Here is a 57,671-nt window from a genome sequence, read left to right on the forward strand (position 1 = left end):
CCCTTTTCAATAACCGCCTCAATAATTTGCCGCTGTCTTTCCTGGCGGCCGAAATCGCCCCTTGGATCATCATATCGCATTCTTGAATACGCAAGAGCTTTTTTGCCATCCAAGTGAATGGTTCCTTTTTCAAAATGGTAGCCCTCGTAAGTGAAATCTAAATCATTTTCAACCGTCACACCGCCGACTGCATCGACAATATCGCGAAAGCTTTCCATATTCACTTTGACAAAATAATCAACCGGCACATCTAAGAAATTTTCAACCGTTTTAATAGCCATTTCTGTTCCGCCGAAAGCGTAGGCGTGGTTAATTTTGTCTTGAATGCCTTTTCCGACAATTTCTGTTCTTGTATCGCGGGGAATGCTGACCATTTCCATTGACTGTTCTTTTGGATTGACTGTCATCAAAATGAGCGAATCAGACCGTCCTCGGTCTCCTTTTCTTTCATCAACACCCATCAGCAATATGGAAATAGGATCGCGATTTTTAAAGTTGACTTGCTGATCGCGTTTGTCTGATTTATCCCGCCCGATGTTTTCTTGAATGTTGGCAATGGTCGATTGTGCTTTGTTCCAAATGTAAAAGGCATAGGATCCCGTGGCAATAATGAAAACTCCAATGACTGATAACAAAATCCAGAGCCATTTCTTTCTCTTTTTTCTCTGTCTATCTGATCTCATAATTCCATCCCTCATTACTAAATTTATCTAATCTGATTATAAGTTTCCAATTCTATTAAGACAATATATTTGTGAGGAAAATATTTTCGTATACACTTGTCAGCACCGCTTGAAAAAATGAATTGACAGCATGGAACGGCAGGGCATTTTCCGCTATAATAAAGTGAGAAATTTGTCGTTTGGAGGATTATCTGTGAAAAAAAGGATTATTGTTAGTAATGTTGTCGTTTTATGTATAGCGTCAATTATTGTCGGCCATTTTTATTGGAAACAGAAAATTTCAAAACCGACAGCTGCTTCTGTGGAATCATCTGCAGAAAATATAAAGGAAGACAATAGTAAACAAAATGATACACGAGAGGACTACGCCAAAAATTTACCGGAGGATGTTCAGAAAAAAATCAAAACAGCATTAAAAGAAAAGAAACAATTGAACTTTGTAATTTGGGGATCTGAATCCGTTCCTTCCGATCAAAATGGGTGGCCGGAAAAACTGAAAAAGGAGCTTCTTTCTGCATATGGAGATGAGCTCTTTAACATCACGATTGTTTCCGATGCCGAGGAGACAACGCATAGTGTATTGAATAAAAAATTATATAAAAAAATTGCAGACAAAAAGCCTGACATCCTCCTTTTCGAGCCGTTTATTTTGAATGATAACGGCGTTGTCGGCATTGACAATACTCTAAGCAACATTACGGACATCTTGCGGAAAATTCAAGAAGCAAATCCTGACGTATCGATTATGCTGCAGCCTGCACACCCGCTCTTTGGTGCAAAATTTTATCCTAAGGAAGTAGATGCGCTCAAACAATATGCCGAAGAAAACCATTTTACATATTTAAACCATTGGGAAAATTGGCCGGATAAGGAAGACGAGCAATTGAAGCAATACGTTACAGAAGACCGATCCAAACCGAGCGAAAAAGGAAATCAGGTATGGGGAGAGTATTTAATTAAATATTTTGTCGCAAAGGACGGACAATGATCGTCCATTCTCCTTTGCCCATGTGGAAAATTTGCTGTTTGCCGTCAAAACACGCGGAAAAACGAAAATTTTCTGGGAAATAATTATTGGGTGTTTATTTTATTATATTGATATTATTAAAAATTAAGTCGAAATTTTAATCTTGAAAATTTGAACACACTGCTAAAATAAGAAGTAGTAGGATGCATAAAATTTACATTGGTGTCTAAAAATTTCTTGTTTAAATAGATAAATTATATAAAATAAAATGAGTAGTGTGAGCAATGTAAGGGTCTGAAAATATTTAAATTTTATAAATAGGTCTCTAGATTTTTTGTTCTGCAAGAAAAAGAATATAACTTTTTAAAAATATTTGTTTTTATTTTGAGCTATCTTAAATTTATTATAATTACAAGAGAATTTGTTAATAATGTTTTTTATAGATGTATGTAAAATTTTTGATTAAGAATACTTTTGTGTTTTAGGGAGGAATAGTGTTGGATAAAATACGTGATAAAATATACGACGCTTACCATAATGAATTAGGAGCTTCATTTGGTGAAAAGGTTAGGGAAAGAATTCATTGGATAGTTAAAAATGTTAAAGGGCAAGAAATTTTGGATGTAGGATGTTCACAAGGGATTACATCCATTCTGCTTGGTAGAGAAGGTAAAAATGTATTAGGAATTGATTATTCTAGTTCTGCCATTCAGGATGCTTTGAAAAATCTAGAGAAGGAAGAAGAAGAAACAAAAAAACATGTGAAATTTGAACATTGTAATTTTTTTTTAAAAGAATTTGAAAAGAAATTTGATGTTATTATTTTAGGAGAAGTGCTGGAACATATATCCGATATAAACACTTTTTTTGAAAAAACGACAAATCTCATTAAAGATGAAGGTTTAATTATTGTGACAACTCCTTTTGGTATTAACGATTACATCGATCATAAAAGAACATTTTATTTTAAAGATTTTTTGGAATTACAAATCAATTCATTTGGAATTGAGAATATTACCTTATTCGGAAAATGGATTGGAGTTATATATAGAAAAAATAAAGAAGCATTAAAAATTGACCTGAAAGTTCTTGAGAAACTTGAAGCTGGATTTTTTGATGTTGAAAGAACGTTAAATAACGAAGTAGCTGAATTAAGAAGAAAGGTAAGTAAACTAACAGAGCAGCTTGAAAACGTTAAGAAACAAAAAGAACCAGCCTCAAATGATTATAAAAATAAATATATTGAGGAAAAGAAAGAAAAAATTAAAATTCAAGAAGAACTTTACAATGCATATAGTAAACAAGAAGAATTAATAAATAATTATAAAAAATTAATGGATGAAAAAGATAAAATCCAAAAATTATATGATAACTTAAGAAATTCAAAGTTAGGCAAATTTCAAATTAAATACTGGAATATGAGGAATAAAAAAAGGAGAATTTGACATGGATCTCACAGATTTATTGCGACAAATTCGAACCAAAAAGGGTGTTTTGTTAAATAATATAAAAGATGAAATACAATATTTAGAAAAAAATTTCGGTGTAGTCGTAAATTTAAATATTTCTCCAAATGTAGATAATATTAATAGCACTAACAAAAATGAATATATTGAGTTGCGTGATAAATTTGCAGATATAAATTTTGTAAATGAAGTTAAAAATCAAAAAAGTTTAATTCCTGCCTCAAATGGAAGTTCTTTTTTTGAAAAATTTAACGTTAATATTGGGATCATTGCTGATGAATTTCTATTTAATTCTTTTAAGGATATTGCAAATTTTTATTATGTTCATAGAGAAAAATATCATGAATTAGAAGGTAAACTTGATATACTGCTTATAGCTACTGCATGGAAGGGATTGGAAAATGATTGGAAAGGGTTGGGAAATCCTAAGATATCAAAAGTTAGAAAAGATATTTTTCAAGTAATAGATTTTTTTAAAAAACAAGGCGTAAAAATAGTGTTTTATTCAAAAGAAGATCCGACAAATTACGAGTATTTTGTTGATATTGCTCAAAAATGCGATTATATCTTTACAACTGCTGCAGAAAAAGTTGACGATTATAAGAGGGATTGTAAAAATAATAATGTTTTTGTCCTGGAGTTTGGAGTCAATCCGGTATATAATAATCCGATCGGTATTACATCTGTAAAAAAATATGATGGAGCGCTTTTTGCTGGATCATGGTATAACAAGTACCCTCATAGGCAGCATGATACAACGACTATATTTGATGGAGTTATAGAGGCTGGTCATCATTTGAAAATTATTGATAGAAATTACTGGTTAAATTTGGAGCAGTATTTTTTCCCAGTAAAATACTTGAAATATATATCGCCAAGTATGGAACATGAAGACCTTCAAAGTCTACTTAAAATGTATATTTGGGCAATTAACTTAAATACTGTAAAATATAGCGAGTCCATGTTTGCAAATAGAGTTTTTGAAATGCAAGCAATGGGGAATTTAATTCTTTCCAATTATAGTTTAGGGATGAATTTTTTGTTTCCTAATATATTTATCGTTCATGATAAAGAAGAAGTTAAGTTTATTATGAATAGCTTAACAGATATTGAACTATATATGCTGCAAATGGATGGTGTAAGAAAAGTTTTAAGAGAGCACACAACTTTCCATCGCATAAGTTATTTGTTGCAAAAAATAGGTTTTCAGCAATTTGAAATTCCAAAAAGAACTGTTGCTGTAGTTGCAAATGAAAAAAATAAACATATTTTAGATTCATTTGAAAGGCAGACGTACCCATATAAAAAATTAGTAACTATTGATGAGTTAACTGAGGATAACAATTTTGATTATATTACTTTCTTTAATGAGAAATATTTTTATGGAGAATATTATTTGGAAGATTTGGTGAATGGGTTTAAATATACAAACTCTTCATATATAACAAAAGATAGTTATTATAAAGATGGAAATAAAGTAAGCGGGGTAGAAAATAACTATATAAATATAATTAGGGATAAATATCGTACTGTATTTGATGTTAAAAAATTTAATGTTAATGATTTGTTATCACTTGAAGGCGAATTGGAATGCGAAAATGGTTATAGTATTGATAGCCTGGAAATATCCGAAAATGATCAATTTAGAATTAATATTGAGAAACAAGATTATAAGTTCTCAGTAATTATTCCGGTTTATAATAATGGAGAACATTTATACGGAAAGTGCTTTATGAGCTTGAGAAGGTCTTCGATGTTCAAAAATATGGAAATCATAATTGTAGATGATGGTTCGACAGATGATCGGACTATAAAAATAGTTCAAAGACTAGAACGTTTATATGATAATGTAAATGTATATAGATTCAATGACGGTGGAAGCGGAAGTGCTTCTAGACCAAGAAATAAAGGGATTGAACTAGCCACAACGAATTATATAACTTTTCTAGATCCTGATAATGAAGCAGTTAATGATGGCTATTATGAGTTATATAAAATTTTAAGCAAAAATGATTACGATTTAGTTGTTGGTGATATTAAAAAATTAGATACTAAAACAAGTAATTTTGATTATTATAAATCTGTTGTAAAATTATGCAACGGTAAAACTGAATTTGAAATTAAAGATTCAAAAGAATTTTTAAAACAAACTTTTTTTAAAGCCCAAAGTATTCAGGCATTGATGGTTAAAAAAGACCTTCTTATAAAAAATAATTTGAAAATGATACCCGGTGCTATTGGAGAAGATACATTATTTTATTTTCAATTAATTACTAATGCGAAAAAATTTAAAGTTATTGATAAAATTATTCATATATACTATGCAGGAGTAAAAGGCTCTACAGTTAATAGCATAAATCTTAATTTCTTTAAAAAATACCAATCTCTTGAGAAAGAAAAATATAATTATTTAAAAGTTGAAGGATTAATAGAAGACTATATTAATGTTCGATTTAACTATTATTTTAAAAATTGGTATTTGGAAAAGTTGAAAAAAATTAATCCAGAAGAAAGAGATGAAGCAATTAAAATTTTAAGAAATATTTTGAACATATATTTACAGGATATCGATATTAAAAAAATTGATCCTGAAATATTGAATACGTTAAAAGTTGGTAAAAAAAGAATATTTGCTCTGTAACAGTCAGCAAAATTGCACGCTATCTCTCGATACAAATTGGGAGAAGCGTGCAAAAAATAATTATAAGAGGTATAAAGACCAAAGGAGCAGTTAAATTATTTTTTTTAACCATTTTGAAAAAATGGTAGTGGAATTATTCGTTTTGATTTGTTTCTCTATAATAAAATCAAGTTTTTCAATAAAGGTTTTATAATAACTTTCCTCATAATGAAAAGGTGATAAGCCCCATTGATGTTTTTCATCTGATGCAAAACCGTTTAATTCAATTACGTTGATGTTTGGCAAGTTTTCCTCAATAAAATCATAGTACATTTTAAGAATTTCGTTGTTTTCATTGATAGGATAATTTTCAAAATAACGTAATTCCCTATTTTTATCATAATATTTTTCTTGCCAAAAAGCTTTGTGAAGTATGACAGATTCCGGTTTGAATGTTGATTTGATATTTTTTATAAACTTAAGAGCACTTTGTTTCCACAACTGTAATTTTTCTTCCTTACTTATCCGTTTTGCATGCAAATTCAAATTCGATTTTTTATACTCGTTAGACTCTGTAAAATATGAGTCTCCCATTCTCAAAATATTGTATCTTTCATCAATAAAATCAATAATTAGAAAATCAGATTTAATTTGTTTTATATATTGTTGAAAATTTTTTGTCAGATCAAAATAAACCATTCTTTGTTGAAATTTCGAAGGCAACTCAATTTTTTCGATTTCTATATTAATTGGTTTAGAGTAAATACTGACTAAAGATGTCCGTGCATAATAGCGGCCGATCTCATATTTTTCAGAAAAATTAAGTGCATCTCTAGTAACACAGCTGCCCAAAATATCTATTTTTACTGTCATAATTAATCACCTTCCTCATTTATAATTATGAATTAATTATATATATTTTAAAATCTATTGAATTTAAAAATCTCTCTTTTTTTTAGGAAATTTTTTAACCAGTCAATAATAAATATAAGGTATTTTCTATTTTCTAAAATTATAAATAATTAGTAGTTTTATACAATTTTATATGTTATTTTATATTTGTAATTATTTGCCCTTTCAAAATTACATTCTGCTATACATATTTGTTACTTGTTCACGTAGACTGGTCATATAAATTTGCTAAACAAACGAGAGGAGAACAAAAGTTGCGAGGTTTTAACGTTCGTCGAAAGATACATTTTTTATTAATTTTTTCATTAGTCATTTCTATTATTTTTCCTAATGGTTCCATTTCTATAAAAGCACACAGTACCTCCGAACAATATTTTGAGGTTATTGAAGAAAATGTTCCGGTTTATAAAAATAATACAGGAGAATTAATAAAAATCGGGGAATTAAAAAAGGGCCAAATTTTTCCTTTTGTCAATGGTAATGAGGATTGGTATCAAATACAGTTTAGCGATTATTATGCGTATGTAGAGAAAATTAATACAAAGCCAACAAACGGATTCAAAATAAAAAATAAAAATGAATCATTTGAAAACAGCAATCAAAGTGTTAAAACCTTAAAAGAAGCTGTTGTTTATGATAATACTTCCGGTGAGCTTGTCCCATTTGCCCTAATTGAAAAAGAAGTAAATTATAAAATTGTTTCGGAATATGGAAATTGGTGGAGAATAATTTTTGGTGATCGGATTGGATATGTAAAAAAGTCAGAAGCCCAATTGAATGATGGAATTGTTGAAAATCAACAAGAAATTGAAGATCAATTAGATGTCAACGATAGCTCAGAAGTTTTACCATCAAGCGAAGAAGACCAACCACAAATAGAAGAGGACAAAGAAAAGAAAGAATCTAATCAAGGAAGTGTGGAAGAGAAAAACAGTCAGACGAAAAATGGAGATTCTCAACCAACAGATGAAGAAAAGAAAAAAATTAGTGATTATAATAAATCTGAGTTAACGGAAAGACAACTTAAAACGGATGAAAGAAATGAAAAAGAAAAAACCAAAACACAATATCAGTTTAGCCATAATGATAAGTATTTTGAGGTGTTGGAAAACGATCTTTCGGTATATGACAATCGAACTGGAAAATTAGTAAAGGTTGGAGAATTAAAAAAAGGTCAAGTATATCCAAGAGTAAGCGACTATGGGGACTGGCATCGGATTCAATTCAGTAATCACTATGGGTATGTGCGAAAGTCTTCAACAAAACCGATAAGAGGATCGTTAATCAAAAATGAAAACAAAGGCTACAAGAACAGTAGTCAAAGTGTAAAGACTTTAAAAAAAGTGATAGTATATGAAAATAATTCAGGAAAGCTAGTTCCATTTGGAACAATTGAAAAAGGGAAAGACTATAGGATAGTCTCCGATTATGGGAATTGGTGGAGAATTATATTTAGTGATCGAATCGGGTATATTAAGAAATCAGAGGTTCAAATACATTTTGGCCAACATTATAAATATTTCCAAACAACACAGGATAATATACCTGTATATGATAACCGTACAGGAAAACTTGTCAAAATTGGAGAATTAAAAAAAGGTCAAGTATATCCAAGAGTAAGCGACTATGGGGACTGGCATCGGATTCAATTCAGTAATCACTATGGGTATGTGCGAAAGTCTTCAACAAAACCGGCAAGTGGATCATTGATCAAAAATGAAAACAAAGGCTATAAAAACAGCAGTCAAAGTGTGAAAGCTTTAAAAAATGTGATTGTTTATGATAATTCGTCAAGGAAACTAGTTCCATTTGGAACAATTGAAAAAGGGAAAGACTATAGGATAGTCTCCGATTATGGGAATTGGTGGAAGATTATTTACAGCGATCGCATCGGATATATCAAAAAATTGGATGTTCAACCGACGTTTAGTCAATATGATAAATACTTTAAAGTGATGGAAGATAATCTCCCTGTCTATGACAATCGATCTGGGAAAATGATAAAAATTGGAGAATTGAAAAAGGGTCAAGTGTACCCAAGAGTAAGTGATTATGGAAATTGGCATAGAATTCAATTTAGTGATCATTATGGATATGTGAAAAAGTCATCGACACAACCTGCAGATGGTTCTATCATAAAAAATAAGAATGTTTCGTTTAAAAATAATGGAAGAAGAATAACACCAATTCGTAAGACAGTGGTATATGATAATAGCTATGGGAAATTGGTACCGTTTGGAGTAATTGAAAAGGGAAAAGTGTATAAAGTAACCTCTGATTATGGGAATTGGTGGCAGATTGTTTACAGTGATCGTGTCGGATATGTTAAAAAAAGTGAAGCAATTGCAGAATTCTATAAATTTGATAAGTATTTTGAAGTAATAGAGAATAATGTACCAATTTATGATAATCGTATGGGTAAATTAATAAAGGTTGGAGAATTGGAAAAAGGTCAAATTTATCCTCGTGTAAGCGATTATGGGGATTGGCACAAAATCCAATTTAACGATTATTACGGTTATGTTCGAAAAAGCTCTACAAATTATCCAACAAAAAAAGTAGTATTGCCGAGTGAAAATAGAAAATATAAAAATTTAAATAGTAGGTTTATTACAACTAAAAAAATAAATGTCTATGATAATACTTCGGGGAAACTGGTGAAGTTTGGAGAGATTGAAGAGGCAGTTAGTTATTCAATAGCATTTAATTATGGTAATTGGTGGGGCATTATTTATTCAGGAAGAATTGGATACGTAAGTAAAAAAGAGGTGTCATCTAAAAAGGTATTTACAGTTGCTGAACTAAATAATTTCTATATAAGTAGATGTATTAATTTAAAAGACTGTAATAATAAAGCCAATGATAACATTACCCAATTTTATATACTGCCTTCTACTAATTATTTAGAATCTGCTAATAATATGTTGCAAAATAGATACCAAATTTCTAATTATGGTGTCTTTTATTTCCCTAATGGTATTAAATGGGATAAAGCTTTAGTAAGCGAAAATGGAAGATCGTATTTAAGAGCTTTAAATGGACACTTTTTTCTATCTGATTTAATTAAGAGTTATGAAGCAACAAGAAAAAAGGTGTATTTGGAAAAAGGGTTTAAAGTAATAAAGGACTGGATTAACAACAACCCGTATCCAAATAAAACTAATACAATGGCTTGGCATGATGAAACAACAGCTAGAAGACTTGTTCAATGGATTCATTTTTACCATCATGCTAAAACAGTTTTGCCAAAAAAAGATTTAGAGATTTTATTAAAAAATATTATTTTCCATGCTGATTTATTGTCTCAGGATTTTTTTTACTCACATAATACGAATCACGGTATGTTTCAAGATGAAGCACTGCTAGCTTTTAGCGAATATTTTAAAGAATATCAAGATGCTTTATATTATCAGCTTCTGGCACAAAAAAGATTAAAAAATTATTTTGATTATATTATTTCTGCTGAAGGTGTACATTTAGAGCATTCCCCGATATATCATCAAATTATTGCTCAGTCAGTATTAAATTATTATAAATATTTCAATAATGTTGGAAATACTACTATATCAAATTACTTATTAAATAAATTTAATAGTATGTTTAATTTTTCTACTTTTATAATAAAGCCTGATGGGTTTTTCCCTGCAATAGGAGATACACAGTATAATTTGAAGCCTGATACAAATATATGGAAATCAAATGAGTGGTACCAATTCGCTGCTTCTGCAGGAAAAAAAGGAAAACCTCACCCAAAAACAGACATGGTATTTAAAAAATCAGGATATGCAATCTTCAGAGATTCTTGGAATAAAGGTACTGATTCGACATATGTTCTTTTTACTGCTGCTTATCATACTGGATATCATAAACATTCAGATGATTTAAATATGTGGATTTATTCTAAAGGAACGGACATAATTGTTGAAGCAGGTCCAAATGGATATGACTATCACAACGCTTTTACAGAATACGGATATTCATCTTTTGCTCATAACACATTAATTGTAAATGATAAAGGTCTTCCGAGACATGATTCTCAGTATAAAAAAGTTTATATTGAAAGTTATCAACTTGATAAAAATAAAGCTAAGGTCAGAGGAGTTAATGAAAGATACAAAAATGTAAAACATATTCGTGATATTCAGTATGATAAATTGAACCAAATGATTGAAGTAAATGATACGATTCAATCAAGTGTCAGAAATAATTACAAATTACTTTGGCATATGGCAGAAGGCATTGAAGTTGAACTGGAAAAAATACACAATAATGCTTATAAGGTTTATCTTTTTAAAAATGAAAATAAAATAGCGACTATTGAGGTCACTAGTGAATCAAAAATTGAATTAAATATAGTGAAAGGACAGAAAAATCCGCAATATCTAGGTTGGAAACTATTAATAAACGGAAATAATATACCAATTAATACCCTAGTCATTTCTACAAATGACGATACTACCAAAATAAATACAAAATTCATATTACATTGATCTATAGTTGACAAAAGTTATGGGGCAGTCTGATAAGTCGTTTTTTCGGCTTATTGACTGCCCCCTTTAATGTTTTAGAAACGTTGATATATCGGTATTTATGATTTTTTGTTTTCAATGGGGATTTGACTTTCTGGACAATCCCTTTTTGTTAAAGCATTAATCAAAGTCTATAGTAATTTTTTACTAATTTATATAGAATATTGTCGAAAAACCTTATTTTAACCAATGCATCTTTGATATAATGTATGCTGTGTAATTTTAATAATAAGGGAGTGATGCATTCTAAAAAATATTGATATTTTTTGGAAAAAAAGTATAAAATTGTTTAATTTAGTAGAGATATTTTTTGCTAAAAGGTGCCACTAGGTTAACCAATAATTAGGAGTGAGAAATTTAATGCAGAGATTGATTTTTAGACGTAGCTTTTCAGTTTTTACCGTTCTAGTACTATTGATCTCACTCTTTTTGCCTGCAGGGGCAATAGCGGAGAGTAATGAAATCCAAACGAATGAAGCTGAAGCATCTTATTTGCGAGTAGTTGAACAAACCGATGTTTACGGGATGAAGGAAAATATTGTCGGGAAATTGTTAGAAGGCACTGTTTTGCAAGTCGAAAAAGTGGAGAACGATCGCGTTTATTTTCAATGGAATAACGACTTGGCCTATGTAAATTTACAGGATGTTGAGATTTTAACAGAAGTAGACAATGTTTCTTGGGTTGATCTGCAAGACTTTAAAATTTTAAATGTAATAGAGTTTCCAAAAGAAATAGAAGTGCTGGATGGACAAGAAAACAGTCCGATTGCAATGATCGCTGCAGGCGAGGCATATTCCATCATAGAAGAAGATGAACAAAACTACTATATCATTATTGGTCATCGTCAAGGAGCAGTAGCAAAAGATCAACTATCCGAAACAGTGGAACAACCTCAGTCTACAGAACAAACGAATGATCCAGAAAAGGGAACAAATCAAGAAGCAGTTGAAGATGAAATAAATGAGGAATCTACACCACAGGAACAAAGCAATGAGAATCAAGAATTAACCAGCGATCAAACGAAAGAAGCGAATCCTGATCTCAAACAGGAAAATGAAGAAACAACAAAAGGTCAAGCACGTCTTTTCACTATTCAAAATCAAGCCGATTCTAAAACGTTAGATGTTGTCCAACAATCAGTCAAGTTCGAAAAAAATGACAAATATTTTGAAGTTCTAGAAGACAATTTACCTGTTTATGACAACCGTACCGGTAAACTTGTGAAAATTGGAGAACTCAAAAAAGGCCAAGTATATCCAAGAGTAAGCGATTATGGGAACTGGCATCGGATTCAGTTTAGTGATTACTATGGTTACGTAAAAAAATCCGCGACAAAGCCCGCAAATGGTACTTCCATCAAAAATGAAAATAAAAGCTATAAAAATAGCAGTAAAAGTTTTAATGCGATAGAAAATGTGACGGTCTATGACAATACGTCAGGAAAGCTTGTTCCGTTTGGAACGATTGAAAAAGGAAAAGGGTATAAAATTGCATCTGATTATGGAAACTGGTGGAGGATTATATTCAGTGACCGTGTTGGCTACGTGCGAAAATCTGAAGTCCAACTTTTGTTTAGTCAGCAAGATAAATATTTTGAAGTTCTAGAAGACAATTTACCTGTTTATGACAACCGTACCGGTAAGCTTGTGAAAATTGGGGAACTCAAAAAAGGCCAAGTATATCCAAGAGTAAGCGATTATGGGAACTGGCATCGGATTCAGTTTAGTGATTACTATGGTTACGTAAAAAAATCCGCGACAAAGCCCGCAAATGGTACTTCCATCAAAAATGAAAATAAAAGCTATAAAAACAGCAGTAAAAGTTTTAATGCGATAGAAAATGTGACGGTCTATGACAATACGTCAGGAAAGCTTGTTCCGTTTGGAACGATTGAAAAAGGAAAAGGGTATAAAATTGCATCTGATTATGGAAACTGGTGGAGGATTATATTCAGTGACCGTGTTGGCTACGTGCGAAAATCTGAAGTCCAACTTTTGTTTAGTCAGCAAGATAAATATTTTGAAGTTCTAGAGGACAATCTACCAGTTTATGACAACCGTACAGGTAAGCTTGTGAAAATTGGGGAACTCAAAAAAGGACAAGTGTACCCAAGAGTAAGCGACTATGGGAACTGGCATAGAATTCAATTCAGCGACTATTACGGATATGTGAGAAAGGATTCGACACGGCCAGCCAATGGTTCATTAATTAAAAATAAGAATTCTTCTTATAAAAGTAATGGCAGAAAAATAACACCAATTCAAAAGATAACTGTTTATGATAACTCTTCTGGAAAGCTTGTTCCATTTGGTGTAATTGAAAAAGGTAAAGAATACAAAATAGCTTCAGATTATGGAAATTGGTGGCTGATTGTATACAGTGATCGTATAGGGTATGTGAAAAAATCAGAAGCTATAGCAGAATTTTACAAAAATGATCGATATTTTGAAGTTATTAAAGACAATGTACCAGTTTATGATAACCGTACCGGAAAACTAGTAAAAGTCGGAGAATTAAAGAAAGGCCAGATCTATCCAAGAGTGAGCGACTATGGGAACTGGCACAGAATCCAATTCAGTGATTATTACGGTTATGTGCAAAAAAGCTCGACCAATTATCCAACCCAAAAAGTCGTACTGCCAAGTGAAAATACACAATATACACATTCGAAAAGCGGTTTTACAGCAACGAAAACAATTACCGTTTATGACAATAAACAAATTCAGGGGAAATTAGTACCTTTTGGTGAAATTACTGAAGGCGCTCATTATCAAATTGCTTTTGATTACGGTAATTGGTGGGGCATTATATATGCTGGCCGAGTAGGATATGTAAAAAAAGATGATACAAATGTGAAATATACATCCTATTCTAGAAGTTTTACTGAAGTTCTACAGAAACAAATGGCTGCATCGCCTCAAATAGCATCAACGGAAATTAATGGATATGTTTTAAGTACTGCTTTTAAATCAATTCAAAATGGGTATGGTATTGTTTCAGGAAACAATTGGAATATAAGAAGTGGTCCTGGAACAAAATTCACTCAATTAAACGCAGCAACTTCTAACGGCTATTTAATTAATAATGAAAAAGTCAAAATTTTAAGCAGTGAAATAGTGTACAACTCTACTACTAAAAAGATGGAAACATGGTATGAAATAGATTATCGCAACACATGGAGATTAAATAGTAATGGGGAATATGTCGCACATAAACGTAGTCCAGTAACTTATTGGGTTATGGCACCGCCTAAACAAGTTGAATATTATCTAAATCCAAATAACTTCAAAAATCATGCTGTACAGAAGTTTCAATTTTTAGATTTATCATCACCAACGAACATTTCCGTTACAGAATTAAATAAGGTTTTAGTAGGAGAAGGGATTTTAGAAGGTAAGGGAAAATATTTCAAAGATGCAGCAAATAAATATTCTATCAATGAAATCTATTTAATCGCTCATGCGATATTAGAAACAGGTCACGGTCGTTCAGAATTGGCTAATGGAATATATGTTGATAAAGTAGATGGAAAATCTGTACCTGGGAAAACTGTTTATAACATGTATGGTATTGGAGCCTATGATGGTTGTGCAAAAACATGCGGTGCAGAAAGGGCGTATAAAGAGGGCTGGTTTACTCCTGAAGCTGCTATAGTTGGAGGAGCAAGATTTATTGGGCAAGGCTATATCCATAATGGTCAAAATACTTTATATAAAATGAGATGGAATCCAGCTAACCCTGGTACTCACCAATATGCAACTGATGTCCGTTGGGCATACAATCAAGTATATGATATATATAATTTATATCAAAAAATGGATCACTATACCTTTATTTTAGATATTCCACAATACAAGTAGATCAAAAAGCATTTGCGAAATCCGCAAATGCTTTTTGATTTATTTGAAAAACTAGGTCTAAATCTGGCTGGAAACAGAAATAAATTTAAGTATAATATCTTTTATGACCTTTGTTATAAAATTGTTATGGAAAAGCAATGTAAGATGTTGAAAAATATGATAAAATAATGTTTGTTTTTTGGATTACATGTGTAGAATACTCTAGAAATAGGAGATATTTGCATGACAGTATTTGCGAAGTTCATTCGTTCTATTAAAGAACATAAAGATTTGATTCGTTATTTGACTTTTTTTGATTTAAAATCGAACGTTGCAAGAACCTATATGGGATTTTTGTGGTGGATTATCGATCCAATTCTTTATATGATGATTTATTATTTGCTTGTTGTCGTTATTTTAGGGCGGGGAGGCCCGCATTATCTAGTGATTTTATTTACCGGATTAATTCCGCTTAAATTCACAACCGCCTGCTTAGTTGATTCCACTTCATCTATTGTCGGGAAAGCTAGCATTATCAAGCAAATATATGTGCCGAAAATTGTTTTTATTCTAGTTCGCCTATGTGTAAATAGTATAAAATTTTTGTTAAGCAGTATTGTGTTAATGTTGTTTTTGGTAGTTTACGGCATTGATTTTGAATGGACGTATCTTTTATATCCTTTAATCGCCGTTATTCATGCGATCGTTTTATTGCCTTTAATGATTCTTTTCGCCCATGTAGGAGTTTATTTGCGGGATATCAAAAATTTAATGCAATATATTGCAAGGGTACTTCTTTATGTTTCGCCTGTATTATTTACAATTTCGGATGTTCCTAAACGACTGGCTGGTCTTTTTTATTTAAATCCATTTACAACCGTGATTGAATCTTACCGGAATATTTTGCTATACCATTCGCAGCCATTATGGCTTTTATTAGGAGGCTTAATCGTAATAAGCTTCATTTTGTTATATTTTGCACTAAAGATTTTATTTAAATATGAAAATGAGTATGCAAAGGTGATTTGATTTGAGTACATCGATTATTGAATTAAAAAATTTATGGGTTTCCTACCCGTTAGGAAAAAAAAGCAGAATTTCCGACTTGTTTAAAAAACGAAAAGAAAAAAAGGAATTTTGGGCTTTAAAAAACTTAAATTTTGATGTGAAAAAAGGAGAGGTATTAGGGGTTATCGGACGAAATGGGTCAGGGAAAAGCACTCTTCTAAAAATTTTGAGCGGCCTCATTCTCCCTGATAAAGGCGAGTATATTGTTCGTGGAAAACGTCCTGTTTTATTGTCGCTCGGAGCAGGATTTGACGGTGAATTATCAGGTATCGAAAATATTTATTTAAACAGTCTCCTTCTTGGTCATAAAAAAGAAGAAGTAGATGCCAAGCTAAATGATATTATTGAGTTCTCGGAACTAGGTGATTTTGTATACGAGCCTGTCAGAACATATTCGTCGGGTATGCGGTCAAGGCTGGCATTCTCCATTGCGATCTCGCTGGACCCGGATATTTTATTAATTGACGAAGTTCTCGGTGTCGGCGACCAAGCATTTAGAGAAAAAAGTGAAAAAGCCATCCTTGAAAAAATTAAACAAGACAAAACAGTGATTATTGTTACCCACTCGGCCAGTTTGGTCAACAAAATTTGCGACAGAGTTGTCTGGATTCACCTAGGGGAACAAAAAGCCGTCGGATTAACTGCTGAAGTTGTTCCAAAATACAATGCTTTTATGAATGGAAGAGCGAAAAAATGAAGCGGATTGTGATGCTTCTTTACAAAGATATCCATTTTGATGCGAGAGTTCAACGGGAAGCCATCGGTTTGGCAGAACAAGGTGAAGAAGTTTTCATTCTTTGTTTGAAAGAATTTAACACAGAGCCCCCGTTTCTTCATAAAAACATTAAAATTGAGAGAATGAGCATATTTTCCAAAAAGTATAAACAGCAATTGCTCAATGAACCGAAAGAAAACAAAAAATTAAGTGTTAAACAGAAGGCGTTAAGCCGCATCATTCGGAGTCCGGTCATTAAATTGATAAAAGATTTATATTCTTATCATGAATTTTACCTAAAATGCAGAAGCTGGTTGAAAGAACAGCAGCAACAATGGGATGTTATGCATTGCCATGACTTGAATACATTAAAAACTGGAATAAAACTGGCAAAAGAATTTCAAGCGCACGTTGTCTATGATTCTCATGAACTGTTTAATGAAATGTCAGGCAGGAACAAGCTTGACCGTTGGTACGGTTATCGGCTTGAAAGAAAATTGCTGCGGGATGTAGATCAATTAATTGTTGTTAATCCGTATGTTGCCGAAGAATTTAAGAAACAATACGGTCAATTGCCGGAAGTAACGGTTATTCAAAACGTACCGATTTATAAGGAAGAAGATACGTGCGCTATAGAAGATGACTATTTTCGAAAAAAATACCGATTAAAAGAAAATGATTTCCTGCTAATTTTTCAAGGCGGCATTGATCCTCACAGAGGATTGGAAGAGATTTTAAAGGCAATGGAGCTGCTGCCTGAGCATTTTAAATTAGTGCTTGTTGGAAATGGCCGGATCAAGAGTGATCTAGAAAAGGCTGTTTTGGAAAACGGTTTGGCAAACAGGGTGTTTTTTCATGAACAAGTACCTGCTAGCGATATTTTATGTTATACAAAACAGGCTGATGCAGGGCTTGTTATGTATAAAAACATAAGCCGAAACAATTATTTTTCTACACCTAACAAAATATTTGAATACTTGTTAGCCGGCATTCCTGCTATAGCTTCCGATCATCCTGGAAAAAGCTATATAGTCAAAAATGAACAAACAGGCATTTGTACGGAAGAAACTCCTGAACAAATTGCTAAAGCCGTGTTACAAATTTATGAAAACTACGATTTCTATAAAAACAACTGTTTACAAAAACGAGAAAAGTATTCATGGCAAAAGGAAAAAATGAAACTTGTCGAAATGTATCGAAGACTTTGAAAAATAGCTGTGCGGTTTTATTTTTGGTATAATATAATGGTGTTTATTAGTGCAAAAGGAGTGTACATTTCATGAGATTGTGTGTAATGGGTCTAGGTTATATCGGTCTGCCAACTGCAGTAATGTTTGCAAAACATGGTGTGCAGGTGCACGGCGTTGATGTGAATGAAAAAGTTGTTAATATGTTGAATAATAAAGAACTTCATATTGAAGAACCCGGATTGCCTGAAATGCTTGCTGAAGTTATTGATGCTGGACAATTTACAGTCAGCACGAAACCGGAAAAAGCTGACGCATTCATAATCGCAGTTCCTACGCCGGTTAATCCGGACGGTTCTGCTAATGTTGATTATGTCCGCAGTGCAACCGAGATGATTCTTCCGTATATTGAAAAAGGGAATCTTGTCATTCTTGAATCTACTGTACCGCCAAAAACAGTTGAAAACGTAATGATTCCAATTTTAGAAAAATCAGGATTGGTTATTGGAGAAGAATTATATATTTCACATTCACCTGAAAGAGTTCTTCCAGGCAAATTGTTTGAAGAGCTTGTATCAAATGATCGCATTGTCGGCGGTATTAATGAAAAATCAAGTGAATTGACTGTACAGCTTTATAAACGCTTTGTCAAAGGAACAATTCATAAGACAGATGCTACTACTGCGGAAATGGTTAAATTAATGGAAAATACTTATCGCGATATAAACATTGCCTTTGCTAATGAACTTGCTAGAATTGCTGAAAAATTGAATTTTGATGTATGGGAAGCAATTGAGCTTGCAAACTATCATCCGCGCGTAAATATTCATAAACCAGGACCTGGTGTTGGCGGACATTGTATTGCAGTTGATCCGTATTTCATTATTGAAAAAGCACCTGAGCAGTCTAAGCTTATTACACTGGCACGCAGCATTAATTCCAATACACCAAAAACTGTCGTGAAAACCATTCAAAATATTGTAAAGGAAATCGAAGAGCCGAAGATTGCTGTATTAGGGTTGGCATTTAAAGGCAATATTGATGATATGCGGGAAAGTCCTTCTTTAGAGATTATTGAGGAACTGAAAAAAGCAGGATTCAAGCTCAGCATTCATGATCCGCACGTGAAAGCAGATGTAGAAGGAAAAGTGGATACGGTCGAGGAAGCGGCAAAAGATGCTGATTTATTGGTAATTTTAACAGATCATTCTGCTTATAAAGATTTGGACTTTGCGGCAATCAAGAAAGTGATGAAATCTCCGATTGTTTATGACACACGGAACCTGCTTGATCAAGAAAAAGTAGAACAAGCTGGGCTTCACTATTTAAAAATTGGTTCAAAACTTTAATGTATGAAGAGGCTGGCTCATGTCAGGGAGTTCAATCTTCCTGAAAAAATGTCTTTGAGCAGCCTCTTCTTCTATATGCTGGAGGTTATGAAACCAATGAAACAAGGGATCTTAAAAATGGGCGTTTTCTTTTCTTTATTTATAAAATCTCAGCCAGTGCAAAATCGCCTTTTCCGCCTGTATTTAGAAAAAGGGGACTCTCTGCAAACGGCAATTGATTTTATTCCACTGGCAAAAAAATTTAATAAACAACTTATATACATGAACATGATTCAGCGGACAAACCAATTGATAGATACAGAAAAACGCTATATAAAAGCTCTTATTTGGGAATCTCTTTCCCTTTTTTCAAAAGCTTTAAAAGAAATTTTCCAGCTTTCAGATCAAAGCGAAGAAATAGTGAAATTAAAAGGGAAATTGCTTTATTTGGAAAGAAGGACTAAACCATTTCTGCTGCTTTTGGAAAATACAGAACACCGCCATTTTTTTCCGATTGAGATGCAATTATCGTTTATAAAATACGCATACAGCAAGGAAAAAATTGAAATAGCCAAACAGCTATGTGAACTGTTTTTACAATGGGGTCAGAATAAAAATGTAGAGGAAGTTTATCAGCACATAGTTGAAATTTATGATATAAGAAAGAAATGGGAAGACGAATTCCAACGTGTCTCCTATGATATTCATACGGCCATTCAAACCATTGAAAACCTTCCCGAATTAGAACAAACACAGGCAGTCATCGCATTGCTTCAACAAAAAGACGGAGACGAGTATGAAACTTTATTGCGATGGTTATGGGAAAAAGGGGTATCGATCCCTTATTCAGAAGAAATTTTACTGCCTCTAAAAGAAGCGATAAAAGCGAAGGATCAAAAAAAGTACCAAACAGTTTTTCATCAGTGCATGACAGCATACAACAGAGGTGAACGCTCCAAACTGTTAAGAAATATGCTCATCGAAAGTTTGCAAAATGCTGTCCTTTCAGAACAAGAGCTTTATTCTTTAAGAAATGCGGTGGAATCAAAATATATCCATTTATTGAGCAGGGAGCTGTTAAACGCATTAAAAGAAAACAATCAGCTTATTTCTTTATATGAACAAATGATGACCGATTCTGTTACACTTGATGATTTTTCTGTTTTCATGAATTGGTGCAGGACTATAGATCACGATTTATCGATTAAAATGTTAAAAACTTTCGTCCGCAAGCTGTTTTATTCAAACAGAAAATTGCCAATTGCAAAAGAGCATTTAGAAACAATGAATCATTTTATTGCAGGCGATTTCGAATTTGAATGTGTGAAAAAAAGGTGGCTTCTTGAACATCGCCAACAAGAAGAACTGCTTAAAGAAATCGACGGCTATAGCAGCCATCATAAAACGAAGATGCTTTTTTATTTGGCGAAATATGCTTATGAACATGAGTATTATGCTGAAGCATCGCTTCTTCTAAATAAAGCGTATCAATTGCGGCCGAGAAGTCTGTTTGTATTAAGAACATTGATTGGGGTTCATCATCGATTGGGAAACATTTCTGAGCGTGTGAAATATTTTGAAGAGCTTCCTTATTTCATTCGACGAATACTCAAGAACGATTATGAGATCGCAAAAGATGAAAAAGAACGGATGAAGGAAAAGTGGACGTGGAAAAAAGATTTGCCGCAGATCGAATTAGGCGACAAAATTGTCCACGTGTTAAATAAATCTATGCCTGAGGTTAATGGATATACCATTCGAAGCAGAGAAATTGTCGTTCATCAAAAGAAGCTTGGGCTCAAACCGGTCGTCGTGACAAAACTCGGCTGGCCCCTAAATCGGAAGAAAACGAAAATAGAGAATATTGATGGAATTGAACATTATCGGCTGTACACGCAGCAAGATATTCGTTTAAACGTTGTTCCGCTGACAATGTATTTCGAACATTATGCTGAGCAGTTTGCAAATTTATTGATGGAAATAAAACCGAGAATTGTACATGCAGCGTCAAATTTTCAAAATGCTTTGCCGGCTATTCAAGCAGCTAAAAAGCTCGGCATTCCTACTGTTTATGAAGTAAGGGGCTTTTGGCACGATACGACAGCGAGCAAAGTAAAAGGATTTGAACATTCCGAACGTTACCGGATGCATGAAGAATATGAAATCTATTGCTGCCAATTAGCAGATAAAGTTGTAACAATAAGTGAAAGCTTAGCTCAACAATTGATCTCTTTAGGAGTTGAGAAAAATAAAATTTTCATCGTTCCAAATGGTGTTGACGCAGATGTTTTTACTCCTAAAGAACGAGATGAGGAGCTCATGAACTTGTATGATTTGCATGGAAAAATTGTTTACGGGTTCATCGGCTCTGTGACAAAATACGAAGGACTGGACTTTGCTTTAAAAGCTCTTAAACGATTGAAACAGGATGGTGAAGATTTTCATTTCCTTTTAGTAGGTGATGGACCTGCTGTCGCTGAATTGAAAGAACTTGCTCAACAACTCGATATAGCCGAACACGTTACGTTTGTAGGTAGAGTCCCGCACGATGAAGTAAAAAAATATTATTCTGTTATTGATGTGTTTCCGTTTCCGCGTATTAATGCGAAAGTATGCCGGCTTGTTACTCCTTTAAAACCTTACGAAGTAATGGCGATGGGGAAACTTGTGCTTGTCAGCGACATTCCAGCTTTGAAGGAAATGGTGATTGAAGGAGAAACTGGATTAGTCTTTGAAGCGGAGAATGTTGAATCATTATACGAATGTATGAAAAAAGCTCAGGCAGATCTGCACATTGGCATAAAAAGCAGAAAATGGGTAGAACGGGAGCGCCATTGGAAAGAGTTGAGCAAGCAGTATGTAAACATATATAGTTGAATGAATTGCCCAATTGTTTTGGGCATTATTTTTTTGAGTGATAAAAAATTTTTTATTTATACCGATACAACATAATGATATGATCTTTTAAGTGGTAGAATTTTTTATTCAGGAGGAGATGTTGTGACAAAAAGGTATTTTTCTATATTTTTAGCCTTTATCATGATATTTTCTTTATTTTTTCAGCCAGTTTTAAACGATGTTTATGCTAATAAAACTGATGCTGTTTCTCTCGTTTCGTTAAAAAAAGATTTTGTGATCACAGACGATACAAATCAAATTTTAGGCACTATTTCCAAAGATGCTGAAATTTTTGTGAAAAAAACTGAAAACGGAAATTATGTATTTGATTGGCTCGGAAAAGAAATGGAACTGCCGCAAGATCAATTTGAACTGAGTGAAAGCCAATTAAATTACTATAATGTGAATGGCGAAAATAGCAGTATAGTAGATTTTAAAAGTTTTAAAGAACGTGTGAAAGTTTCTGATCCAACATCGAACAAAACAATTGCATACATAGAACCTAATCAGAACATTCCATTCATAGAAGAGAATGAAAACAAGTTAAAAATAATTATTGGCAATCGTGAAGGAATTATAACTCTTAAAAAGACTGACCAAGCAACAGATGCTAATACTGAATTGCCAGTACAAGAAAAGGATGTAAACAATAAGGAAAGTGTTCCAGATTCTAATGATGTAAACACTGAAAATGATTTTAAAAACAGCGAGGAAATAAATAAGCAAACAGAAGGAACAAACAATCGTGAGAATCAACAAACATCTTTAACCCAAAACATAAAAGAAAAACAGCTTAATAATGAAATATTAAGTTTCACAAAAAATATTAAATATTTTAAAGCTCTTGAAGACTTGGCTGTTTTTGTCAAACGAAACGGAAAATTAGTCAAAGTCGGGACGCTGGAAAAAGGGCAAACGTATCCAAGAATAAGGGACTATGGCAATTGGCATGAAATCCGCTTTGGAAAATATAAAGGATATGTTCACAAAAATGGAACGGCGGCAGTTCTTTCCCCATCTATAAAAAATATTAATAAAAGCTATAAAATCAGCTCTTATTTGCTGAAAATCACCCAAAATGCCCAGGTCTATGACAATAGTTCTGGGAAACTAGTAAAGTTTGGAGAGATATATAAAGGAAATGAATATCCGGTTATAGGCGATTACGGAAAATGGTGGAGAATAGATTATTTAGGAAGAATCGGATACATTCAAAAAAGCCAGGGAGAACTGCTATTCACTGCAAATATAAAATACTTCCAAGTAATCCAAGATCAAACACCTGTATATATTAAAGGAAAAGACAAATTGGTCAAAGTCGGAATGCTGGAAAAAGGGCAAACGTATCCAAGAATAAGGGACTATGGCAATTGGCATGAAATCCGCTTTGGAAAATATAAAGGATATGTTCACAAAAATGGAACGGCGGCAGTTCTTTCCCCGTCTATAAAAAATATTAATAAAAGCTATAAAATCAGCTCTTATTTGCTGAAGATCACCAAAAACGCCCAGGTTTATGACAATAGTTCTGGGAAACTAGTAAAGTTTGGGGAGATATATAAAGGAAATGAATATCCGGTTGTGGCTGATTATGGAAAATGGTGGAGAATAGACTATTTAGGAAGAATCGGATACATTCAAAAAAGCCAAGGAGAGCTGCTATTCACTGCCAATACAAAATACTTCCAAGTAACCCGAGATAATACACCAATTTATATTAAAGGAAAAGACAAATTGGTCAAAGTCGGAATGCTGGAAAAAGGGCAAACGTATCCGAGGATAAGGGACTACGGTAATTGGCATGAGATTCAATTTGGCTCAAAAAAAGGATACATTCATAAACTTTCAACTGTTCCGGCAATAAAATTTGGCCAAAAGAAAGTGGGACAATCGAAAACAAATATAGGCACCTTTGTTGCATTAAAAAATGCCGTCATTTATGACAATTCAGGAAAAAAGCTTGTACCGTTTGCGACCATCTCAAAAAATATTGAATACCCAATAGAAGCACCTTATGGCAACTGGGTAAAAATCCATATTGCTAATCGGGTTGGCTACGTCCATAAGAGTGATGTAAAAGTTTCGTTAAAAAAACAGGCGAAACCTGGGAATCTTGTAAACCCCAATCAAGTTTACACATATGAAGAGATGGTCCGGGATATTAGCGAATTAGAGAAAGCTTATCCTAATCTCATTAGTAAGAGAATTATCGGTCAATCGGTTGATGGACGAAACATATATGCAGTGAAGCTTGGAAAAGGCAAAACGGAAATTATGATAAACGGTTCCCATCATGCGCGAGAATATATCACGACAAACTTGCTGATGGAAATGATCGATGTATATGCTTACGCATATTCAAAAAATTTACGTGTTGACGGCTATCCTGTAAGAAGCATTTTAAATAATGCCTCCATTTGGTTTGTACCGATGGTGAATCCGGATGGGGTGACATTAGTACAAAAAGGGCACAGAAGCGCTAAAAATCCTGCCTATGTATTAAAACTAAACGGCGGCAGCACGAATTTTGCAGCATGGAAAGCAAACATTCGGGGAGTGGATTTAAACCGGCAATACCCAGCAGATTGGTATAGAATTGCTGGGAATACAGGAAGACCATCCCCTCAAAATTACAAAGGGCCTAGACCATTAAATGAACCGGAAGCAAAGGCAATGGTTAACTTTACGCTAAGCAGAAATTTTAAAACGGCGGTTTCTTATCATTCTTCTGGCGAGATAATATATTGGCACTTTAATACACCAAAACAGCATGAAGTAAGAGATAGAAAAATAGCGAGTATGATAGCATCAAAAACAGGTTATCGTCTCGTTCCGCCGAGGAATAATCCTAGCGGGGGAGGTTTTACGGACTGGTTTATATCAACACAGAAAAAACCGGCCTTTACTCCTGAGGTCGCGCCATATGTTGGCAATCGTCCTGTTCCGATATCTTACTTCCCATCCATTTGGAAGAAAAATCAGTCCATTGGCATTATGCTAGCTGACGAAGCATATAAAAATAGAAATACTCGATAACAAACAATGAGGGTGTCCTAAAAGTAATTAGGGACATCCTTTTTTAAAAAACACTTCAAGGTTTTCCACTTCTTAGATATAGTTATATTGAAAAAAACGCAAAAAATTGAGATTGACGGTGTATTTTTTAGCTGGTTCGAAGACAATCGCAAAATTAAACAATCTTTTCAAATATCCTAGATATTTGGGTCTTAAAAGGATCAATGTGAAAATGGTTCAAAAAGGGATGGAAAAAGCCGATGGATATTCAGCACAAAAACAGAAGCAGCAGTAAAAGCATTCTAGAAAAACATATATTTATAAAGGATGGAGTTATCGAGCCGCAAACTGAATACGTCTGTTTTAAAAATAATAAAATTTGTCGTCGACCTCCAATCGTGCAAAAATCCCAGGGGATCGACGACTCTTTTAAATCTCCATTGAGCCCGCGCAAATCAAAGGATTGATAAATTTTTACTCATTGGCTAAAATGAAATTAACCAATCAACCATTTAAATCGGAATGCTGACCTAACAACATTTTTTGGGGTTTTTATCTTAACTATGAGGAATTGAAACACTCAATGGCAAACTTTTCGTTTGCAATATGGGCGTTTTTATCTTAACTATGAGGAATTGAAACTGGGAATGAATCGTCCAACGTACAAAAGAGTACGTGGTTTTTATCTTAACTATGAGGAATTGAAACCAGTCTTTCTACTTTGCAAAGCAAACTCAATCAAACGTTTTTATCTTAACTATGAGGAATTGAAACCTTTTTCCGCTACTAAAAGGTCAATCTCTCGTAAATTCAGGTTTTTATCTTAACTATGAGGAATTGAAACTTCGGACTTGCCAGAAATTGTACGCTCTCGGCAACAACTGTTTTTATCTTAACTATGAAAAAATATTAGGCAAAAAACTTATTAAGATTAGTAGCACAGACCACGGTCAAGGTATGTGCTACAATTTTTTTATAGCAGAAGGAGAAGGGCAGAATAGATCGTGACAGGGTCCAAGTATCATTAGTTCGTAATGCGGTTGCATTAAGGACAATCGGTCGTTCCGAAGAACTTTTGCGGGAACTCACCAAGGTACACATCGAGTTTAGAATTGCGGAATTGGTTCACAACATAGTGAAGTAACAGTCATCCGCCAAGCTGCTTTAAACAAAAATCGAAAGTATACAAAACAAGTGGAGAAAAGCAGCAAGTTTTCTCCATTTGTTTCATTTTAGAACTTATTGGACAGTTTCTAGCAATTTGGTGAAAAATATGAAATTCGTTTGTACAATGATTGTGGTTATGATAATTTAGTAATTGGTGCATATTAACGAAAAAGGAGACGTCAGAATGGATCGAAAGATTAGGGTAATGACCATATTTGGTACAAGACCTGAGGCGATTAAAATGGCTCCGTTAGTGTTGGAGCTAAAAAAATATTCGGACGAAATAGAATCGATTGTGACGGTAACAGCTCAGCATCGGCAAATGCTGGACCAAGTTCTTGAACTGTTTGAAATTAAGCCTGATCATGACCTCAATATTATGAAGGATCGACAAACATTGACAGGCGTTACGGTGAGAGCACTTGAGGGACTTGATCAAATTATGAAAGATGTCAAGCCTGATATTGTGTTGGTACATGGAGATACGACAACAACATTTGTTGCCAGTCTTGCGGCTTTTTATAATCAAATTGCTGTCGGACATGTAGAGGCTGGGCTGAGAACATGGAATAAATATTCTCCATTCCCAGAGGAAATAAACCGACAAATAACAGGTATCATTGCGGATTTGCATTTTGCGCCGACGACAAAGTCAAAACAAAACCTTCTTCAAGAAAATAAAAACGAAGATTCCATTTTTGTTACTGGAAATACAGCGATCGATGCTTTAAAAACAACTATTAAAGATTCTTATCAAAACGATATTCTCGATAAAATCGGTTCGGATCGGATGATTTTGTTAACTGCCCACCGGAGGGAAAATCTGGGTGAACCAATGCGCAACATGTTTAGAGCTATTAAAAGAATTGTTCAAGAGCATAATGACGTACAAGTTGTGTATCCGGTTCATTTAAATCCTGCTGTTCGTGAGGTAGCGAATGAAATTTTAGGAGACGACGATCGGATTCATCTTATTGAACCGCTTGATGTATTTGATTTCCATAATTTCGCTGCCCGTTCGCACATTATTTTAACCGATTCCGGCGGAGTACAAGAAGAGGCGCCTTCATTAGGGAAACCTGTTCTTGTGTTAAGGGATACGACAGAAAGACCTGAAGGTATTGAAGCGGGTACATTGAAATTAGCAGGAACGGACGAAGAGGCCATCTACAAAATGGCCAAAGAGCTGCTTACAAATAAAGAGGAGTATGAACGTATGGCGAAAGCGTCGAACCCATATGGGGATGGAAATGCTTCTAGGCGCATAGTAGAGGCCATTTTATATCATTTTGGCAAAAGAGAAGAAAGACCACAATCTTTCCAACCATATTAAGAAAGAGGGAATTTTAAGCATTCCCTCTTTCTTTCTTTTTATGAAGTAATTCAATATGATCTGATAGTTTTTTTGCGAACATTTCTCGATTGTAGTGTGCTAGCAGCCGTTCCTTCAAATTTTTCCGCATTCGTTTTAATTCCGCCTCATTTTCAAAGGCGTTGAATAGAGCGCGGATAAAGTCGTCTGCATTTTCAGGTTCAAAGAAGAAACCGCCATTTAATTTTTCAATAATTTGTCTCGCCTCTCCATCAACACCGATTAAAACAGGAATGGACATGGAAAGGTAATCGAACATTTTCGATGGGATCGTAATAGAGAAAAGAGGATGCTTTTTTAAACTAACAATACCGATATCTGCTGCTTTGTAATAGGAAATAAGCTCATCTTTCGGAATTTGATCGATAAATCGAACGTTTGATAACTGATTTTGTTCAGCTAACTCTTTTAACCGTTTTTTTTCGACCCCTTCACCGATGAATAAAAATATATAATCAGAATTGTCTTTAAGCTTGATTGCCGCCTGAATAACGGTTTCCAGTCCTTGGGCTGAGCCGATATTCCCTGAATATAATATCACTCGTTTGTTTTGAAGATTGTACTCTGTTTTTATATCTTTATAATTAGCATAAGTGTCATTAAGCAAAGCAGGATTGACGCCGTTAGGAATGACAATAATTTTTTCTTCCGGAATTCCTTCGGATACTAATCTGTCTTTATATCCATTGGTCACAACGACAATGAGATCAGCCTTTTTATATAAAAATTTTTCCAACTTCCGTGCAAGGTTTAAAAGTTTTTTATTTTTGAATTGGCCAAGAATCTCAGCAAAATCCACCCATAAATCGCGGACCTCCAAAACAAATTTGGCTCTGTGCCATTTGCTTAAAAGCCATCCGGAAAAAGTTTGAAAAAGCTGCGGCGTAGTAGCGTAAACGATGTCAGGCTTTTGAACAAAAATCCCTCCAATAAAGCTTGAAAAAGTAAAAGAAAAATAATTCATTAAACGCCGCAATGCGCTTTGTTTCGTATCTTTCATCCGAAACATACGGTAAACATTTACATGATCCATTGTTTCTTTTTTAAAAATGCCAAAATTCGTTTCATGATTAGGGAAGGCTGTTATAATAGTAACGTTATGTCCTAAATTTCCTAAATAATAACTTAAATCGTATGCCCTAGCAGGCGCAGCGCCTATTTCAGGCGGAAAATGCTGTGTAATGTAAATGATTTTCATGTTAATTCCCTCTATATGAAAATAGAATTCGCTAATCTAATAGTGTAAAGTAAAATTATGAAAATGACAATGCATAAAGAGGTTGGAGAATATGACAAAAGTGTGCGTGTTAACAACAGTCCATCATGCTTATGATGGAAGAATTTATCATAAACAGTGCAAAACGCTGCAAACAGCCGGCTACGAGGTTACGCTGATTGCTCCAAAACCGGAAAAAATAATTGAACATGATAATATACAACTGATTCCGATTGATAAACCGAAGAAAGAATGGAAACGTTTTTTACATACATTTTCTATTATAAAAAAAGCAATAAAAACGAACGCAGATGTTTATCATTTTCATGATCCGGAATTGCTCCCTGTAGGGGTTTTGTTAAGGCTTATAACACGTAAAATTGTAATTTTTGATGTTCATGAGCATTATCCGAATGCGATTATGAGCAAAAAATATTTAAAAAAATGGGTCAAAATTCCTGTTCGAATCGCATATGAGATTATTGAGAAAATTTCTTTGCAGTTTATTTCCGGGGTTATCTATACAACAGATGAAGTAGGGGAAAGATATAAAAAATATAAAAGCTGCAAAATTGAAAACTACCCTTTGCTTGAAATGTTTGAACAACTCAGCATCAATCAAAAGGATCCAAAACTTATTTTATATTTAGGCGGGATTACACCTATAAGAGGCATTCGGGAATTAATTGAGGCATTCAAGATCGTTTCTGAAAAAATGGATGCAAAGCTGCTGTTTGTCGGCGGGTTTGAAGCAGAATCTTTTGAGAAAGAAATAAAAGATAAAATCCGTCAATATGGACTTGAGAGCCAAATTCAATTTGCTGGGAAAGTTTCATATGAGGAAATCCAAACATATTTAGAAAAGGCATCGATAGGGATTATTCCTTATTTGCCTGTTCCGAATCATCTTGTTTGTTTGCCTAATAAAATTTTTGAATATTTAGCAGGCGGTGTTATTCCGATTGCATCAAATTTTCCGCATTATGATCGGGTGCTGAAAAAAGCAGGAAGCGGCAGAGCGGTCGACCCTGAAAATCCGAAAGAGATAGCGGATGCCATTCTGTTCTTTTTGCAATGCGGTCAGGATCAGTTAAATCAAATGAGGGAAAGAGGGAGAAACGAATTTTTAAAAAGCTTTAATTGGAAAAGTGAAGGGAATAAACTGCTTGATTTTTACCAATCGTTTCAAAAATAAATGAGTCATAAAATAGTTATAAAAATTTAAAAATAATATTGTTGAAAGTTTCGCCATTTCTGCTATGATGAAAGAAGTGAATACTTCTTGCGATGAGTGGGGGATTATATGAATTATTCCCAATATATAATAGCCTTTATTTTAACATTCGTTATGGCGGCATTGCTTACACCTTTTGTAAAAAAATTGGCTTTAAAAATAAATGCAGTGGATTATCCAGAAGGAAGAAAAGTTCACACAAAAGTTATGCCCCGTTTAGGCGGGCTCGCCATTTTTTTTGCAGTGGTGATCGGTTTTCTGTACTTGCAGCCGGATGATCCTCACATGTTAAAAATTATTTTAGGGGCTACTATAGTTTTAATTACTGGCATTTTAGACGATATTTTTACTTTGACACCGAAACAGAAATTATGCGGGCAATTGTTGGCTGCATTCGTTGTCGTGACATCAGGGCTTTTGATTGATAAAGTAACATTGCCGTTTGTTGGAACGGTTTACATAGAAGAATATCTTAGCTATCCTTTGACAATTTTGTGGATTGTCGGCGTTACGAATGCCATTAACTTGATAGATGGATTAGATGGTCTTGCGGCAGGAGTCACAGCGATTGCCTTGACAAGCATTATGATTATGGGATTTATGGATGGCCGTTTAGTTGTTGTTGCTCTGTCTGTCATTCTCATCGGCAGCACGTTAGGATTTCTTGTCCATAATTTTTATCCTGCCAAAATATTTATGGGCGATACGGGCGCAATGTTTTTAGGCTATTCGGTCGCGATCATTTCGATGTTAGGATTGTTTAAAAATGTTGCGCTGTTCAGTTTTGTCATTCCGATTATTGTGCTGGCCATCCCATTATTTGATACTATTTTTGCGATCATTAGAAGAATTTTGAACAAGCAAAGCATTACAATGGCTGATAAACATCATCTGCATTATTGCTTAGTTGATTTAGGATTTAGTCATCGGACATCGGTGCTAATCATTTATTTAATAAGCGCATGCTTCGGCGTTTCAGCGATTCTCTTTACTCATGCGACATTATGGGCATCGTTGATCATTATGATTGTGCTGATTATTATAATTCAAATCGGTGCTGAGATAGTTGGGTTAATCGGAGAAAATCAAAAACCTTTTCTTAATATGCTGAAAAAAATATTTTCTTTAAATAAACCGCAAAAAGATAATTCATAACCTTTGCCAAATATAAAAAGCTGTCAAAAGATTGACAGCTTTTTCCTTTGGGGGAATCTGTCTTATACGCTTGCACGGCTCGGCAATATCTATGTCGAGTTTGGGATTTATGGCAGTTATCCGACATCTTAAAATAGTCGGCGACTGTTTTCAGCAAAAAATCGAAAAAATTACAAAAGCCGGTGGAAAAAACAGCTCATTTTTTCCACTGGCTTTATTTAAGACTTCTCGGACGTCCCTTTTTTCATTTATTCGAGGGAAGCCCTATTATTCAATTGAAAATTTAGGTGATCTTGCAGATCATGTTGTACCTCCGCAAGGGATTCATCGTCTACGATATAATAGGAAACGCCATTTATATATTCTGGTGTGCCTTCTAGTTTTACTTGCTCGATTTTGGAAGAATTAAAATCTGAATATTTTTTGTAAAAAGCTAGCAACTCGGTTACTTTCATATTTGTTTCTACGTTATCGCCGATTTCATCTGTTAATTTATCAATTTTCGTAATAGTTCCGATAGAGGAAAGTTTATCAATTACTGCCATTACGACCTGCTGCTGTCTTTCATTTCTTCCGAGGTCTCCGCGCGGATCTTCAAGCCGCATTCTTGCGTAGGCAAGAGCATGACGACCGTCCAAAGTCATCGGTCCTTCTTTAAATTCAAGCTTCTCTGCGACTCTGTCGTCACTGTTTTGTTTAAAGTCAAATGGGACATCGACTTCAATTCCGCCGAGAATATCTATAATATTTTTAAATCCTTCAAAATTGACTGTCACATAATAGTCAATAGGAATGTTTAAAAAGTCTTCGACTGTTTCGATTGTCAACTCTTTTCCACCGTAGGAATATGCATGGTTAATTTTTGTTTTCTTATCCTTTTCTTTTATATAAACTCTTGTATCCCTTGGAATACTTAACAGTTTCATCGTTTCATCTTTTGGATTAAACGTGGCAACCATTAAAGTGTCCGACCGCCCGCCTTTGCCGCCGCTGGAGTAGTCTTCAACACCCATAATCAAAATGGAAACAGGGTCATTCGATATCGTAACCGCCTCATCGCGCAGTTTTGATTTCACCCGATCCAAATCGTCATAAGCGGAATTATAAACTTTCCAAAACGTATATCCTGTGTAGCCAGCAAAAACTAACAAAATTAAAATAAAAAGCTGCACAATTCGTTTAAATAATTTTCTCTTTTTTCTCTTTCGTGTTTTTTTCAATTGTTGACGTTTCATATAATTTCCTCCATAAAAAAATTAGATTTTCTCCTCCAAATAAACGAAATCCCCCTCCTGGATCACACATTTCCCATTGGTGAGATCGGTCATCCAGTCTTTGAAGCTTTGAACCTGGCCTTCCTCTACATATGTTTCAACTTCCACATGATCGGTATAATAGATGTCTTTCAGCTTATAGACAGACGAGCGCAATTCGTTTTCGATTTTGCCGAGAAAGCTGTAATCGAACGTAGTGCGAATAATTTTCATTAGCTTGCGTTCGATGATGCCAACGTGGTCAATGGCTTCTGAAACAGCTTTTCCGTATGCACGGATCAGCCCGCCGGCGCCGAGTTTAATCCCGCCGAAGTAACGGGTGACAACAACGACAGTGTCTTTTAGTTGTTTCTTTTTCAACACTTCAAGCATCGGCACTCCTGCTGTTCCGCTTGGCTCTCCGTCGTCGTTCGCTTTTTGAATTTGGTCATGCTCTCCAATTAAATATGCGGAGCAGTTATGTGTGGCATCCCAATGTTTTTTTTTGATTGTATCAATAAACTCTTGAGCTTCTTTCTCAGTTTTGGCACGATTAATATAGCAGATAAATCGTGATTTTTGAATCACGATTTCATGCTCTCCAAAGCCAGCTACGGTATAATAGGAGGAAAGCATTGTGTATCACCTCCGCAGAAGAAACAAAACGGCATAACTTTTTTTGACAAAAATCGACTTTTTTTATAAAAAAACACTCACATTAGAATATTATAAAACGACAAAATTTTTACTTCAATTATGAACTGATAAAGTTTTTGTAACAACTTTTTTAAAATGGAGGAAAAGGCTGTGAACTCCAAAAAAATAGATTCTGCTGTAATAGACGATATTTTAAATAAAATGATCGAAACCGTCCAATCAAGCAAAGATCAAATTTTTGAAATCGGTGAAAAATCCCGCACAGAGTATGAGAAAATAGTAGAAGAATTGGAAGAAGTGAAAGAGCAAGTAAGTGAGGTGATAGAGCAAACCGATAAGCTGACGATTCAATCGAAAATCGCACGGCAGCGCCTCGTGGAAGTCAGCCGCAACTTCAACAAGTTTTCAGAACAAGATATTTTGAATGCCTATGAAAAAGCGCAAAATATTCAAATTGAACTGGCCATGCTCCAAGAAAAAGAAAAACAATTAAGAAAACGGCGGGATGAATTGGACCGCCGGCTTTTATCATTAAAAGAAATGATTGAACGAGCAGAGGTCATAGTAGGTCAAATTACTGTTGTGCTGCAATATTTAAACCAAGATTTGCGGCAGGTTGGCGATTTGCTGGAAGATGCAAAGAAAAAACAAGCCTTTGGCTTAAGAATTATAGAAGCGCAGGAAGAAGAACGGAAACGGGTGTCACGTGAAATACATGACGGACCAGCTCAAATGCTTGCAAATGTTTTGATGCGCTCTGATCTGATTGAACGAGTTTTTCGGGAAAAAGGGACTGCAGAAGGGTTTCAGGAAGTTCAAAATTTGAAAATAATGGTGAGAAATGCGTTATCTGAGGTTCGGCGCATTATATACGACTTAAGACCTATGGCTTTGGATGATTTAGGTCTCATTCCAACACTTAGAAAGTACCTTTCTACTATTCAAGAATATGAAAAAGACATAAAAATCAATTTTCAAAACATCAGTGATGTGGAAGAAAAACGGCTTCCGGCGAAATTTGAAGTGGCCTTGTTCCGGTTAGTTCAAGAATCTGTAACGAACGCTTTGAAGCATGCGGAAGCAAAGCAAATTGACGTTAAATTTGAAGTCCGTCCAAACCAAGTAAATGTTGCAATAAAAGACGACGGCAAAGGCTTTGATGTAAAGAAAGTGTTTAAAGAAAAAAAGGAGTCATTCGGTTTAATGGGAATGAAAGAACGAGTGGAGCTGTTGAATGGGAAAATGGCAGTCCATTCTGCACCCGGAAAAGGAACGTTCATTATTATTCAATTGCCTACTAATCTATGAAATAGAGAAATGGTCTGATTGACTTCATGCATACATCACTGAAAAAATAATAATGGGGAGGATTGTAAATGAATAATCAAGTTAAAATTGTCATAATAGATGACCATGCGCTGTTTCGGGAAGGTATAAAACGTATTCTTGATTTTGAGCCTAATTTTGAAGTGGTTGCGGAAGCTTATGACGGCAGTGAAGCTTTAACAGTTGTTGAAAGCTATATGCCGGATGTTGTCATTATGGATATTAATATGCCTGGTGTAAATGGCGTTGAAGCTACTAAGCAGCTGGTTAATTCATATCCGGATACGAAGGTTATTATATTATCGATCCACGATGATGAAAATTATGTGATACATGCTTTGAAGACCGGAGCGAGAGGATATTTATTGAAGGAAATGGATGCTGACACTTTAGTAGAAGCAGTTAAAATCGTGGCAGAGGGAGGAAGCTATTTACATCCAAAAGTAACTCACAATCTAGTCAATGAGTTCCGCCGTCTGTCATCAGCCAATAATGGACAAATTCCAGCTACAGTCCGGCGCCCTCTTCATATTTTAACACGACGTGAGTGTGAAGTTTTGCAAATGCTTGCTGATGGAAAAAGCAATAGAAGAATCGGTGAAACGCTGTTCATTAGCGAAAAAACGGTGAAAAACCATGTCAGCAACATTTTGCAAAAATTAAATTGCAACGATCGAACACAAGCTGTAGTTCTTGCCATTAAAAACGGCTGGGTGGAAGTTAAGTAAAGTTACATATTTTCCATGGCGATTAATTTTGAACGATTTGAATCGTCAAACCGTGAAAGTGAGATTGATTTCTAAATACCAATTTTGCTCGGTGTATCTATATTGTTTTTTCCGACTTGGCTGATTGTCCAGCGATGATAAATGAATTCAATTGCATTTCTTCATTACGGCTGGAAACATAATATCATTTGGCAACTTGTCAATCTATTCGGATCCTGACCAGAGAAATGTTTTGATCAGAAGCTACGAGAATGAATCATAGGAAGCATTACATTCAACGTTCCGGTTTTGCAGAATCAACTTAGGTGAAAATGTATCAACAGGAAGCATAACGGCCTCTTCAAATAACTACAGGCGCTGGGAAGAGGCCGGTTTGCTCAGAAACAAGAAAAAATGCAGCAAAATTGGTAACCGCAATTGGAATCTACATAAAAGCTCCGTTTAAGCTGCTCAAAAATCCTTTAAAAAGGTGTAGACCTCATAAGAATAACCTCAACGAAAATCGTAATGAGCCGATCGACAAAACGAAATCCGCATAAATGGCAGTATAAAGACTTTGAAACAGCTAAAAAATATTTTTCATCCTCTTGCAGTTTCATGGAAATCCGGCAAAGTTAATGATAAAAGCTTGCATTTTTTATAAAATAGTCTTATAAAGGAGAGAATGAAATTATTAAAAGGAAAGGAAAAACATGATGCAAATTGCGATTGTAACAGATAGTACTGCTTACATTCCTGAAGAAGTTCGAAAGAGGCATGGCATACATATGATTCCTCTTAGCGTTATTTTTGGAGACGAGTCTTATCGTGAAGAGATAGATATGACAGCAGAGAGTTTTTGGGAAGAAATAAAGCGCCAGAAAGAGCTGCCTACAACTTCTCAGCCTCCAGTTGGTGAATTTGTCGAGTTGTTTGAAAGCTTATCGAAAGAATATGATGCAGTCATCAGCATTCATCTTTCAAGCGGTATCAGCGGCACTTACAATGGTGCTGTCACTGCAGGTCAAATGGTAGACAGCATTAAGGTATATCCTTACGATTCGGAAATAAGCTGTATGGCTCAGGGATTCTATGCAATTGAAGCAGCGAAAATGGCAAAGGAAGGGAAAAAACCGGAAGAGATCATCGCTCGCCTTGATGAAATTAAAAAATCAATGGATGCTTATTTTATGGTGGACGATCTTTCTCATCTTCAGCGCGGCGGACGATTAACCGGTGCTCAAGCTTTAATAGGGAACCTGCTGCAACTGAAGCCTCTTCTTCATTTTGTTGATAAAGTGATCGTGCCGTATGAAAAAATTCGTACGCGCAAAAAAGCAATCCAACGTATCTATCAATTATTTGACGAAGCTGCAAGCAAACATCCGGTGCGGGCGGCTGTCATTCATGCCAACAGACCGGAGGATGCCAAAAAAATGAAAGAGGAGCTCGAAAGTAAATATCCAAATTCTGAATTTATTATCAGCTATTTTGGCGCTGTCATTGGAACTCATCTAGGAGAGGGAGCTATGGGTCTCTGCTGGTATAAAAAGTAATTGCAAGAAAACGTTAAACCCATTGTGAAAAATGGCTGTATCCATCCTCTTAAAAGAACTTCCCCTTCAAAACGAGAAAAGGTGCTATCCACCAAAAAATGGAACGGTGTCTGACCATCTGAAGGTGCAAAAAGCACCTTTTATTTTTTACAGAAATGAAGGATATAAATGATTCATCTAGCATCTTTCATTCGGACGAAAAGCAATAAGAGCAATCGATTAAATATATTGATTTTTCAGAAAATATAAGGTAAAAAATAATAGTAAGAAACAATATGGTATGTACAAGCGGAGGTTTTATATGCATGATCATGATCTCCAAAAACATCTTCTCGGAAGACATCTCCTTTCAAATGAGCTCCCGTTTTCAATGGATGCCGTTCAAAATGCCCCCTTCGTTGAAATAGAACAAGGTGTTGTGAAAAAATCCGGTTTTTTTTATTGCAATCGATGTGGAAATGATCAGCCCTTTTTATTTGCAGGCTTTGACTGTGCAAGGTGTAAAAAGTTTTGTCATTATTGCCGGAACTGTATCATGATGGGGCGAGTAAGTGAATGCTCAAAGCTTGTTAGTTTTCCAAGACGAGAGAAGGAGGAAAAACATTCGATCCAATCGGATCAAACAAACTTTTTGCAATGGGATGGCGAGCTGTCTCCGGCGCAAAAAAGAGCATCTGACCGGATCGCGGAGTCCGTTTTGCAGCGTACAGACTGTCTCATTTGGGCAGTTTGCGGAGCAGGAAAAACAGAGGTGCTGTTTGCCGGCATAAACACAGCTTTGCAGAAAGGGCTATTTGTTTGCATTGCTGCACCGCGTACGGATGTTGTTTTGGAGCTTGGACCGCGTTTGAAAAACGTTTTTCCGAGCATCGATGTGGCAGTGCTTTACGGAGGAAGCGAAGATCGTTTGAAGCTGAGCCCAATTACCATTTCAACGACTCATCAGCTTCTTCGGTATAAAGAAGCCTTTGACGTGGTGATTCTTGACGAAGTGGATGCTTTTCCATATTCTGTAGATTCTGCTTTGCAATTTGCGGTTGAAAAAGCACGCAAACGAAACAGCTCCCTTATTTATTTAACTGCGACTCCCTCCTCATCAATTAAGCGGCTTTTTAAGCCTTCCGAAATTGTGAAAATCCCTGCTCGATACCATGGTTATCCCCTACCTGTTCCTGAATTCAAATGGTGCGGTCATTGGAAAAAAAGATTGGAGAAAGGAAAGCTGCCGAAAAATATCATCACATGGGCAGCCGAACAAATGCAAAAGGAAAGACAAGCTTTTCTATTTGTACCGGAAATCAAAGTGCTTCATGATGTCGTTCCGTTACTAAAAAAATTGAATTCAGCGGTTGAAGGAGTACATGCCGAAGATCCCCAAAGGAAAGAAAAGGTTCGGGCATTTCGAAATGGCCGGATTCCGATCATTGTCACAACTACCATTTTGGAAAGGGGTGTAACAGTTCCTGGAACTGATGCAGCTGTTTTAGGAGCAGAAGAAACCATTTTTACAGAAAGTGCCCTTGTTCAAATATCCGGCCGTGTTGGACGGAGCATGAACAATCCAACAGGCTCCGTTATCTTTTTCCATTATGGCAAAACAAATGAAATGATTGCAGCGAAACACCATATTCTTGCTATGAATCGGGAAGCGGCAAAGGAAGATTTGTTAAAGCGTTAGTATTTAGAAAATGAAGGAAACGATACAGAATGTGTAAAGTTGGAAAAATCTTTTCAATTTTGGCTGAAAAAAGAAATTCCTTTTTCCAGTATGATCCAATATAATACAGATTAGAGATCATATATTTGGGGTGAGGACATGATAGTAAACGCTCTGGAAAAAATTATGGAAGAATTGCTAGATGAATATATTGACCAATTTCATATGGAATGCACGTGCCCAACTTGCCGCAATGATGTTTTAGCTCTAGTGTTAAATAGAGTTCAGCCCCGTTATGTAACGAGTGAAGATAAAATTACATATGTAAGAGCGGAATTTTTTGATCGGCAGCAAATGACATCTCTTCTTGTCAGCCTGGCAGAATGCGCAAGAATTGTTTCAGAAAACCCACGATGTGATAATAGGAAGGCTTGATGCGAAATATGGGAAGATGTCTTTATTGTTTTAAAAGTATAGATGTCCGCTTGACTTGGAGACGGCTTTTTTTCCTCGAAAAAGACCCTGTTTTATGCGAAGAATGCTCCAGCAAGCTAAACGTTATATCAGGCCCCATTTGTCCAATGTGCGGGAGGCAAAGCGAAAAAGCCGAGTATTGTACCGATTGCGCGGCTTGGGAAAAACATCCTGACTATCATGGAGTGATAAAGAAAAACCGCTCTGTTTTTCAATATAATGAATTTATGAAAGAAGTGCTTGCTAGGTTTAAATTCCGAGGGGATGCGATATTGGCGCAGATGTTTTCCGAACCTTTTGTGAAAGCATTTCACCATCACTTCGACAAATCGATGATTCTCGTTCCCATCCCATTAGGTGAAGAAAGGCTTTTGGAACGCGGGTTTAATCAAGCAAAATTATTGGCCCAGCTCCTTCAGCTTCCGATTATTGAGCCTTTGCGCAAAACAGATGCAGCAAAACAATCAAAAAAATCACGGATCGACCGAATGAAGACGAAAAATATGTTTACTGTAACAGATCCAAAACAAGTACATGGTCAACATATTGTTATCATCGATGACATTTACACAACAGGCGCAACGGTACGCCAAGCTGCAAAGCAGCTGATGAACGCTGGTGCGAAAAGTGTCGAATCATTTACGCTTGTCCGCAGCTAAATGACAAATCCGTTTTTCCGATATAAAATAATAATAATAGGAAGATTTTTGAAAGGTGGATTTTTATGGGGGAATTAGCAAACTGCCCAAAATGTGGTTCCTTGTTTGTCAAAACGCGGCTTCGTTCAATATGTGATGCTTGCTACCAAGAGGAAGAAAAGGCATTTGAAACAGTATATAACTTTTTGAGAAAAAAGGAAAACCGCAGATCAACCATTACTGAAGTTGTGGAAAAAACAGGAGTGGAAGAGGACTTAATACTGAAGTTTATTCATCAAGGACGCATTCAACTGGCGAACTTCCCGAACCTTGGTTATCCTTGTTCACGGTGCGGCAAATTTATTCGCGAGGGAAAACTTTGTGTTTCTTGCAAAAAGGAAATACAGTCTCAAATTGAGCAAATGGAAAGAGAAGAGCAGTTTCAGGAGGAGAAAGAGAAGATGCAAACATACTACGCTATCCAACCGAAAAATAATGAAAAACGTTAACAAATCCCTCTATCGATCCGATAATGAATATAGAGATAGATTTCCAGCTGAAACAATCGTTCCATTAGAGCAGGAAAGGAGGCGGTGTCCATGAAGATTCACAGCTATCGGTCATCAAACGTTAATCCTTATCAAAAGCAAATGGATGCCAGCAAGCAGATGAAAGTGGAAGTCCAAAAAGATAGAGTGGAAATATCCAAGCAGGCAAAACAGCTTCAGCAGACGAGCGGTTTTGATCTTCAGCGCCAAGAAAAAGTGCAGGCGATAAAAAAAGAAATTGAAAGTGGGACTTACAAAATCGCCCCAGACCTGATCGCGAAAAGCATGATCCAATTTTATAAGAAAAAAAATGAAGAATAAATTGCGCCAATCCGTTTCGGTTTTTGATTTGGTTGCGTACGAAGCAGCCTGTTTCGATTTTTGATTTGGAACAGAATGAAAATGTGCTGGGCAACTATATTGTACATTTCTGCATTTTTAGCATCTTCATCTTTACAACAAAAAATTATTTTTCATGTCCGGCTTTGGATCATCTTGTCAATGTTTTGAACGAAGCACCGGTAAATATGATTGTATTGAATTTTGCGGGGAGGACGTTTTCGTGTCTCTTGCCAATTTAATTAACGTTTTAGAAAAGCAGTTAATCATTCATGAACAATTGTATAACTTGGCAGTAAAAAAAACGGATATGCTGAAAAAAGATGATGTTAATCAATTAATGCAGCTTTTAAAGGAAGAGCAGAAATATGTAATGCAGCTTGAAAATGCTGAAAAGGAACGGATCAAAGCAGCGGCTTGCTTTTTAGAAAGAGAAGACGATTTAACGATTTCCGCCTGTATTGAAAAAGCAGAAAATGAGGATAAAGAACGGTTGATAAATCTAAAAGAAAAATTGACAAACGTATTGGCTAATTTGAAAAACGCGAATTTTGTCAATCAACAACTGGCATTGCAAGCATTGCAGGTTGTGAATTTAACGCTTGATCTTTTCATGCCGGAGGAAGCATCGCCGAATTACACGAATCCGAATCAAGAATCGAAGCAATCGAAACGGCGTTCATGGTTTGATTCAAAAATTTAACGGGGGAATTCGCAATGGTATCAACATTTTTTGGACTGGAAGCGGCTAGAAGCGGATTGTATGCCGCACAAAGCGCTTTATATACAATTGGACATAATGTGGCAAATGCCGAGACACCTGGTTATTCGCGGCAGAGAGTAAACCTTGTGCAAAAGCAAGCGTATCCGACACCAGGCCGTTTTCGAGCTGATATCCCTGGGCAGTTTGGAACAGGGGTGGATACACAAACAGTGCAGCGGATCCGCGACCGCTATCTTGATGTACAATATCGCGGCGAAAATTCTAAGCTTGGCTACTGGAGCTCTAGATTCAACGCATTATCAAGAATGGAAGATGTGATGAACGAGCTGAACGAGACAGGCTTGAACGAAACGATGGATAGCTTTTGGCAATCGCTGCAAGATTTGGCGGCCAACCCTTCCAACCTCGGTGCCCGCTCTGTTGTCCTTGAGCGCGGAAGAGCTGTTACAGAAACGTTCAATTATTTGGCGGAATCATTAAAGCATAATCAGAAAGATTTACGCAACGAACTCGATGTCGCAACAACGAAGATCAACTCTTTGCTTGAGCAAATCAACCAAATTAACAAACAAATCGGCGAAGTAGAACCGAATGGTTATTTGCCAAACGATTTGTATGATGAGCGCGATCGATTATTGGATGAGCTTTCTTCTTATATTGATATTAAAGTGACGCCGGTTGAAAGCGGAGGCAACGCTTTGAAAGTAGCCGAAGGAAAAGTAACTGTCGAGCTCGCTGGCTTCGAACCGCCAATCACCCTTGTCGACGGAAATAGATACAAAGTAAGACAATTTAGCCTCAATGAATCCAAGACGAACGGTCTTATCGAATCTATTTCTGTTGGTGGAAGAACGATAGGGGCAGACGATTTTGTTGAAAATTTAAACATCAATGGAAGTTTAAAAGGCTTAATCGAGGCGCACGGTTATACGAACATAGGCAGCACGATTGAACGCGGCATCTATCCTAGCATGATGTTAGATTTAGATCAAATGGCATATGATTTTGCGAACGCATTTAACACTGTCCACAGAAACGGATGGAGCCTTGAGGACATAAAAAACGGCGTTCAAACACAGCGCGATTTCTTTGATCTCGGAGGTTTAAGCTCTCCTAAAGGCGCTGCGGCTGCCATTAAAGTATCGGATGATATGAATCGCGATCGAATTGCAGCTTCTGCTACAGGAGAAATCGGCGACGGCCAAAATGCGCTGAAGCTTGCTGAAGTAAAAAATACTTCGTTTCAAAGTTATTTTGAAGCTGTTATCGGCGAAATGGCTGTTATGACACAAGAAGCGGAGCGGATGAAGGAAAATTCAGAAACCTTAGTTTCATCTGTTGAACAACGCCGCAAATCCGTCAGCTCCGTTTCATTAGACGAAGAAATGACAAACATGATCCAATTCCAGCATATGTACAACGCCGCAGCAAGAATGATCACTTTGCAGGATGAAATTTTAGACCGAATTATAAACGGCATGGGACTGGTCGGGAGATAATGTAAAATTGACGGTTGAATAATCATAGTGGAAAATGAAAGCAAAAATTGTCGGGTTCAGAATGTATGAAATGAAATAAGGCGATGAAGTACAAATCATATAAGGAATGTACTATTTGCACGTTATGAATTCATACAAAAAATTTATTTAATGAAAGAGAGGTGCAGCATATGCGTGTCACTCAATCGATGCTTGCGCAAAACTCGCTCCGCCATTTAAGTAAAAGCTATGAGCTGCTGGGAAAATATCAAGATCAGATGTTGACAGGAAAAAAAATCAACCGCCCGTCCCAAGATCCCGTTGTAGCAATGAAAGGATTGTACTATCGGACTAACTTAAAGGAAGTTGAACAATATAAACGAAATTTATCAGAGGCTTACCTTTGGATCGAAAATTCTGAAGCGGGATTAGAACAGGCCAACCAAGGGCTGCAACGAGTACGCGAGCTTTTGATTCGGGCAAAAAATGGTACAAATTCGGAAGACGAACGTGATGCGGTTGCCCGCGAATTGAAACAAATTAAAGACGACCTTGTTGCTGTCGCCAACACACAAGTGGCCGGCCACTATATTTTTAATGGAACGAAAACAGACTCAGCACCTGTCAGCGGCGACCCCCCTGTCGTTAATAACAACAATGAACCGTTTAAAATCGAGCTTTCAAAAAACATTCAAATCCAAGTGAATATAACGCCTGACAATGTCTTTAACCAAGCATTGTTTGATACAATTCAAGACATTCAAAATGCTTTGGAAAACAACGACACAACGAACTTGGACAGCCTGCTCGGCCAGCTTGATGGCCATATTGATGCTCTTAACGCTGAACGGGCTGAGCTTGGCGCCCGTTACAACCGGATCGAGCAGATGGAAAACCGCATCGGTCAACAGGAAGTAATCTCTACTAAAATTTTGTCGGATAATGAAGATGCCGACATCGAACGGGTCATCATCGACTTGAAAGAGCAAGAAAGCGCGCACAGAGCAGCGCTTGCTGTCAGCGCCCGCATCATTCAGCCCAACTTAGTTGATTTTTTGCGATAATGTGAGAGAGAAAGGACCTGCATAAAGGTCCTTTTTGTTCATCGTATGCCTTGCTTTTGTTCCATGTTTTTCGACTGCTAAAAGAGGTATATAGTTTACTGAAGAAATTTCACTTTTCGTTGATTAGAACGGTATAGTCTTGTGAGTCATTCATATTTTTGACAAGAGCCCCTTGAAGGAACTTCCATTGCATGGGATAGTTGAAGCACTTGCTTATTATTGTCTGTTGAATTTTTGTTTCTTCGAAGAGAATTTCTTTTCTGCTTTAAAACTTTTGTTGTCAGTCGAGGTGAGAGAAATGCTCCTGCCGCAAATTAGAATGGAAAGTCAAATGACGAAAATTGCGATTAGCACCACTCCTGGAAAGCAGTCAATCAAACAGCCGAAAGCGGATATCGATTTGCAGCCGGCGAAAGTAGCGATGGAAATCAACCGCACTCCTGGAAAATTGACAATCGATCAAACGAAAGCGTGGGAAGATCGAAATTTAGCTGACACGTTCCGTTTCATTGAAAAAATAGCTGAGGAAAGCTATCAAGCCTGGCTTGAAGGTATTGCCCGCCGCGCCGAGCAAGGAGATGAACTGATGAAAATTGAAAACGGCGGCAGCCCGCTGGCTGATCAAGCGAAAGAAAACAGCGAATCCCCGATGTATGAAGTGAATGTCGGCTGGATTCCATCGCTGTTCAGTGTGAAATTTGATTACGAACCAAGCAAGCTTGATATTAATTGGCATTTGAAAAAGGCTGAATTTCGTGCCATTCCCAATAAGCCGATCATTCATTACGACCGTGGCAGAGTCGATATAAAAATCGCCCAATACCAAAAATTAAAAATCGACTTTGCCAACCTCACCTTTAAAGGACCAAACTTTGAAATGAACATATGAAGGTTGTGAGAACATGAGACTTAAGACAAAATATCATGGTGAAATAGAAGCCGCAAGCGACAGCATCATCCAATTTCCATCGGGAATTCCGGGGTTTTTAGATGAAAAGGAATTTGTGCTTTTGCCATTTGGCGCCGAATCGCCATTTTTTATTTTGCAATCGGTCAACACAAAGGAACTTGCTTTTGTCATGACAATTCCTTTTTTATTTTTCAAAGACTATGCTATCGACTTAGACGATGCCACGATTGAGCAGCTGGAAATCAAGTCGGAACAAGATGTCGCTGTCTATGTGATTTTAACGTTAGAAGAGCCGTTCGAAAACACAACCGCCAATCTGCTTGCACCAATCATCATCAACCAGAAAAACAAACGGGCCAAGCAAGTGATTTTAACAGGCACTACTTATAAAACGAAGCATCCACTTATGGAACAGAAGGAGGTGTGAAGCCGTGCTCATTTTAACAAGAAAGCTGAACGAATCCATCATTATCGGCGACAACATCGAAATAACCATCACCGCCATCGAAGGCGACCAAGTCAAACTCGGCATTAAAGCTCCAAAACAAATCGACATCCACCGAAAGGAAATATACGACACCATTCAAACAGAAAACAGCGCGGCTTCCCGCACCGACTTTGACCTGTTAAAACATTTTCAAGAAAAGCTCAACAAAAAATAAACCTGAGGTCTGAAGCTGTAAAAACCGTAACCAAACAAGGATGTTCAACCATTTAATTTTTCTATTAAAAAAGTCCCATTTTTTCTTTAAACCCTATTAAACATCAACAAAACAATCCGATATAAAACATGTAAAGAGCAGCGGCGGCCGACGCGGCTCTTTACATACCACATGGACGTGGAAAACAACAATTCAAGGAGGAAAAAATCATGAGAATTAACCACAACATCTCGGCGTTAAACACTTACCGCCAACTTTCATTTAACAACACACAAACTGCAAAAAACCTTGAAAAGCTTTCTTCCGGCTACCGCATCAACCGCGCTGGCGACGATGCAGCAGGTCTTGCGATCTCTGAAAAAATGCGCGGGCAAATCCGCGGACTGGAAATGGCATCTAAAAACGCACAAGACGGCATTTCTTTAATCCAAACAGCTGAAGGAGCTTTAAACGAAACTCATTCCATCCTTCAACGTATGCGTGAATTAGCTGTGCAATCAGCAAACGATACAAATACAGATACAGACCGTGCCGAACTTCAAAAAGAAGTAGATCAATTAATTGAAGAAATTGATCGCATTGCTAATACAACTCAATTCAACACTAAAAATTTGTTGGATGGTACATTGTCAGGTTCAGGTAATGGACTGATTTTCCATATTGGTGCAAATTCTGGGCAAAATGTAGAACTAACAATTGCTAACATGAAAGCTAGTGGAATAGGGGTTAGCGGTTTAAAAATTGATACTCAATCTGGTGCAGATGCTGCAATCACCACTATTGATAATGCAATTAATAAAGTTTCTTCAGAACGTGCAAAACTTGGTGCAATGCAAAACCGCTTAGAGCATACTATCAACAACTTAGGCGCTTCTGCTGAAAACTTAACAGCTGCTGAATCTCGTATCCGTGACGTAGATTATGCTTTAGCCGCTTAATCGGCGATAAGCACAGTCGTCCTAGCTGGAAACGGCTGGGAGTATCACCGGGTGAATTGCTGGAAACCCCTTAGAGCCTTTGGCGCCACAACGTAGCTGGAAACGGCATGCGTGATGGCTTGAAAAGTCAAAGGATTGGGCAACCGAGCAGCCAAGCTCCTGTCTCGAAAGAGTGGAGAAGGTTCAACGACTAGGACATACCGCCTAAGGCGAATGCTATGGCGATGAAGTCCGTAGGATGTACAGGATTCTTCCATCGTCCTGTATCAATCCGAAGTGCCCGGCCCCTAACAGGTAAAGCTGAGGGTGAAGAGATAGTCTAGTCATTTGTGAAAGCAAATGTTCGCACGATGGCGAAAGAAATGATGGAATTCACGAAGAACAACATCCTTTCTCAAGCAGCGCAAGCGATGCTGGCTCAAGCAAATCAACTTCCGCAAGGAGTTCTTCAATTATTACGTTAATTTTAACCATTTCTTTGAAGGAGACCTTAGTATTCTTACTGGGGTCTCTTTTTGAATTTTTTGGGATGTTTACTATCTCTATCATTTTCTATGTTAAAATTTACAACTTGTTAAACCTTTTTTCTAGGGCTCCTAAGATACAGGTTTCTTTTATTGAAAATAATCAATCCACCAATAAAAGGAGCTCGAGTTTTATTTTCTAGGACAAATTTTTGATAGCTTACTTTGATTGCACATTACCTAACACTACGGGCAACATATGTTGATAATTGTGTTACATATTCTATATTTAAAATTGTTGGATTTTGTCGATATAATATATAAGAAACCATCAGTTGAGGAGTAGCGCGATGAATATTATTTTTCAAGATAAAGTGTTAAAAATTAACAGAGATAATCTTGATGAGCTCGAAAAGTTTATGAAACACGTAAATGATAGATTAAATGAAAACGGGCTTGTTTTTAGCCATTTTCTTGTTAACGGTACGCCATTTTATTCTGATATACAAGATTTAATAAATGAATACAGCAATCAGGAAGTTCCTGTTGAAATAGTTGGAATCACTGAACGTGAATGGATGTTAGAATTGAAACATGAAGGCTATCAATATATTGAAAGGGCAGAACAGGTTTTAATACAGCTGTCGGAAAAATTGTATGCTGGGGAAAACACGGGGGACATATGGCAGCAATTTGTCCATCTTTCCGAAGGACTTAATTATTTGTACCAAATTTTTTCCCAATCCAAATTAGGAGAAAATCATGAAAACATTGTCGCCGGAATAAGATCCGTATCTGAGCAGCTCCTTCAAGCAATGGAAAATCTAGATTTTACCCTTATAGCGGATTTTATTCAATATGAACTTTTGCCGTTATTTGCACAAATGAAAGAGATATTAAAAGCAGAGGACGATTCAAATGCTAATTGATAATCGAATCATTTTGCGGGAAAAAGCGAAAAAGGTTTTAGAACGGTTAGATGAATTAAACGAATCAGAGAATGTAAAATTAATTGAGGCGAAAAACGGACAAAAAACGCTGCAAATCGAAACAAACAACCAAAAGCAATTTATTCACAGTGCTTATAATCCTGAAAAAGAAACAGCTGTTTTCGTTGAAAAAATAAAAACAAAATTAGAAGAGAGTGAGCCGATCATTTTTATCGGTTTTGGGCTAGGGTATCATATCGAAGCCATTGCAGAAGCGTTTTCACCTTCTTGGTTTTCTATCATTGAGTTTAATCCTTTCATATTAAAAAAAGCACTCAGTGCCATAGATTTAAAAAAGAAAAAAGTCTATTCAAACATCAAACATTTACATTTAGTTGAAAAAGAAGAACACATTGCACCAGCGATTTTACAAGATGTCAACGATGTAAACAACCCCCCGCAAATCATTGTGTTACCGAGCTATGATAGAATTTTTAAAGAAGAGGTCAATCGATATTTCACTGCATTTCAAAAATATTTAAAAGAGAAAAAAAGTCGTTTTATCACTACGATCAGCTTTCAAAAACGCTGGACATATAATAGTTTGAAAAATTTCCCGTATTTATTAAAAACGCCAAACATATTAACCGATTTCGATAAATCTTTGTTTGAAAACAAACCTGCTATTTTAGTAGCGGCTGGACCGTCTTTAAATGAAGAATTTGACAACTTAAAAAAAATTAAAAAAGATCGTTCTGCTTATATTTTCTCTGTTGGCTCTGCGATCAATGCATTAATTAAACATGAAATATATCCGGATGCCGCTTTTACATACGACCCTACTGAAAAGAATCAGTTCGTGTTCCAAAAAATAAAAGAAAAAGGAATCATGGATATTCCGATGGTTTTCGGTTCCAGCGTCGGATTTGAAACATTGGAAAACTACCCGGGGAAAATGGCGCACTTTATTACAAGCCAAGATAATATTTCAGCACATACCATTAAACATAACGAATATGATCGTATCGATATTGCAGCTGACTCTCCATCCATCGCGATTATGACTTTACAATTGCTAAATCATTTGAATTTTAATCCTATTATTTTAGTGGGCCAAAATTTTTCCTATCAGCAAAATAAACGTTATGCTTCAGGAATTGAGTATGAATTTGTGAAAAATGAATTAAACGAAAAAGAAATAGAGAATGCATTTGAAATCGAATCAGTTGACGGAGGCAAAGTCCTCACAAATGACGGATTTGTCCGGATGAAAACAAGTATGGAACTTATTTTATCGGGGATGAAAGATAAGACAGTTTATAATACGACCAAAAATGGCGCAAAAATCAAGCATACGATTTATAAAGAATTAGCAGCAATTATGCAAGAGCTGCCCCAAAATGTTGTAGTTAATCATTGGCTGTCAGATCAAAAACATAATTACAATCTCAATTTTATAAAAAAACAGTGGCAGCAGTTGATTGCGGATGCGGAACAAATAGAAGGAAAAATAAGGGAAATTAATAGCTTCATAAATAAAATAGAAGAAACGGTCAATTCAAGAAAGCTGAATAAGCTGCATCGTTTATTTACGGCAGTGGATGAAAAAACAAATGAAGTGTTAAAAACATTATTTTACAAAGCATTTCTCCGGCCAATGACACAATTTGAATATGAATTGGCATCAAAAGAATTAACGGCTGTCCGAAACAGCTCTGATCTCATCAACAAGGCAAAAGTGATTGTAAAGGAATATAGACGCCTAATCGCTGAGTGGGTTGTATCGTATCAGTTGGTGAAAAAGGATTTGAATGATGTATTTAAAGAGATATTAGAAATTGTAGATTGATATTTTTAAGCTGTTAAAAATAATTGGTATGAATTGAAGATGAGGAAGGATTCACAATGATACTAGATTTTAATTACAGGCGGAACAGGATCTTTTGGCAAGCGCTTTGAAAAAAATAATAAAATATGATGTTAAAAAAAAGTGATTGTTTTTATCCGCGATGAATTAAAACAATATGAAATGGCACAAGAATATACAGACTCAAGACTTCGTTTTTTCATTGGGGATGTCCGAGACAAAGATCATTTATATCGTGCGTTTGATGGTATTGATGCAGTTGTGCTAGCTAATCCCATGAAGCAAGTGCCGGCATTTGAGTACACCCCTTTTGAAGCAGCAAAAACAAATATTTACAGAGCACAAAATATTACTGAAGCAGCGATTGACAGAGGGGGTTCAAAGAGTTATTGCATTACGTACAGATAAAGCTTGTAGTTCTGTAAACTTGTATGGTGCGACGAATCTTGCGTCTGGACAAACTTTTTATTGTTGCAAACTCTTACGTAGGTGAAAACACGAGATTTTCAGTTGTTCGTTGTGGAAATGTTGTAGGCAGCCGAGGCATTGGTATTCCATTCTTTAAGAAAATTCGGCATGCTGGTAAACAGCCTATTACAGATGAAAGAATGCCCCGTTTTTGGATTACACTTGATCAAGGTGTTCAGTTTGTGATTAACTCTCTTGAAAGATGAAGACAAGGGAATTTTTCATTCCTAAAATCCCAAGTATGAGAGTGTTGGACTTAGCAAAAACAATTGCGCCGGAATGCGAAATCGAGATTGTTGGAATTCGAAACTAGATTAACTGCTGTAAAAGTTAATTGCTCAATCAATTTCTTAATTCATTGCAGAGACAATAGAAGAGAGGCTGCCTACATTGCGTTGATTCAGATGGCAGCGGTTTTTCCAAGATCAGAACAATGGTTGCTTGGATTATCAGTAAACCGCAGGAAATTCCCTTGGATTCTTCTAGAAGAAACAGGATTTTTTGAATTCCGGCAATTGATAAATTTTTTATTCGTTTCTATATTCGTTGTGTCCACAATCTAGATGAACATTAGAAAACACATAATTAAGAAAATAAAAATCGCTCCTCCTTGAAAAAGATCAATACTTCAAAGAGGAGCAGAGGGCTTTCATTTTATTTTTTCCCCGCTTTATCCAGTTCGGCAATAATTGGAGTTCCGTAAGTATGGAAGGTTTCAACCGTTTTATTTCCCCAGGCTTGGCCGCGTTTGCGTTCTTCTTCAGTCCAAGTAATTGGCTTCCAATCTGGTGCAAGAATCAGATATCCGCCGGAACAGACTTCAATACGGTTTCCGCCTGGTTCATAAACGTAAACAAAGTATGTTTGGTTGATGGCGTGCTTGCTTGGGGCAAATTCAATATAAACGTCATGGTCAATAAAAAGTTTGCTGCTCTCACAATATCCGACATGCTCTCGACGGCAAAAGCGATATGGTGCAGGCGTCCTTTTGATCCAGTTGCATCTTCGGTATATACAAGATCGTACGATTTATTAGTTGCTCTATACCAGACAGCTGCTTTATGGCCGTCATTCATGACGATTTGCTCGGTTAAACGGAGACCTAAGACATTTTCTGCAAATTCTCCATCATCTCTATTATCATTTTTAGTCTTGCGACAACAATATCGGGATTTGTTGATAATGCAACATTGTTTTCATGGTGCAGATTTTTAGCAGGAATTGGCTTTGGCGGCGCCTTGCCATCAGTGATCTCACTTCTTACAGAATATATTCCTAAATCCAGTAAAAATAAAGCGATTACATTGGCATTGTGCGGAAACCAAGTCGGCGGTATACTTGCACCGCTTGTCGGAGTTTTATTTATTACATCATTCGGCTGGAGACCTGTTCTATGGTTTTCTGTTATTCCTTTGTTCATCATCCCTTTTATGCTTAAGTCTTTGCCTGAGTCTCCACAATTTTTAATTCGCAAAGGCAAACTGGATGATTTAGAGCGCACTTTAAGAAAAATTGACCCCGACTATAAAAAGCAGTTGATTGAAACCGAACAGGAACCTGAGATGAAAACAGAGAAAATTCCATTTATTGGGCTTTTTCAAAACAAACTGGCATTGCCTACGATTCTTTTCTGTATTGTTTACTTTATGGGGTTGTTAATGATCTATGGCCTAAATACTTGGCTTCCTAAATTAATGGAGACAGCAGGCTATCCGCTTATCTCCAGTCTCGGATTTGCGATCTTCTTAAACGGCGGTGCATTGCTGGGAACTATTATCATTGGTATTTTGGCGGATCGCAGAGGTTCGAAAGCATTAATTACCGGTTTGTATATTCTCGGCGCTGTGTGTCTTGCTCTTCTTGGGATCAAAAGCAATATTTTCTTCCTTTATTTGCTCATCGCCATTGCTGGTGTTTGTACGATGGGGAACCAAAGCTTATTAAACGCATTTGTTTCCCAGTATTATCCCGCACATGTGCGTTCAACAGGGGTTGGATTGGCGAATGGTGTAGGACGTCTCGGTGGCATGGTTGGTCCTACATTGGGCGGGATGCTTTTATCTCTGAAAGCACCGATTGGCATATGCTTTATTGCCTTTGCAGCTCCGGGCATTTGCGCAGCCTTGGCACTGCTTCTCGTTCGAAAAAAGCATGATGATCCAACAGTTATTCAATCAGAAGCAGAATTGACATTGCAATAATCATTCATACAAAATTTGCACAATTAGCTGGACTTAACTAAGGTAAAAAAATGGTTCCTATTTTTTACACAAGAGACTGAATATTCAGTCTCTTGTGTAATCTCTAGTTAAGGATAAAAACAGCAAATGATTAAACCTATTTCGCTGTTTTAAACAAGTTGACTTTGTAAACAAAGGTGTAAAGCTAGGGTCGAATCTTCTGTTGCATACCATGTACGAAAAAGACTGAGACCGAACTAAAAGAAATAATTTATCTAAAAAAAGCTGCGGATTAGTTGCTAGTAATGAGTTGCAAACTTTTTTTAAGAACTGTTGACAGACAAAAAGCTCGGCATATGCTGAGCTTTTTGTCATCAATTCACTAAAAAATTTTTTTAAATACCGATTTCCCGTTTCAAAAAGGGAACTATTTTCAATCAAAACCCAGAAAGTGCTGCGAGTATTATGAGATCTTTACAACCGTTCTGCCGCGCAGTTTGCCTTTTAGAATGTTCGATAATGCGTCAGGAAGCTGATCGAGTGTGATTTCTTGCGCAATAGATTCTAGTAATTTATCAGGTTTTAAATCAGCGGCCATTCGCTCCCAAATTTGTTTTCGCAATTCCATTTGGCAATAGACCGAATCGATGCCAAGCAGGTTGACTCCTCGCAAAATAAATGGGAAGACAGTCGTTGGAACGTCGCTGCCTCCAGTTAGCCCACTGACTGCTACAGAGCCGTTGTATTGAATTCTGCTAAGGATTGCGGCAAGGGTTTTCCCTCCTACAGGGTCAACGGCTGCTGCCCAATATTGTTTATCTAACGGACGGATCTGTTCTGGACAAACTTCTTCGCGAGAAAGGATTTCTTTTGCGCCAAGCTCGCGTAAATATTCATGTTCTGTTTCTTTGCCTGTACTTGCGACAACATGATAGTTTCGTTTTGTCAACATGGAAACTGCGATGCTTCCGACTCCGCCGGTTGCTCCTGTAACGAGTACTTTTCCTTTGTCAGGAGTTAATCCATTTTCTTCTAAACGATGGACAGACAATGCCGCCGTAAATCCAGCTGTTCCTAAAGCCATAGCATCTTTTAGTGTCAATCCTTTTGGAAGAGGGACAATCCAATCTGCAGGAATGCGGGCGTATTCGCTGTAGCCGCCGTAATGTGTCACGCCGATTTCATAGCTTGTTGCAATAACTTCGTCTCCCTCTTTAAAGCGCGGATCTTTAGAAGAAACAACAGTGCCAGCTAGATCGATACCTGGTACGAACGGATACGATTTTACAATTTTCCCATTCGGAATGGAAGCTAATCCATCTTTATAATTGACACTGGAATAAGCAACTTTTATGACGACATCTCCTTCTGGAAGGTCATTCATGGAAATGGTTTGTACTTTCACTGAAAAATCTGTCTCCGTTTTGTTCACTACTAACGCTTTGAAGTGGTCCACTCGACATCCCCCTTATTGTTTTTCATATTCTTGCTTTTACGATAACAAAATTATTCTGACCGGTCAAAATATTTTTATCGTCAAAAATTCATGTATAATAGCGTTATGACCGAAGTTCGAGGGGTGTTTTTATGAAGAAAAAAGCAGAAGAAAGGCGAGAACAAATTTTAAGGGCTGCTTTTCAAGCTGTTTCAGATAAAGGGTACGAAACGGTAACATTGCAGGATATTGCTGATTATGCAGGTGTAAGCAAAGGGGTTACGAATTATTACTTTGAAAATAAGGAGGACGTTTTTTTAAGCTTGCTGGAATGGGTGACGGATCGCATTTATCAACAAGAGTATAAAGCGGTTAGTAAGCAGAAAGCAGCGATAAATAAATTAGAGGCTTATATCCATTCTGTTTTTATCGATCCAAAAAAGAATAAAAAATTTTACAAAGTGTATCTTGATTTTATGGCACAAGCGAGCCGAAATCCGCGATATTGGCTTATAAATCTCAAGTTTTACGAAAACTGCTGGAAAATCGGCCGCGACATTGTTGCTCTTGGTCAAGAGGAAGGAACGTTTTCAGCTGACATTGATGTCGATACAGCTTCCAAAATGATTCGCTCGATCATCGATGGATGTCTCATTCAGTGGTTAATGCGTGATGAAGATCATCTTCATGAGTTTTATAAGAAAACTTGCTATGAGCTTATTTTGAAATATTTAAAATAAGGAAAGTCTTTTGGGAATGATCTCCTGAAAATAGACATATTCCAGCGCTCAGCACCTGAAAGTACTTGAGACAAACTGGGACTGTAACGAATGTTAAAATTATCGAATCATTTGTAGAAAGCGGCTGATTGGAAGCGGTTTGACGGCTAAAGGTGCATTTTGGTGGCTGAAATTTTAAAAGATGTACCTGATGGATTTTTTGCAGGCGATGATTTACGATATTGAAAAGACATTGTTGCAAGGAGTCGAAGTCTTTTGGATAATCGCTTAACCTACGAAGACATGTTGAAAATCTGTGAAACAATTAATATACATTATATTCCGGATGAGCAGCTGTTTTATGACACGATTGATCATATTTTAGAAAACCCAGAAAACAAAAGTGCTTCCGAAATTATTCTAGAAACATTTACAGCACTCTTAAAATTAATAGATTCCCAAATTAAAGAAATTGAAACAAAAGTGAATATACAACCTTCCTGTTTTAAAGGCTGTGCTTATTGTTGTTATTTTCCGATTATCACCACCCGCTTGGAAGCCAAATTAATTTTGCAATATATTCAAAGCCTGCCAGAAGAACAGAAGCAAGATATTTTTGAACATTTATTGAATTATTTCGAATCGAACAAGGAGCAACTGGAAAAAGTATGCTCCATCGATTTTCATGAAGATCCTCAATTTAAATTCAAGTACATTTCTGAACAAGTGAGCTGTCCATTTTTAGATCGGTCGTCCAATACTTGCAAAGTTTACGAGGTCAGACCGACTCCGTGCCGCACGTATTTAAATTATTGCCATCCGAATGTGTGTGCGCAATCTTTAATGCCTCGGGAAACCTTCAGCTACGAATTTTTGCATGAATTTTATATGACGGCATTAAATGAGGTGCTTCAAGAGTTTTTATATGAAGATGAAGACTTAGGAATCACCTTTCCAGATGATGTATTTCATATCGATTATTTACCGAAGCTGTTAAAAGAAGAGCTGTGCAATAAGTCTTGAAAAAAGAAGTCAGATTTTGGACAAATTCAGGTTTAAGAGAATTTTCTGCATGCTTTGGGGAAAAAATGAAATAGAATTTAGTAAATATGGTAAAAAAACAGAAGGAGCTGTCTTAGAAAGTCAAATCCCTATTGAAAACAAAAATCATAAACATCGATGATATATCAACGTTTCTAAAACATAAAAGGGGGCCGTCAATAAGCCGAAAAAACGACTTATTAGACAGCCCCATTCTTGAAGAAATATTTTTCTTGATTTTTTTCACACTTTCTGTGAATATAAAATAAAAATATTCATATAAACATAAAGAAGGTGATTCGATGCCCACGTAAATTTCGTGAGGAAGAAAAGGAAACGATACGTCAAACATTATTAGAAGCAGCCAAAGCAATGTTTCGTCAATACGGGATACAAAAAACAACTGTTGCGGCTTTGACTGAAGCTGCTGGCATTTCACAAGGAGCGTTTTATTTATTTTTCCCCTCCAAAGAAGCGTTGTTTTATGAAGTGTTTCAAATGGAGGAACGAAAATTAAGAGAAATGCTTCTAGTTGAGTGGACAGAGAAGCCATTAACGCAAGAACGATTGGCAGATTTGTTAGTACAAGCTGTAAAGTTGATCGAACAAGAACCGATTTTGCGCTTGATGATTGATCGAAAAGAATATGAACTTTTAATGCGGAAGTTACCGCCGGAATATGCTGACCATCATACGACAGAGGATGAAGATGCACTTGTGCCTCTTATTGAAAAATGGCAAGACGAAGGAGTTATGGTAAAAGAAAACCCACGTACAATCGTCGCGGTCATACGCAGCTTCTTTTTGCAGCTTTTGTACCGTGATGAGATAGGGGAGAAGTTTGCCGAAGCGTTAGTGCTTCAAGCGAAATGGCTGGCGAAAGGATTGGTGGAGGAATGATTGAGATCAAACAATTAACCTACACATACCCAAAACAAGCGAAAACGGCATTAAAGGGATTTAACTTTGAAGTCAAGGAAGGGGAAATTTTCGGGCTGCTTGGGCCGTCAGGTGCGGGGAAAAGCACGACGCAAAAAATTCTTATCGGACTTTTAAAAGGATATAGAGGCAGTGTAAAAGTGAATGGAAAAGAATTGGCGTCATATGGGCGTGAATATGCAGAGATGATTGGTGTTGCGTTTGAAATGCCTAATTTTTATATAAAAATGACGGCTTATGAAAATTTAACGTTTTTCCGTTCACTTTATCGTTCAGAAGGAGAAGATATTGAAAAATTGCTGGAACGGGTGGGATTGAAAGAGGCGATGCACCAAAGGGTCGGTGATTTTTCTAAGGGAATGAAAATGCGTTTAAATTTTTGCCGAGCTTTTTTACATCGCCCGTTCATTGTTTTTTTAGACGAACCAACATCCGGTCTTGATCCAGTCAACGTCACGAAAATAAAACCTTTTTGCGGGAACAAAAGGAACAGGGAAAAACAATTATTATTACGACGCATGATATGGCTTTTGCAGAAAATCTTTGTGATCGTGTTGCATTTATGGTGGACGGCGATATTCAACTGATTGATTCACCGCAAGCGTTGAAGGTGAAAATGGGCGAGCCGGTTCTGCAAGTAACATATTCGGACAATGGCGAAATGAAAACAACAGAGTTTGTTCAAGAGGGATTAGGAAAAAATAAAGCATTTCTACGCTTGCTTCAGGAAAAAGAAATTGTGACGATGCATACAAAAGAAGCAACGCTAGAAGACATTTTCGTTCGAGTGACAGGGAGAGAAATCGCATGATCTGGCAGCTCATGAAGCAAGACTTCCGTTTTCAAGCCCGGCACGGTTTTTACATCGTTTACGCATTTGTCAGCCTATTTTATATCATCATCCTTCATTGGATGCCGGTTGATATTCGAGATGATGTGGCCCCAGTTATTGTTCTCATGGATCCTGCAGCTGTTGGATTTTTTATTGTTGGTGCTGGAGTGTTGCTGGAACGGAGTCAGGGCGTACTGAACCCGATATTTGTCACCCCGATTCGTCTGCAAGATTATATTTGGTCAAAAGCGATAACACTTGCCATCCTAGGATTTGTATCGGGTGAGGTGGTGTTGATTGGATCCCTTGGGAGGTTGAATTGGTTAGGAAGCATAGGATTGTATGCGATTTCTGTCATTATGTCGTTGTTCGGCTTAGCGCTAGCTGTACGAGCGAAAACAGTCAATATATTTTTAATGAAAGCATCGCTCGCTATGATTGTGCTGCTGCTGCCGTTGTTATCTTATTTTCATTTAGTTTCCCATTCGATATTT

The 57,671-nt window shown here is 36.2% G+C and carries 45 protein-coding genes, 2 pseudogenes and 1 CRISPR repeat array (2 of these 48 running past the window's edge); of the genes and pseudogenes, 40 read left to right on the forward strand and 7 right to left on the reverse strand.

The window, feature by feature from the left end; all coding sequences use genetic code 11:
- On the reverse strand, nt 1-683 hold the 5' portion of the coding sequence (locus tag NSQ84_RS02820; RefSeq protein ID WP_144597217.1) for a LytR family transcriptional regulator. 268 nt of this gene lie to the left of the window's left edge; the window shows 683 of its 951 coding nt (coding positions 1-683); its start codon is at nt 681-683; its stop codon lies beyond the left edge, outside the window.
- A gap of 193 nt (nt 684-876) precedes the next feature.
- Between NSQ84_RS02820 and NSQ84_RS02825 the strand changes: the two genes are divergently transcribed.
- The 3 genes from NSQ84_RS02825 to NSQ84_RS02835 all read left to right on the forward strand — a co-directional run bounded on the left by NSQ84_RS02825 (nt 877) and on the right by NSQ84_RS02835 (nt 5,757).
- Complete coding sequence (locus NSQ84_RS02825) at nt 877-1,671, forward strand: SGNH/GDSL hydrolase family protein (protein ID WP_327873663.1); 795 nt, start codon at nt 877-879, stop codon at nt 1,669-1,671.
- Between the two features lie 476 nt (nt 1,672-2,147).
- Nucleotides 2,148-3,095: a methyltransferase domain-containing protein gene (locus NSQ84_RS02830; protein WP_339212199.1), complete on the forward strand. Its 948-nt coding sequence runs from the start codon at nt 2,148-2,150 to the stop codon at nt 3,093-3,095.
- A 1-nt stretch (nt 3,096) separates the two neighbouring features.
- Nucleotides 3,097-5,757, forward strand: a complete 2,661-nt coding sequence (locus NSQ84_RS02835) for a glycosyltransferase (protein ID WP_339212200.1) — start codon at nt 3,097-3,099, stop codon at nt 5,755-5,757.
- 90 nt (nt 5,758-5,847) lie between these two features.
- Here the strand turns inward: NSQ84_RS02835 and NSQ84_RS02840 are convergent, their stop codons facing one another.
- Complete coding sequence (locus NSQ84_RS02840) at nt 5,848-6,609, reverse strand: DUF6270 domain-containing protein (protein WP_339212201.1); 762 nt, start codon at nt 6,607-6,609, stop codon at nt 5,848-5,850.
- Nucleotides 6,610-6,902: 293 nt separating this feature from the next.
- Here NSQ84_RS02840 and NSQ84_RS02845 point away from each other — a divergent pair, with 293 nt between their 5' ends.
- The 9 genes from NSQ84_RS02845 to wecB all read left to right on the forward strand — a co-directional run bounded on the left by NSQ84_RS02845 (nt 6,903) and on the right by wecB (nt 27,728).
- Entirely contained in the window at nt 6,903-11,138 is a 4,236-nt protein-coding gene (locus NSQ84_RS02845) for an alginate lyase family protein (RefSeq protein WP_339212202.1), read from the forward strand.
- A gap of 531 nt (nt 11,139-11,669) precedes the next feature.
- On the forward strand, nt 11,670-15,038 hold the full coding sequence (locus NSQ84_RS02850) for a glucosaminidase domain-containing protein (RefSeq protein ID WP_339212203.1): 3,369 nt from the start codon (nt 11,670-11,672) through the stop codon (nt 15,036-15,038).
- A 222-nt stretch (nt 15,039-15,260) separates the two neighbouring features.
- Complete coding sequence (locus NSQ84_RS02855) at nt 15,261-16,046, forward strand: ABC transporter permease (RefSeq protein WP_327873306.1); 786 nt, start codon at nt 15,261-15,263, stop codon at nt 16,044-16,046.
- 1 nt (nt 16,047) lies between these two features.
- Nucleotides 16,048-16,782 carry an ABC transporter ATP-binding protein gene (locus NSQ84_RS02860; RefSeq protein ID WP_063386314.1) on the forward strand — a complete coding sequence of 245 codons (735 nt, stop codon included), beginning with the start codon at nt 16,048-16,050 and terminating at the stop codon, nt 16,780-16,782.
- Entirely contained in the window at nt 16,779-18,008 is a 1,230-nt protein-coding gene (locus NSQ84_RS02865; protein WP_327873307.1) for a glycosyltransferase, read from the forward strand. Before NSQ84_RS02860 ends, NSQ84_RS02865 begins: the two co-directional genes overlap by 4 nt.
- A 71-nt stretch (nt 18,009-18,079) precedes the next feature.
- Nucleotides 18,080-19,336 carry a nucleotide sugar dehydrogenase gene (locus NSQ84_RS02870; RefSeq protein WP_063386312.1) on the forward strand — a complete coding sequence of 419 codons (1,257 nt, stop codon included), beginning with the start codon at nt 18,080-18,082 and terminating at the stop codon, nt 19,334-19,336.
- Nucleotides 19,337-19,432: 96 nt separating this feature from the next.
- Nucleotides 19,433-22,192 (forward strand): glycosyltransferase family 4 protein, encoded by a 2,760-nt coding sequence (locus tag NSQ84_RS02875; protein WP_327873308.1) that lies wholly within the window; start codon nt 19,433-19,435, stop codon nt 22,190-22,192.
- A 123-nt stretch (nt 22,193-22,315) separates the two neighbouring features.
- The gene (locus tag NSQ84_RS02880) at nt 22,316-25,249 is read left to right on the forward strand and encodes a M14 family metallocarboxypeptidase (protein ID WP_339212204.1); all 2,934 of its coding nucleotides are present in this window, start codon (nt 22,316-22,318) and stop codon (nt 25,247-25,249) included.
- A gap of 527 nt (nt 25,250-25,776) precedes the next feature.
- Nucleotides 25,777-26,141: a CRISPR direct-repeat array (repeat unit 30 nt; unit sequence GTTTTTATCTTAACTATGAGGAATTGAAAC).
- A 438-nt stretch (nt 26,142-26,579) separates the two neighbouring features.
- Complete coding sequence (wecB, locus tag NSQ84_RS02885; RefSeq protein ID WP_327873218.1) at nt 26,580-27,728, forward strand: UDP-N-acetylglucosamine 2-epimerase (non-hydrolyzing); 1,149 nt, start codon at nt 26,580-26,582, stop codon at nt 27,726-27,728.
- Between the two features lie 13 nt (nt 27,729-27,741).
- On the opposite strand, the gene NSQ84_RS02890 is transcribed toward wecB, so the two are convergent.
- The gene (locus NSQ84_RS02890; protein WP_327873219.1) at nt 27,742-28,965 is read right to left on the reverse strand and encodes a glycosyltransferase family 4 protein; all 1,224 of its coding nucleotides are present in this window, start codon (nt 28,963-28,965) and stop codon (nt 27,742-27,744) included.
- A gap of 91 nt (nt 28,966-29,056) precedes the next feature.
- On the opposite strand from NSQ84_RS02890, the gene NSQ84_RS02895 reads away from it, so the two are divergent.
- On the forward strand, nt 29,057-30,178 hold the full coding sequence (locus NSQ84_RS02895; protein WP_327873220.1) for a glycosyltransferase family 4 protein: 1,122 nt from the start codon (nt 29,057-29,059) through the stop codon (nt 30,176-30,178).
- 108 nt (nt 30,179-30,286) lie between these two features.
- A complete protein-coding gene (locus tag NSQ84_RS02900; protein WP_327847927.1) occupies nt 30,287-31,372 on the forward strand; it encodes an MraY family glycosyltransferase in 1,086 nt (361 codons plus the stop codon).
- A 248-nt stretch (nt 31,373-31,620) separates the two neighbouring features.
- On the opposite strand, the gene NSQ84_RS02905 is transcribed toward NSQ84_RS02900, so the two are convergent.
- Both NSQ84_RS02905 and NSQ84_RS02910 read right to left on the reverse strand, forming a co-directional pair.
- Nucleotides 31,621-32,607, reverse strand: coding sequence for an LCP family protein (locus tag NSQ84_RS02905; RefSeq protein ID WP_327873221.1), 987 nt, complete (start codon nt 32,605-32,607; stop codon nt 31,621-31,623).
- Between the two features lie 21 nt (nt 32,608-32,628).
- Nucleotides 32,629-33,261, reverse strand: coding sequence for a YigZ family protein (locus NSQ84_RS02910; protein WP_327847928.1), 633 nt, complete (start codon nt 33,259-33,261; stop codon nt 32,629-32,631).
- Nucleotides 33,262-33,432: 171 nt separating this feature from the next.
- On the opposite strand from NSQ84_RS02910, the gene NSQ84_RS02915 reads away from it, so the two are divergent.
- From NSQ84_RS02915 to NSQ84_RS03005, 19 genes and pseudogenes are all read left to right on the forward strand, one after another.
- Nucleotides 33,433-34,590, forward strand: coding sequence for an ATP-binding protein (locus tag NSQ84_RS02915; protein ID WP_130158076.1), 1,158 nt, complete (start codon nt 33,433-33,435; stop codon nt 34,588-34,590).
- 68 nt (nt 34,591-34,658) lie between these two features.
- A complete protein-coding gene (locus NSQ84_RS02920; protein ID WP_063386301.1) occupies nt 34,659-35,336 on the forward strand; it encodes a response regulator transcription factor in 678 nt (225 codons plus the stop codon).
- 695 nt (nt 35,337-36,031) lie between these two features.
- The gene (locus NSQ84_RS02925) at nt 36,032-36,871 is read left to right on the forward strand and encodes a DegV family protein (RefSeq protein WP_066247016.1); all 840 of its coding nucleotides are present in this window, start codon (nt 36,032-36,034) and stop codon (nt 36,869-36,871) included.
- A 301-nt stretch (nt 36,872-37,172) separates the two neighbouring features.
- Nucleotides 37,173-38,549, forward strand: a complete 1,377-nt coding sequence (locus NSQ84_RS02930) for a DEAD/DEAH box helicase (RefSeq protein WP_339212205.1) — start codon at nt 37,173-37,175, stop codon at nt 38,547-38,549.
- Nucleotides 38,550-38,687: 138 nt separating this feature from the next.
- Nucleotides 38,688-38,963 carry a competence protein ComFB gene (locus NSQ84_RS02935; protein ID WP_063386299.1) on the forward strand — a complete coding sequence of 92 codons (276 nt, stop codon included), beginning with the start codon at nt 38,688-38,690 and terminating at the stop codon, nt 38,961-38,963.
- Nucleotides 38,963-39,661, forward strand: a complete 699-nt coding sequence (locus NSQ84_RS02940) for a ComF family protein (protein ID WP_242513831.1) — start codon at nt 38,963-38,965, stop codon at nt 39,659-39,661. Before NSQ84_RS02935 ends, NSQ84_RS02940 begins: the two co-directional genes overlap by 1 nt.
- Before the next feature lie 65 nt (nt 39,662-39,726).
- Complete coding sequence (locus NSQ84_RS02945) at nt 39,727-40,149, forward strand: TIGR03826 family flagellar region protein (RefSeq protein ID WP_063386298.1); 423 nt, start codon at nt 39,727-39,729, stop codon at nt 40,147-40,149.
- A 90-nt stretch (nt 40,150-40,239) separates the two neighbouring features.
- Complete coding sequence (gene flgM, locus NSQ84_RS02950; RefSeq protein WP_063386297.1) at nt 40,240-40,509, forward strand: flagellar biosynthesis anti-sigma factor FlgM; 270 nt, start codon at nt 40,240-40,242, stop codon at nt 40,507-40,509.
- Nucleotides 40,510-40,750: 241 nt separating this feature from the next.
- Nucleotides 40,751-41,230 carry a flagellar protein FlgN gene (locus NSQ84_RS02955; RefSeq protein WP_339212206.1) on the forward strand — a complete coding sequence of 160 codons (480 nt, stop codon included), beginning with the start codon at nt 40,751-40,753 and terminating at the stop codon, nt 41,228-41,230.
- Nucleotides 41,231-41,244: 14 nt separating this feature from the next.
- Nucleotides 41,245-42,750, forward strand: a complete 1,506-nt coding sequence (gene flgK / locus NSQ84_RS02960; protein ID WP_339212207.1) for a flagellar hook-associated protein FlgK — start codon at nt 41,245-41,247, stop codon at nt 42,748-42,750.
- 170 nt (nt 42,751-42,920) lie between these two features.
- Nucleotides 42,921-43,793: a flagellar hook-associated protein FlgL gene (gene flgL / locus NSQ84_RS02965; RefSeq protein WP_339212208.1), complete on the forward strand. Its 873-nt coding sequence runs from the start codon at nt 42,921-42,923 to the stop codon at nt 43,791-43,793.
- Nucleotides 43,794-43,980: 187 nt separating this feature from the next.
- On the forward strand, nt 43,981-44,682 hold the full coding sequence (locus tag NSQ84_RS02970) for a DUF6470 family protein (protein ID WP_327873224.1): 702 nt from the start codon (nt 43,981-43,983) through the stop codon (nt 44,680-44,682).
- Nucleotides 44,683-44,695: 13 nt separating this feature from the next.
- On the forward strand, nt 44,696-45,130 hold the full coding sequence (gene fliW / locus NSQ84_RS02975; RefSeq protein ID WP_327847935.1) for a flagellar assembly protein FliW: 435 nt from the start codon (nt 44,696-44,698) through the stop codon (nt 45,128-45,130).
- Nucleotides 45,131-45,134: 4 nt separating this feature from the next.
- Nucleotides 45,135-45,365: a carbon storage regulator CsrA gene (csrA, locus tag NSQ84_RS02980; RefSeq protein ID WP_094245100.1), complete on the forward strand. Its 231-nt coding sequence runs from the start codon at nt 45,135-45,137 to the stop codon at nt 45,363-45,365.
- A 209-nt stretch (nt 45,366-45,574) separates the two neighbouring features.
- Entirely contained in the window at nt 45,575-46,303 is a 729-nt protein-coding gene (locus NSQ84_RS02985; RefSeq protein WP_327847937.1) for a flagellin, read from the forward strand.
- A 350-nt stretch (nt 46,304-46,653) separates the two neighbouring features.
- A pseudogene (locus NSQ84_RS02990) lies at nt 46,654-46,767 on the forward strand (flagellin); the annotation flags it as partial.
- Nucleotides 46,768-47,117: 350 nt separating this feature from the next.
- A complete protein-coding gene (locus tag NSQ84_RS02995; RefSeq protein ID WP_339212209.1) occupies nt 47,118-47,696 on the forward strand; it encodes a hypothetical protein in 579 nt (192 codons plus the stop codon).
- Nucleotides 47,686-49,545: a 6-hydroxymethylpterin diphosphokinase MptE-like protein gene (locus NSQ84_RS03000; protein ID WP_339212210.1), complete on the forward strand. Its 1,860-nt coding sequence runs from the start codon at nt 47,686-47,688 to the stop codon at nt 49,543-49,545. Before NSQ84_RS02995 ends, NSQ84_RS03000 begins: the two co-directional genes overlap by 11 nt.
- A gap of 66 nt (nt 49,546-49,611) precedes the next feature.
- Nucleotides 49,612-50,338 (forward strand): annotated as a pseudogene (locus NSQ84_RS03005) (polysaccharide biosynthesis protein); the annotation flags it as partial.
- A 490-nt stretch (nt 50,339-50,828) separates the two neighbouring features.
- On the opposite strand, the gene NSQ84_RS03010 reads toward NSQ84_RS03005, so the two are convergent.
- On the reverse strand, nt 50,829-51,107 hold the full coding sequence (locus NSQ84_RS03010; RefSeq protein ID WP_261308705.1) for a hypothetical protein: 279 nt from the start codon (nt 51,105-51,107) through the stop codon (nt 50,829-50,831).
- A gap of 87 nt (nt 51,108-51,194) precedes the next feature.
- Between NSQ84_RS03010 and NSQ84_RS03015 the strand changes: the two genes are divergently transcribed.
- Complete coding sequence (locus tag NSQ84_RS03015) at nt 51,195-52,232, forward strand: MFS transporter (RefSeq protein ID WP_261308708.1); 1,038 nt, start codon at nt 51,195-51,197, stop codon at nt 52,230-52,232.
- Nucleotides 52,233-52,674: 442 nt separating this feature from the next.
- On the opposite strand, the gene NSQ84_RS03020 is transcribed toward NSQ84_RS03015, so the two are convergent.
- Complete coding sequence (locus NSQ84_RS03020) at nt 52,675-53,667, reverse strand: acryloyl-CoA reductase (protein ID WP_066246841.1); 993 nt, start codon at nt 53,665-53,667, stop codon at nt 52,675-52,677.
- 131 nt (nt 53,668-53,798) lie between these two features.
- Between NSQ84_RS03020 and NSQ84_RS03025 the strand changes: the two genes are divergently transcribed.
- From NSQ84_RS03025 to NSQ84_RS03050, 6 genes are all read left to right on the forward strand, one after another.
- Nucleotides 53,799-54,386: a TetR/AcrR family transcriptional regulator gene (locus NSQ84_RS03025; protein WP_066246839.1), complete on the forward strand. Its 588-nt coding sequence runs from the start codon at nt 53,799-53,801 to the stop codon at nt 54,384-54,386.
- Between the two features lie 255 nt (nt 54,387-54,641).
- Nucleotides 54,642-55,388, forward strand: a complete 747-nt coding sequence (locus tag NSQ84_RS03030) for a YkgJ family cysteine cluster protein (RefSeq protein WP_261308704.1) — start codon at nt 54,642-54,644, stop codon at nt 55,386-55,388.
- A 312-nt stretch (nt 55,389-55,700) separates the two neighbouring features.
- Nucleotides 55,701-56,306, forward strand: a complete 606-nt coding sequence (locus NSQ84_RS03035) for a TetR family transcriptional regulator (protein ID WP_082829347.1) — start codon at nt 55,701-55,703, stop codon at nt 56,304-56,306.
- On the forward strand, nt 56,303-56,932 hold the full coding sequence (locus NSQ84_RS03040) for an ABC transporter ATP-binding protein (protein WP_314736871.1): 630 nt from the start codon (nt 56,303-56,305) through the stop codon (nt 56,930-56,932). The genes NSQ84_RS03035 and NSQ84_RS03040 overlap by 4 nt, the downstream gene beginning before the upstream one ends.
- Entirely contained in the window at nt 56,908-57,156 is a 249-nt protein-coding gene (locus tag NSQ84_RS03045) for a hypothetical protein (RefSeq protein WP_314736870.1), read from the forward strand. Before NSQ84_RS03040 ends, NSQ84_RS03045 begins: the two co-directional genes overlap by 25 nt.
- Nucleotides 57,153-57,671, forward strand: the 5' portion of a protein-coding gene (locus NSQ84_RS03050; protein ID WP_066246838.1) for a hypothetical protein. It continues 159 nt past the right edge of the window; 519 of the gene's 678 nt are visible here — the first part of the coding sequence; it begins with the start codon at nt 57,153-57,155; its stop codon lies off the right edge, out of view. Before NSQ84_RS03045 ends, NSQ84_RS03050 begins: the two co-directional genes overlap by 4 nt.

Origin of the sequence: Aeribacillus sp. FSL K6-3256, from assembly GCF_037965805.1 — a bacterium.
Taxonomy (GTDB): Bacteria; Bacillota; Bacilli; order Bacillales; family Aeribacillaceae; genus Aeribacillus; species Aeribacillus composti.

What these genes read in the sequence shown, in the direction of transcription:
- NSQ84_RS02835 (WP_339212200.1), top strand. Translation starts at nt 3,097, where the DNA reads ATGGATCTCACAGATTTATTGCGACAAATTCGAACCAAAAAGGGTGTT.
- NSQ84_RS02840 (WP_339212201.1), bottom strand. Translation starts at nt 6,609, where the DNA reads ATGACAGTAAAAATAGATATTTTGGGCAGCTGTGTTACTAGAGATGCA.
- NSQ84_RS02855 (WP_327873306.1), top strand. Translation starts at nt 15,261, where the DNA reads ATGACAGTATTTGCGAAGTTCATTCGTTCTATTAAAGAACATAAAGAT.
- NSQ84_RS02865 (WP_327873307.1), top strand. Translation starts at nt 16,779, where the DNA reads ATGAAGCGGATTGTGATGCTTCTTTACAAAGATATCCATTTTGATGCG.
- NSQ84_RS02870 (WP_063386312.1), top strand. Translation starts at nt 18,080, where the DNA reads ATGAGATTGTGTGTAATGGGTCTAGGTTATATCGGTCTGCCAACTGCA.
- NSQ84_RS02875 (WP_327873308.1), top strand. Translation starts at nt 19,433, where the DNA reads ATGAAACAAGGGATCTTAAAAATGGGCGTTTTCTTTTCTTTATTTATA.
- wecB (WP_327873218.1), top strand. Translation starts at nt 26,580, where the DNA reads ATGGATCGAAAGATTAGGGTAATGACCATATTTGGTACAAGACCTGAG.
- NSQ84_RS02890 (WP_327873219.1), bottom strand. Translation starts at nt 28,965, where the DNA reads ATGAAAATCATTTACATTACACAGCATTTTCCGCCTGAAATAGGCGCT.
- NSQ84_RS02895 (WP_327873220.1), top strand. Translation starts at nt 29,057, where the DNA reads ATGACAAAAGTGTGCGTGTTAACAACAGTCCATCATGCTTATGATGGA.
- NSQ84_RS02900 (WP_327847927.1), top strand. Translation starts at nt 30,287, where the DNA reads ATGAATTATTCCCAATATATAATAGCCTTTATTTTAACATTCGTTATG.
- NSQ84_RS02905 (WP_327873221.1), bottom strand. Translation starts at nt 32,607, where the DNA reads ATGAAACGTCAACAATTGAAAAAAACACGAAAGAGAAAAAAGAGAAAA.
- NSQ84_RS02910 (WP_327847928.1), bottom strand. Translation starts at nt 33,261, where the DNA reads ATGCTTTCCTCCTATTATACCGTAGCTGGCTTTGGAGAGCATGAAATC.
- NSQ84_RS02920 (WP_063386301.1), top strand. Translation starts at nt 34,659, where the DNA reads ATGAATAATCAAGTTAAAATTGTCATAATAGATGACCATGCGCTGTTT.
- NSQ84_RS02925 (WP_066247016.1), top strand. Translation starts at nt 36,032, where the DNA reads ATGCAAATTGCGATTGTAACAGATAGTACTGCTTACATTCCTGAAGAA.
- NSQ84_RS02930 (WP_339212205.1), top strand. Translation starts at nt 37,173, where the DNA reads ATGCATGATCATGATCTCCAAAAACATCTTCTCGGAAGACATCTCCTT.
- NSQ84_RS02935 (WP_063386299.1), top strand. Translation starts at nt 38,688, where the DNA reads ATGATAGTAAACGCTCTGGAAAAAATTATGGAAGAATTGCTAGATGAA.
- NSQ84_RS02940 (WP_242513831.1), top strand. Translation starts at nt 38,963, where the DNA reads ATGCGAAATATGGGAAGATGTCTTTATTGTTTTAAAAGTATAGATGTC.
- NSQ84_RS02945 (WP_063386298.1), top strand. Translation starts at nt 39,727, where the DNA reads ATGGGGGAATTAGCAAACTGCCCAAAATGTGGTTCCTTGTTTGTCAAA.
- flgM (WP_063386297.1), top strand. Translation starts at nt 40,240, where the DNA reads ATGAAGATTCACAGCTATCGGTCATCAAACGTTAATCCTTATCAAAAG.
- flgK (WP_339212207.1), top strand. Translation starts at nt 41,245, where the DNA reads ATGGTATCAACATTTTTTGGACTGGAAGCGGCTAGAAGCGGATTGTAT.
- flgL (WP_339212208.1), top strand. Translation starts at nt 42,921, where the DNA reads ATGCGTGTCACTCAATCGATGCTTGCGCAAAACTCGCTCCGCCATTTA.
- fliW (WP_327847935.1), top strand. Translation starts at nt 44,696, where the DNA reads ATGAGACTTAAGACAAAATATCATGGTGAAATAGAAGCCGCAAGCGAC.
- NSQ84_RS02985 (WP_327847937.1), top strand. Translation starts at nt 45,575, where the DNA reads ATGAGAATTAACCACAACATCTCGGCGTTAAACACTTACCGCCAACTT.
- NSQ84_RS02995 (WP_339212209.1), top strand. Translation starts at nt 47,118, where the DNA reads ATGAATATTATTTTTCAAGATAAAGTGTTAAAAATTAACAGAGATAAT.
- NSQ84_RS03000 (WP_339212210.1), top strand. Translation starts at nt 47,686, where the DNA reads ATGCTAATTGATAATCGAATCATTTTGCGGGAAAAAGCGAAAAAGGTT.
- NSQ84_RS03010 (WP_261308705.1), bottom strand. Translation starts at nt 51,107, where the DNA reads ATGAATGACGGCCATAAAGCAGCTGTCTGGTATAGAGCAACTAATAAA.
- NSQ84_RS03025 (WP_066246839.1), top strand. Translation starts at nt 53,799, where the DNA reads ATGAAGAAAAAAGCAGAAGAAAGGCGAGAACAAATTTTAAGGGCTGCT.
- NSQ84_RS03040 (WP_314736871.1), top strand. Translation starts at nt 56,303, where the DNA reads ATGATTGAGATCAAACAATTAACCTACACATACCCAAAACAAGCGAAA.
- NSQ84_RS03045 (WP_314736870.1), top strand. Translation starts at nt 56,908, where the DNA reads ATGGTGGACGGCGATATTCAACTGATTGATTCACCGCAAGCGTTGAAG.